The sequence below is a fragment of the Actinomycetospora rhizophila genome, assembly GCF_042657905.1.
Classification (GTDB): domain Bacteria; phylum Actinomycetota; class Actinomycetes; order Mycobacteriales; family Pseudonocardiaceae; genus Actinomycetospora; species Actinomycetospora rhizophila.
The window spans coordinates 565,868-615,748 of the sequence record NZ_JBHSKG010000001.1; the positions used below are offsets into that span (position 1 = coordinate 565,868).

The 49,881-nt window shown below is 76.4% G+C and carries 42 protein-coding genes and 1 pseudogene (1 of these 43 running past the window's edge); 26 read left to right on the forward strand and 17 right to left on the reverse strand.

Annotated elements, in window-relative coordinates:
• The 6 genes from ACFPK1_RS02720 to ACFPK1_RS02745 form a co-directional block, all read left to right on the forward strand.
• Positions 1–694: the 3' portion of a C40 family peptidase gene (locus ACFPK1_RS02720; RefSeq protein WP_417281741.1), read on the forward strand. Its footprint begins 290 nt before the window's first position; 694 of the gene's 984 nt are visible here — the last part of the coding sequence; its start codon lies beyond the left edge, outside the window; the stop codon is at positions 692–694.
• A gap of 31 nt (positions 695–725) precedes the next feature.
• On the forward strand, positions 726–1,631 hold the full coding sequence (locus ACFPK1_RS02725; protein WP_378019342.1) for a TIGR01777 family oxidoreductase: 906 nt from the start codon (positions 726–728) through the stop codon (positions 1,629–1,631).
• 169 nt (positions 1,632–1,800) lie between these two features.
• The gene (gene dnaK / locus ACFPK1_RS02730; RefSeq protein WP_378019343.1) at positions 1,801–3,654 is read left to right on the forward strand and encodes a molecular chaperone DnaK; all 1,854 of its coding nucleotides are present in this window, start codon (positions 1,801–1,803) and stop codon (positions 3,652–3,654) included.
• A 123-nt stretch (positions 3,655–3,777) separates the two neighbouring features.
• Positions 3,778–4,524 carry a nucleotide exchange factor GrpE gene (gene grpE / locus ACFPK1_RS02735; RefSeq protein ID WP_378019344.1) on the forward strand — a complete coding sequence of 249 codons (747 nt, stop codon included), beginning with the start codon at positions 3,778–3,780 and terminating at the stop codon, positions 4,522–4,524.
• Between the two features lie 51 nt (positions 4,525–4,575).
• A complete protein-coding gene (locus tag ACFPK1_RS02740) occupies positions 4,576–5,832 on the forward strand; it encodes a DnaJ C-terminal domain-containing protein (RefSeq protein WP_378019345.1) in 1,257 nt (418 codons plus the stop codon).
• Positions 5,833–5,882: 50 nt separating this feature from the next.
• Positions 5,883–6,314, forward strand: a complete 432-nt coding sequence (locus ACFPK1_RS02745) for a heat shock protein transcriptional repressor HspR (protein WP_378019554.1) — start codon at positions 5,883–5,885, stop codon at positions 6,312–6,314.
• 10 nt (positions 6,315–6,324) lie between these two features.
• Here the strand turns inward: ACFPK1_RS02745 and ACFPK1_RS02750 are convergent, their stop codons facing one another.
• Complete coding sequence (locus tag ACFPK1_RS02750; RefSeq protein WP_378019346.1) at positions 6,325–7,692, reverse strand: FAD-binding oxidoreductase; 1,368 nt, start codon at positions 7,690–7,692, stop codon at positions 6,325–6,327.
• Between the two features lie 337 nt (positions 7,693–8,029).
• Here ACFPK1_RS02750 and clpB point away from each other — a divergent pair, with 337 nt between their 5' ends.
• A complete protein-coding gene (gene clpB / locus ACFPK1_RS02755; protein ID WP_378019347.1) occupies positions 8,030–10,621 on the forward strand; it encodes an ATP-dependent chaperone ClpB in 2,592 nt (863 codons plus the stop codon).
• Positions 10,622–10,798: 177 nt separating this feature from the next.
• Here clpB and ACFPK1_RS02760 read toward each other — a convergent pair whose 3' ends face one another.
• Entirely contained in the window at positions 10,799–12,190 is a 1,392-nt protein-coding gene (locus ACFPK1_RS02760) for an FAD-binding oxidoreductase (protein WP_378019348.1), read from the reverse strand.
• Between the two features lie 27 nt (positions 12,191–12,217).
• The gene (locus ACFPK1_RS02765) at positions 12,218–12,508 is read right to left on the reverse strand and encodes a YdhR family protein (protein ID WP_378019349.1); all 291 of its coding nucleotides are present in this window, start codon (positions 12,506–12,508) and stop codon (positions 12,218–12,220) included.
• Between the two features lie 113 nt (positions 12,509–12,621).
• Here ACFPK1_RS02765 and ACFPK1_RS02770 point away from each other — a divergent pair, with 113 nt between their 5' ends.
• From ACFPK1_RS02770 to ACFPK1_RS02780, 3 genes are read left to right on the forward strand one after another with little or no spacing between them, the layout of a single operon-like run.
• Positions 12,622–15,468, forward strand: a complete 2,847-nt coding sequence (locus ACFPK1_RS02770; protein ID WP_378019350.1) for an AfsR/SARP family transcriptional regulator — start codon at positions 12,622–12,624, stop codon at positions 15,466–15,468.
• Positions 15,469–15,522: 54 nt separating this feature from the next.
• On the forward strand, positions 15,523–16,302 hold the full coding sequence (locus tag ACFPK1_RS02775; protein ID WP_378019351.1) for a PIG-L deacetylase family protein: 780 nt from the start codon (positions 15,523–15,525) through the stop codon (positions 16,300–16,302).
• Entirely contained in the window at positions 16,299–17,480 is a 1,182-nt protein-coding gene (locus tag ACFPK1_RS02780; RefSeq protein WP_378019352.1) for an MFS transporter, read from the forward strand. The genes ACFPK1_RS02775 and ACFPK1_RS02780 overlap by 4 nt, the downstream gene beginning before the upstream one ends.
• Here the strand turns inward: ACFPK1_RS02780 and ACFPK1_RS02785 are convergent.
• The gene (locus ACFPK1_RS02785; protein ID WP_378019353.1) at positions 17,446–18,117 is read right to left on the reverse strand and encodes a hypothetical protein; all 672 of its coding nucleotides are present in this window, start codon (positions 18,115–18,117) and stop codon (positions 17,446–17,448) included. The two genes, ACFPK1_RS02780 and ACFPK1_RS02785, sit on opposite strands and share 35 nt — an antisense overlap.
• On the reverse strand, positions 18,114–20,297 hold the full coding sequence (locus ACFPK1_RS02790) for an AfsR/SARP family transcriptional regulator (RefSeq protein WP_378019354.1): 2,184 nt from the start codon (positions 20,295–20,297) through the stop codon (positions 18,114–18,116). The genes ACFPK1_RS02785 and ACFPK1_RS02790 overlap by 4 nt, the downstream gene beginning before the upstream one ends.
• 124 nt (positions 20,298–20,421) lie before the next feature.
• Between ACFPK1_RS02790 and ACFPK1_RS02795 the strand changes: the two genes are divergently transcribed.
• Complete coding sequence (locus tag ACFPK1_RS02795; protein WP_378019355.1) at positions 20,422–21,468, forward strand: class I SAM-dependent methyltransferase; 1,047 nt, start codon at positions 20,422–20,424, stop codon at positions 21,466–21,468.
• A gap of 51 nt (positions 21,469–21,519) precedes the next feature.
• The gene (locus ACFPK1_RS02800) at positions 21,520–22,602 is read left to right on the forward strand and encodes a class I SAM-dependent methyltransferase (protein WP_378019356.1); all 1,083 of its coding nucleotides are present in this window, start codon (positions 21,520–21,522) and stop codon (positions 22,600–22,602) included.
• On the opposite strand, the gene ACFPK1_RS02805 is transcribed toward ACFPK1_RS02800, so the two are convergent.
• Together ACFPK1_RS02805 and ACFPK1_RS02810 are read right to left on the reverse strand one after the other, a co-directional pair.
• Positions 22,587–25,151, reverse strand: a complete 2,565-nt coding sequence (locus ACFPK1_RS02805; RefSeq protein WP_378019357.1) for a PEP/pyruvate-binding domain-containing protein — start codon at positions 25,149–25,151, stop codon at positions 22,587–22,589. The two genes, ACFPK1_RS02800 and ACFPK1_RS02805, sit on opposite strands and share 16 nt — an antisense overlap.
• A complete protein-coding gene (locus tag ACFPK1_RS02810; RefSeq protein ID WP_378019358.1) occupies positions 25,148–25,600 on the reverse strand; it encodes a MarR family winged helix-turn-helix transcriptional regulator in 453 nt (150 codons plus the stop codon). The genes ACFPK1_RS02805 and ACFPK1_RS02810 overlap by 4 nt, the downstream gene beginning before the upstream one ends.
• Before the next feature lie 101 nt (positions 25,601–25,701).
• Here ACFPK1_RS02810 and ACFPK1_RS02815 point away from each other — a divergent pair, with 101 nt between their 5' ends.
• Together ACFPK1_RS02815 and ACFPK1_RS02820 are read left to right on the forward strand one after the other, a co-directional pair.
• Positions 25,702–28,569: a BTAD domain-containing putative transcriptional regulator gene (locus ACFPK1_RS02815; protein WP_378019359.1), complete on the forward strand. Its 2,868-nt coding sequence runs from the start codon at positions 25,702–25,704 to the stop codon at positions 28,567–28,569.
• 97 nt (positions 28,570–28,666) lie between these two features.
• Positions 28,667–28,996, forward strand: a complete 330-nt coding sequence (locus tag ACFPK1_RS02820) for a hypothetical protein (protein WP_378019360.1) — start codon at positions 28,667–28,669, stop codon at positions 28,994–28,996.
• A gap of 109 nt (positions 28,997–29,105) precedes the next feature.
• Here the strand turns inward: ACFPK1_RS02820 and ACFPK1_RS02825 are convergent, their stop codons facing one another.
• Genes ACFPK1_RS02825 through ACFPK1_RS02840 form a run of 4 tightly spaced genes read right to left on the reverse strand, consistent with a single transcriptional unit; the run spans position 29,106 to position 33,220 of the window.
• Positions 29,106–29,762, reverse strand: coding sequence for a response regulator transcription factor (locus ACFPK1_RS02825; protein ID WP_378019361.1), 657 nt, complete (start codon positions 29,760–29,762; stop codon positions 29,106–29,108).
• The gene (locus tag ACFPK1_RS02830) at positions 29,759–31,270 is read right to left on the reverse strand and encodes a sensor histidine kinase (RefSeq protein ID WP_378019362.1); all 1,512 of its coding nucleotides are present in this window, start codon (positions 31,268–31,270) and stop codon (positions 29,759–29,761) included. Before ACFPK1_RS02830 ends, ACFPK1_RS02825 begins: the two co-directional genes overlap by 4 nt.
• Positions 31,233–31,472, reverse strand: a complete 240-nt coding sequence (locus ACFPK1_RS02835) for a hypothetical protein (RefSeq protein WP_378019363.1) — start codon at positions 31,470–31,472, stop codon at positions 31,233–31,235. The genes ACFPK1_RS02830 and ACFPK1_RS02835 overlap by 38 nt, the downstream gene beginning before the upstream one ends.
• A gap of 59 nt (positions 31,473–31,531) precedes the next feature.
• Positions 31,532–33,220 carry an ABC-F family ATP-binding cassette domain-containing protein gene (locus ACFPK1_RS02840; RefSeq protein ID WP_378019364.1) on the reverse strand — a complete coding sequence of 563 codons (1,689 nt, stop codon included), beginning with the start codon at positions 33,218–33,220 and terminating at the stop codon, positions 31,532–31,534.
• 151 nt (positions 33,221–33,371) lie between these two features.
• Here ACFPK1_RS02840 and ACFPK1_RS02845 point away from each other — a divergent pair, with 151 nt between their 5' ends.
• Genes ACFPK1_RS02845 through ACFPK1_RS02860 form a run of 4 tightly spaced genes read left to right on the forward strand, consistent with a single transcriptional unit; the run spans position 33,372 to position 37,010 of the window.
• Positions 33,372–34,196, forward strand: a complete 825-nt coding sequence (locus ACFPK1_RS02845) for a type III secretion system chaperone family protein (protein WP_378019365.1) — start codon at positions 33,372–33,374, stop codon at positions 34,194–34,196.
• A complete protein-coding gene (locus ACFPK1_RS02850; protein ID WP_378019366.1) occupies positions 34,193–35,800 on the forward strand; it encodes an SDR family NAD(P)-dependent oxidoreductase in 1,608 nt (535 codons plus the stop codon). The genes ACFPK1_RS02845 and ACFPK1_RS02850 overlap by 4 nt, the downstream gene beginning before the upstream one ends.
• Positions 35,797–36,348, forward strand: coding sequence for an orotate phosphoribosyltransferase (pyrE, locus tag ACFPK1_RS02855; RefSeq protein ID WP_378019367.1), 552 nt, complete (start codon positions 35,797–35,799; stop codon positions 36,346–36,348). Before ACFPK1_RS02850 ends, pyrE begins: the two co-directional genes overlap by 4 nt.
• Positions 36,345–37,010 (forward strand): TrmH family RNA methyltransferase, encoded by a 666-nt coding sequence (locus ACFPK1_RS02860; RefSeq protein ID WP_378019368.1) that lies wholly within the window; start codon positions 36,345–36,347, stop codon positions 37,008–37,010. Before pyrE ends, ACFPK1_RS02860 begins: the two co-directional genes overlap by 4 nt.
• Here ACFPK1_RS02860 and ACFPK1_RS02865 read toward each other — a convergent pair.
• The 3 genes from ACFPK1_RS02865 to ACFPK1_RS02875 form a co-directional block, all read right to left on the reverse strand.
• Positions 37,007–37,756 (reverse strand): DedA family protein, encoded by a 750-nt coding sequence (locus tag ACFPK1_RS02865; protein ID WP_378019369.1) that lies wholly within the window; start codon positions 37,754–37,756, stop codon positions 37,007–37,009. The two genes, ACFPK1_RS02860 and ACFPK1_RS02865, sit on opposite strands and share 4 nt — an antisense overlap.
• A gap of 118 nt (positions 37,757–37,874) precedes the next feature.
• Positions 37,875–38,579, reverse strand: coding sequence for a hypothetical protein (locus ACFPK1_RS02870; protein ID WP_378019370.1), 705 nt, complete (start codon positions 38,577–38,579; stop codon positions 37,875–37,877).
• A 51-nt stretch (positions 38,580–38,630) separates the two neighbouring features.
• Positions 38,631–39,296, reverse strand: a complete 666-nt coding sequence (locus ACFPK1_RS02875; RefSeq protein WP_378019371.1) for a SigE family RNA polymerase sigma factor — start codon at positions 39,294–39,296, stop codon at positions 38,631–38,633.
• 245 nt (positions 39,297–39,541) lie between these two features.
• Here ACFPK1_RS02875 and fbaA point away from each other — a divergent pair, with 245 nt between their 5' ends.
• The 3 genes from fbaA to ACFPK1_RS02890 are packed head-to-tail and all read left to right on the forward strand — an operon-like array spanning position 39,542 to position 42,144.
• Positions 39,542–40,576: a class II fructose-bisphosphate aldolase gene (gene fbaA / locus ACFPK1_RS02880; RefSeq protein ID WP_378019372.1), complete on the forward strand. Its 1,035-nt coding sequence runs from the start codon at positions 39,542–39,544 to the stop codon at positions 40,574–40,576.
• 31 nt (positions 40,577–40,607) lie between these two features.
• Entirely contained in the window at positions 40,608–41,048 is a 441-nt protein-coding gene (locus tag ACFPK1_RS02885; protein WP_378019373.1) for a DUF3151 domain-containing protein, read from the forward strand.
• Positions 41,049–41,058: 10 nt separating this feature from the next.
• A complete protein-coding gene (locus ACFPK1_RS02890; protein WP_378019374.1) occupies positions 41,059–42,144 on the forward strand; it encodes an FUSC family protein in 1,086 nt (361 codons plus the stop codon).
• A 56-nt stretch (positions 42,145–42,200) separates the two neighbouring features.
• Here ACFPK1_RS02890 and ACFPK1_RS02895 read toward each other — a convergent pair whose 3' ends face one another.
• Positions 42,201–42,425 carry a hypothetical protein gene (locus ACFPK1_RS02895; RefSeq protein WP_378019375.1) on the reverse strand — a complete coding sequence of 75 codons (225 nt, stop codon included), beginning with the start codon at positions 42,423–42,425 and terminating at the stop codon, positions 42,201–42,203.
• A 152-nt stretch (positions 42,426–42,577) separates the two neighbouring features.
• Positions 42,578–43,252: a hypothetical protein gene (locus ACFPK1_RS02900; RefSeq protein ID WP_378019376.1), complete on the reverse strand. Its 675-nt coding sequence runs from the start codon at positions 43,250–43,252 to the stop codon at positions 42,578–42,580.
• 88 nt (positions 43,253–43,340) lie between these two features.
• Between ACFPK1_RS02900 and ACFPK1_RS02905 the strand changes: the two genes are divergently transcribed.
• The gene (locus tag ACFPK1_RS02905; RefSeq protein WP_378019377.1) at positions 43,341–44,630 is read left to right on the forward strand and encodes an adenylosuccinate synthase; all 1,290 of its coding nucleotides are present in this window, start codon (positions 43,341–43,343) and stop codon (positions 44,628–44,630) included.
• 1 nt (position 44,631) lies between these two features.
• On the forward strand, positions 44,632–44,940 hold the full coding sequence (locus ACFPK1_RS02910; RefSeq protein WP_378019378.1) for a UBP-type zinc finger domain-containing protein: 309 nt from the start codon (positions 44,632–44,634) through the stop codon (positions 44,938–44,940).
• Here ACFPK1_RS02910 and ACFPK1_RS02915 read toward each other — a convergent pair whose 3' ends face one another.
• Positions 44,941–46,131, reverse strand: coding sequence for a glycerophosphodiester phosphodiesterase (locus ACFPK1_RS02915; protein WP_378019555.1), 1,191 nt, complete (start codon positions 46,129–46,131; stop codon positions 44,941–44,943).
• 205 nt (positions 46,132–46,336) lie between these two features.
• Between ACFPK1_RS02915 and purD the strand changes: the two genes are divergently transcribed.
• From purD to ACFPK1_RS02930, 3 genes and pseudogenes are all read left to right on the forward strand, one after another.
• Entirely contained in the window at positions 46,337–47,605 is a 1,269-nt protein-coding gene (gene purD / locus ACFPK1_RS02920) for a phosphoribosylamine--glycine ligase (RefSeq protein WP_378019379.1), read from the forward strand.
• A gap of 50 nt (positions 47,606–47,655) precedes the next feature.
• A complete protein-coding gene (locus ACFPK1_RS02925) occupies positions 47,656–47,952 on the forward strand; it encodes a hypothetical protein (RefSeq protein ID WP_378019380.1) in 297 nt (98 codons plus the stop codon).
• 1,863 nt (positions 47,953–49,815) lie between these two features.
• A pseudogene (locus tag ACFPK1_RS02930) lies at positions 49,816–49,881 on the forward strand (hypothetical protein); the annotation flags it as partial.

Here is a 49,881-nt window from a genome sequence, read left to right on the forward strand (position 1 = left end):
CTCGCTGGGCGTGTTCCAGCAGCGCCCGAGCCAGGGCTGGGGCTCGCCGGCGCAGGTGCGCGACCCGGTGTACGCGACGCGGACCTTCCTCGAGCGCCTGCTCCTCGTCCCCGGCTGGGACACCATGCCGGTCACCCAGGCCGCCCAGATCGTGCAGCGCTCGGCGTTCCCCAACGCCTACGCGAAGTGGGAGTCGCTGGCCAACAGCCTCGTCACCGACCTCGCGGGGGTCGCCGGCGCGATCCAGGAGTGCGTCCCCGCCACCGAGGCCGGCCCCGGGCCCGCCGCCGCCCTCCCGCCGGGCGTCGCCCGCACCGCCATCGAGTTCGCGACCGCCGAGACCGGCAAGCCCTACGTCTGGGGCGCCACCGGACCGAGCAGCTACGACTGCTCCGGGCTCATGCTGCGCGCCTACCAGCGGGCGGGGATCGTGCTGCCGCGCGTCTCCCGCGACCAGTACCACGCGGGCGCGCACGTCCCGGTGGAGCAGGCGCAGCCCGGTGATCTGCTGTTCTGGGCGTACGACGAGTCGGACCCGGACACCATCCACCACGTCGCCATGTATCTCGGCAACGGGCAGATGATGGAGGCCCAGCAGACCGGCGTGCCGCTGGGCACCCGCGCGGTGAAGTGGGACGAGGGCGAGCTGCTGCCGCTGGCGACACGCCCGGGGACCGGCTCCGACCGCGCCTGACCCGGTCCCGTCCGGCCTAGGCTGTGGTGGCATGACCGCAGGGGGCCCGGTCGTCGTCACCGGGGCGAACGGGTGGATCGGCGCGCGGGTGGCCGTCGCCCTCCACGCGCGCGGGCACGTGGTCGTCGGCGTGTCCCGCGACCCCTCGGCGGCGGCCGCCGCGCACCCGGCGTGGGAGTGGGTGGGCGCCGACGGCGAGCTCGACGACGCCGTCGCCGCGGCGGGCGCGGTCGTCAACCTCGCCGGCCGCAACGTGTTCGAGCAGCGCTGGACCCCGGAGTACGTCGAGGTCATGCGGCGCAGCCGGGTCGACGTCACGCGCCGCGTCGTGCGGGCGCTGGCCCGCCGCGACTCACCGGGCGTGCTCGTCAGCGCCAGCGGCTTCGCCGTCGGCGGTGACGCCGGGGACACCGAGCTGGCCGACGACGCCCCGGCGTCACGGGAGCTCGTCCTGGGCGACGTGTACGCCGACTGGGAGGACGCCGCCCGGGAGGCGCCGGCGTCGGTGCGGGTCGTCGTGGCCCGGATCGGGGTGGTGCTGGGGCCCGGCCACGGCGCCTTCGACTTCTTCCGGCGCCCGTTCCTCGAGGGCCGCGGGGCCGTCCTCGGGTCCGGCGAGCAGTGGGTGCCGTGGGTCCACGTCGACGACGTGGTGGGGCTGCTCGTCGCCGCCCTCGAGGACGACCGGTACCGGGGCGTGGTCAACGTGGTCGCGCCGGGACCGGTCCGCCACCGCGAGCTCGCCACCGCGCTCGCGGCGTCGGCCGGCACGTCGTGCACGGGGACGGAGCCCCCCGACGCCGTCCACGCGCGGCTCGGTCCCGCCGCCGAGATGATCGTCACGAGCCAGCGCATGGTTCCGCGCCGTGCGCTCGACCTGGGGTTCCGGTTCCGGCACGCGCAGCTGACCAGCGCGGTCGACGACCTCGCGCGCTGATTTCGGCGAAGTTGAGCCCGCCGGGAACAAGTCGGTGAGAGGCTCCGTTGGTCGGGGTGACACACTTGAGCGCAGCAGACTCAGGTCGCGTTTGCGAGGATGGCCTCGCAGGGCAAATACTTGAGCGCAGAGCACTCAACGACACACGGTCTCGAGAGGAGACACGAGCATGGCGCGAGCGGTCGGCATCGACCTCGGCACGACCAACTCCGTGGTCGCCGTCCTGGAGGGCGGCGAGCCGACGGTCATCGCGAACTCGGAGGGCAGCCGCACCACGCCGTCGGTGGTCGCGTTCGCCCGCAACGGCGACGTCCTGGTCGGCCAGTCGGCCAAGAACCAGGCGGTGACCAACGTCGACCGCACCATCCGGTCGGTCAAGCGGCACATGGGCACCGACTGGTCGGTCGAGATCGACGACAAGAAGTACACCGCGCAGGAGATCAGCGCCCGCACGCTGCAGAAGCTCAAGCGCGACGCCGAGGCCTACCTGGGCGAGGAGGTCACCGACGCGGTGATCACCGTCCCGGCCTACTTCGAGGACGCGCAGCGGCAGGCCACCAAGGAGGCCGGCCAGATCGCGGGGCTCAACGTCCTGCGCATCGTCAACGAGCCCACGGCCGCGGCCCTCGCCTACGGCCTCGAGAAGGGCGACGACGACCAGACGATCCTCGTCTTCGACCTCGGTGGCGGCACGTTCGACGTGTCCCTGCTGGAGATCGGCGACGGCGTCGTCGAGGTGAAGGCCACCAACGGCGACAACAACCTCGGTGGCGACGACTGGGACGAGCGGATCATCAACTGGCTCGTCGAGAAGTTCAAGGGCTCGCAGGGCATCGACCTGTCCAAGGACAAGATGGCCATGCAGCGCCTGCGCGAGGCGGCGGAGAAGGCGAAGATCGAGCTGTCCAGCTCGTCCAGCGCCGGCATCAACCTGCCCTACATCACCGTCGACGCCGAGAAGAACCCGCTGTTCCTCGACGAGACGCTCTCGCGCGCCGAGTTCCAGCGCATCACCTCCGACCTGCTCGACCGGTGCCGCAAGCCGTTCAACCAGGTCATCAAGGACGCCGGCATCTCGGTCGGCCAGATCAACCACGTCGTGCTCGTCGGTGGTTCCACCCGCATGCCCGCCGTGCACGACCTGGTCAAGGAGCTGACCGGCGGCAAGGAGCCCAACAAGGGCGTCAACCCCGACGAGGTCGTCGCCGTCGGTGCCACGCTGCAGGCCGGCGTCCTGCGCGGTGACGTCAAGGACGTCCTGCTGCTCGACGTCACCCCGCTGTCGCTGGGCATCGAGACCAAGGGCGGCGTCATGACGCGGCTCATCGAGAAGAACACGACGATCCCGACCAAGAAGTCCGAGGTCTTCACGACGGCCGAGAACAACCAGCCGTCGGTGCAGATCCAGGTCTTCCAGGGTGAGCGCGAGATCGCGGCCTACAACAAGAAGCTCGGCATGTTCGAGCTCACCGACCTGCCGCCCGCCCCGCAGGGCGTGCCGCAGATCGAGGTCAGCTTCGACATCGACGCCAACGGGATCGTCAACGTCTCGGCGGTCGACAAGGGCACCGGCAAGTCCCAGCAGATGACCATCACCGGCGGCTCGGCCCTCTCGAAGGACGAGATCGACCGCATGGTCCAGGACGCCGAGGCCCACGCCGACGAGGACCGTCAGCGTCGCGAGGCGGCGGAGACCCGCAACCAGGCCGAGACGCTGGTCTTCCAGACCGAGAAGTTCATCTCCGACAACGACGAGAAGCTCCCGTCGGACGTCAAGGAGAAGGTCCAGTCGGCCATCGCCGAGCTGAAGACCGCGCTCGAGGGCGACGACACCGAGGCGATCAAGGCCGCCTCGGAGAAGGTCGCCACCGAGTCGCAGCAGCTCGGCCAGGCCCTCTACGCCCAGCAGCAGTCCGAGGGCGGCGCCGCCGCCGGTGCGGCCGGCGCGGACGAGGCGCCCGGGCAGGCCGACGACGTGGTCGACGCCGAGATCGTCGACGACGAGAAGGACAAGAAGGACTGACCCCGTCGGCGGGGCCGCGGCGACGCTGCGGCCCCGTCGGTGCGGGCTCGTCCGAGCCCCCGCTCCCGACCACACGTCCCCGGTCCCGGCAGCGCCGGACCGAAGCCTCTCGAGGAGGTCACAGTGCAGGATCCGGTCGTCGGCCACGAGGGCGACGCGACCGATGTCCCCGGGGCCACCGACTCCAGTGTCGGCGGCGTGCCCACCTCCGGCCAGGACGCCCCCCGCGGCACCGCGCAGCCGGACGGGGCCACCGACGGCGGCGACACCGCCGCGCCCGACGGTGCGCAGACCATCGCCGGCGAGGCCCGCGCGGCCGAGTCCGCGGCCGCGGCGTCCGCCGCGAACGGCGCCGCCACCGACGGTGCCGCCGAGGGTGGTGCCGACCCCGAGCTCGAGCGCGTCCGCGCCGAGCTCGCCGAGCGCACCGCCGACCTGCAGCGGGTGTCCGCCGAGTTCACCAACTACCGGCGCCGCACCGAGCGGGAGCGCGAGTCGACCGTCGCGGGCGCCAAGGCCGCCGTCGCCGGCGAGCTGCTCACCGTGCTCGACGACGTCGAGCGCGCCCAGAGCCACGGCGACCTCACCGGCCCGTTCAAGGTCGTCGCCGACCGGCTCAACGAGACGTTGCACCGCGCCGGGCTCGAGCCCTTCGGGGCGGAGGGCGACGCGTTCGACCCGTCCGTGCACGAGGCCGTCGCCCACGAGACGTCGTCCGAGGTCTCCGGCCCGACCGTCACCACGGTGATGCGTCGCGGCTACCGCTTCGGCGACCGCGTGCTGCGGGCGGCGATGGTCGGGGTCACCGACTCCGACGGGTCCGCCCCGGCGGCACCCTCCGAGCCGGCCGACGCCGGCTCCACGTCCTGAGAGCGATCCTGACCACCACACCCCCCACACCGCGGAAGGAGCAGTCCCGACATGAGCGCCCGTGACTGGGTCGAGAAGGACTACTACCGCGAGCTGGGCGTGGCCAAGGACGCCTCCGCGGACGACATCAAGAAGGCGTATCGCAAGATCGCCCGCGAGAACCACCCCGACGCCAAGCCCGGTGACGCCAAGGCCGAGGCCCGGTTCAAGGCCGCCGGTGAGGCGTACGGGGTGCTCTCCGACACCGAGAAGCGCCAACAGTACGACGAGGCCCGCACGCTGTTCTCCGGCGGCCGCTTCGGTGGCTTCGGCGGCGGCCGGGGGGCCGGCGCGGGCGCCGGGGCCGGCGGCACGGGCTTCTCCGGCGGCTTCGACGTCGGCGACCTGTTCGGCGGGCGCGGTGGCGCCCAGCCCGGGGCCGGGGGGCTCGGCGACCTGCTCGGCGGCCTGTTCGGCGGCGGGGCGGGCGCCCCGACCGGCGGCCCCACCCCGGGCATGGGCTCCACCCGCCCCCGGGAGCAGCGCGGCGCGGACGTCGAGACCGACGTGCGCATCGACTTCTCCGAGGCCGTCGGCGGCACGACCCTGCCGCTGCGCCTGGCGTCGCCGACGCGCTGCAACACCTGCGGCGGCAACGGCGCCAAGCCCGGCACCAGCCCCCGCACCTGTCTGACCTGCGGCGGTGCCGGTGTCGTCTCGCGCAGCCAGGGCGCGTTCGCGTTCAGCGAGCCGTGCCGCGACTGCTCGGGCACCGGCTCGATCGTCGACGACCCGTGCCCCGAGTGCGGCGGCGACGGCGTCAGCACCCGCTCGCGCACCCTCACGGTGCGCATCCCGGCGGGCGTCGACGACGGTCAGCGGATCCGCCTCGCCGGCCAGGGCCAGCCCGGCAGCCGCGGCGGGCCCGCGGGCGACCTGTTCGTCGTCGTGCACGTCAACGCCGACGACCTGTTCGGGCGCTCGGAGCGCAACGCCGACGACCTGACGCTCACCGTGCCGGTGACGTTCCCCGAGCTCGTCGACGGCACCACGATCACCGTGCCGACGATGGACGGGAAGGTCTCGCTCAAGGTGCCGGCGGGCAGCCAGAGCGGGCGCACGCTGCGCGTGCGCGGACGCGGCGTGCACCGCAAGGACGGGCGCACCGGCGACCTGCTCGTCACCGTCGAGCTCTCGGTCCCGCAGCGCCTGGGCGCCGAGGCCCGCGAGGCGCTCGACGCCTACGCCAGGGCCACCGCCGACCACGACCCCCGTGCCGAGCTCACCCGGCGCGCCGAGGCCGCCGCACGGAGGGAGACGGCGTCATGAGCGGGCGCGACGGGCGGGGACCCTGGCCGTCCCCGCTCGGCGCCTCCTCGATGCCGCCCCTGCCGGCCTGGGCCGACGAGGACACCCCGGTGTTCGTCATCTCGGTGGCCGCCCAGATCGCGGGCATGCACGCCCAGACCCTGCGGTCCTACGACCGCATCGGACTGGTCTCCCCGGGTCGCGCCAGCGGCGGCGGGCGGCGCTACTCGGTGCGCGACATCGCCGTGCTCCGCGAGGTCCAGCGGCTCTCGCAGGAGGACGGTGTCAACCTCGCCGGCATCAAGCGGATCATCGAGCTCGAGCGCGAGGTCGGCGCGCTGACCGACCGGCTCGCCGAGGTCACCGAGGAGCTCGCGGGCTGGCGCGCCGCCGCCGAGCAGGCCGCGCGCAACGCCTCCGACGGCGGCTCGTCCGACCGCCTGCCCGCCCGCCGGACCCAGTCGGTGGTCGTCTGGCAGCCCGGCCCGCGCCGGCGCGACTGACGGCGACCGGCTACTCCGTGAACGGGTCGTAGGTGATGCGGTCGAGCGCGACCCCGTCGACGAGCAGCGCCGACGCCGTCGCGCGGATCATGGCGGGCGAGCCCGAGAGCAGCACGTCGTGCCGCGACCAGTCGCCCCCGCGCACCACGGCGTCGGGCAGCGTCCCGGGCTGGGTGCGCTCGTCGAGCGGGTCGTCCTCGCACACGGCGGCGACGGCCAGCCAGGGGTGCGCCTCGGCGAGCTCGTGCAGGCGGTCGAGCACCGTGAGGTCCTCGGGCACGCGCCCGCCCACGAACACCGTGCACGGGCGCGGCCGGGCCCAGCGGGCCATGTCCTCGCAGAGCGCGAGCACGGGCGCGCCGCCGGTGCCGCCGGCGACCATCAGCACCTCGCGGGCGCTGCGCAGGTCGAGCCCGAGGCGCCCGGCCGGCGGGCCGAGCCGCCACCGGTCGCCCGGCGCCGCGTGCGCGACCATCGCGCGGCTCACCCAGCCGCCCTCGACCGCGCGGACGTGGAACTCTAGCAGCCCGTCGGGCCGCGGCGCCCGCGCGGGGCTCAGCGGGCGCCACATCCGGGGGCGCTGCGGGATCTCGACGGTGAGGTACTGCCCCGCGCGGTGCGGCACCGGCGCGTCGGGCGCGACGTGCAGGACGGCGAGGTCCCAGCTCAGGCGCCGGTGGCTCACCACCGTGCCCTCGGCGACCGCCGGCACGGCCGCGGCGCGGACCGCCTGCTCCATCGGGCCCGCGGCCAGCGAGAACGCGCGCACCCAGGCGTGCTCGGTCGGCTCGTCCCAGGAGCGCCCGAAGCGGCGCATCGCCCCGATGAGCGCGACGCCCAGCACCTCGTACTGCTCGGCCCGCAGGCCCAGCGCGCGGTGCTCGCGCACGAGCGGCTCGAGCATCGGGCGCAGCTCGCCGGGGCGGTCGACGGTGCTCATCGGCAGCACGAGCGAGCGCAGCAGCCGGCGCGCCGGCTCGGTGACGCGCGCGGGGAACAGCGCGCGCACGTCCGGGGCGAGGCTGAACAGCAGCGCCGCGAACCAGTCGGCGAGCTCGTCGGCGTGCGGCTCGACCTCGGTCCACGTCTGCCGGACCCGGCGGGCGGCGTGCTGCTCGGCGGTCTCGTCGGCGCGCGCGGGCTCGGGCCGGGGCTGGGGTGACGGGGGCTGGGGTGTGGGGACGCTCGGCGTCGGCCGGTCCGGAGTGTCGGCCGCGTCCTCCGGCGCCGCGTGGCGTCCGGGGCGCACGATCGGCGTCGTGGGCGGCGGGGGGACGGCGCGGACCGGGGCGAGGCGACGCGGGCGGGCGCCCGCCGGACCCGCCGAGGCCGGGCCCGGGGCGGCCAGACCGTCCTGCGACAGCGGCTCCGCGGACATGGACGACGTTCCTCCTCGGCCCCCCGGCGCGCGGACCCCGTACCCGCGCGACCGGACCACTATGACAGCACGTCATGGATCGTCACGCAGGGTCCCCATCCGGGGCTCGTCGTCCGGCTCGTCACGTGCGCCGGACGGTGGGTGTACGCACGCTGAGCAGCGACGACGGTCCGATTCGGCACGCTTCACCGTCGTTGCAGTGGGTGACCGGTCACCGTGACGAGGCAAAGGGAAGAAACCGTGTCCCCACAGAGTTGAGCCAGGTAGACTCAAGTCAGGACCGCGGCGGCTGGTGGGCCGCCGGTCCGATCCGTTGCCAGCGCAGGAGGAACACCCGATGGACTTCACCCCCACCACCCGCACCCAGCAGGCGGTGTCGAACGCCGTGCGTGCGGCCACCGTCGACGGTCACCCGCAGGTCTCGCCGGCCCATCTCGCGTCGGCGCTGCTGGACCAGACCGACGGGCTCACCGAGCCGCTGCTGCGCGCGGTCGGGGCGGACCCGTCGGCCGTGCGCTCCGACGTCGGCAAGGTCCTCGCGGGCCTGCCCAGCGCGAGCGGCTCCAGCGTCGCCGCGCCGCAGTTCGACCGCGAGATGGCCCGCGTGCTCCAGCACGCCCAGCAGCTCGCCGCGGACATGGGCGACGAGTACGTCTCCACCGAGCACCTGCTCGTCGGGCTCGCCGCGGCCGGTGGGCGCACCGGCGACGTGCTGACCCGCCACGGCGCGACGCCCGAGGCCCTCAAGGAGGCGTTCACCAAGGTGCGCGGCTCCGGGCGCGTCACCTCCGCCGACCCCGAGGGCACCTTCCAGGCCCTCGAGAAGTACGGCCAGGACCTCACCGAGCGCGCCCGCTCCGGCGCGCTGGACCCGGTGGTCGGGCGCGACGCCGAGATCCGTCGGGTCGTGCAGGTCCTGTCCCGGCGCACCAAGAACAACCCCGTGCTCATCGGCGAGCCCGGCGTCGGCAAGACCGCGATCGTCGAGGGCCTCGCGCAGCGCATCGTCGCCGGCGACGTCCCCGAGTCGCTGCGCAACAAGCGCGTCGTCGCGCTGGACCTCGGCTCGATGGTCGCGGGCGCCAAGTACCGCGGTGAGTTCGAGGAGCGGCTCAAGGCCGTCCTGCAGGAGATCACCGACTCCGCGGGCCAGGTCATCACGTTCATCGACGAGCTGCACACCATCGTCGGCGCCGGCGCGACCGGCGAGTCGGCGATGGACGCCGGCAACATGATCAAGCCGATGCTCGCCCGCGGCGAGCTGCGCATGGTCGGCGCGACCACGCTCGACGAGTACCGCCAGCACATCGAGCACGACCCCGCGCTCGAGCGCCGGTTCCAGCAGGTGCTGGTCGGCGAGCCGACGGTGGAGGACACCATCGGCATCCTGCGCGGGCTCAAGGAGCGCTACGAGGTGCACCACGGCGTGCGGATCACCGACGCCGCGCTCGTCGCCGCCGCCACGCTGTCGGACCGCTACATCACCGCGCGCTTCCTGCCCGACAAGGCCATCGACCTCGTCGACGAGGCCAGCTCGCGGCTGCGCATGGAGATCGACTCGCGGCCGGTGGAGATCGACGAGGTGGAGCGCATCGTGCGCCGCCTCGAGATCGAGGAGATGGCGCTGGACAAGGAGTCCGACGACGCCTCGCGCGAGCGCCTCACCGCCCTGCGCGCCGAGCTCGCCGAGCGCCGCGAGGAGCTCGACGCGCTGACCGCGCGCTGGCAGGCGGAGAAGGACGCCATCGACGGGTCCCGGGTGCTCAAGGAGCGGCTCGAGGGCCTGCGCGGCGAGTCCGAGCGCGCCGAGCGCGACGGCGACTACGAGCGCGTCGCCAAGCTGCGCTACGTCGAGATCCCGGCCCTGGAGAAGGAGCTGGAGGCCGCGGACGCCACGTCGGCGGCGCCGGTGATGCTCAAGGAGGAGGTCGGGCCCGACGACGTCGCCGACGTCGTGTCGGCGTGGACCGGCATCCCCGCCGGGCGCCTGCTCGAGGGCGAGACCGCGAAGCTGCTGCGCATGGAGGACGAGCTCGGCCGCCGTGTCGTCGGCCAGGCCGAGGCCGTGCGGGCGGTGTCGGACGCCGTCCGCCGCGCCCGCGCGGGCATCAGCGAGGAGGACCGGCCCACCGGGTCGTTCCTGTTCCTCGGCCCCACCGGCGTCGGCAAGACCGAGCTGGCCAAGGCGCTCGCCGCGTTCCTGTTCGACGACGAGCGGGCGATGATCCGCATCGACATGAGCGAGTACGGCGAGAAGCACTCCGTCGCCCGCCTCGTCGGCGCCCCGCCCGGGTACGTCGGCTACGACCAGGGCGGCCAGCTCACCGAGGCCGTCCGGCGCCGCCCCTACGCGGTGGTGCTGCTCGACGAGGTCGAGAAGGCGCACCCCGACGTGTTCGACGTGCTCCTGCAGGTCCTCGACGACGGGCGCCTCACCGACGGCCAGGGCCGCACGGTCGACTTCCGCAACACGATCCTCGTGCTGACCTCCAACCTCGGCTCCGCCGCGCTCACCGACACCTCGCTCGACGACGACGGCCGCCGGGAGAAGGTCATGGAGGTCGTGCGGCGCTCGTTCAAGCCGGAGTTCCTCAACCGGCTCGACGACGTCGTGGTCTTCCACGCCCTGTCGACCGAGGAGCTGACGTCGATCGTCGACATCCAGCTCGAGCGCCTCGGCGCCCGGCTGGCGGCGCGGCGCCTGACGCTCGCGGTCAGCGACGCCGCCCGCGAGTGGCTCGCGCTGCAGGGCTTCGACCCGGTGTTCGGGGCGCGCCCGCTGCGCCGGCTCGTGCAGTCGGCCATCGGCGACCAGCTCGCCCGGGCCCTGCTCGCCGGCGACGTGCGCGAGGGCGACACGGTGCAGGTCGACCTCGACGACACCGCCGACCACGGCGCCGGCGGGCTCGTGGTGTCGCGCGCGGCCTGAGGTCCCCGAGCCGTTCCGAGCGAAGGGCCCCTTCGATCGATCTAGGCGATCGACGGGGCCCTTCGCTCGTTCGCGGGACGGGTGCCGGTGGCCCGCGCGTTCCGGCGAAGGGCGCCCCTCGCCCGTCTGTGCGAGCGAAGGGGCCCTTCGCTCGGAAACAGGACGGCGCACCGGGGCTCAGGGCCGGGCCGTCGCCGCCGTGAGGATCCCGTCCGGGTCGTACGCGCGGGCGATCGCGTCGAGCCGGGCGGCGTGGGCGCCGAACGACGTCGACCGGTCGGCGTCCTCGTCGAGGCCGGCGAAGTTGACGTACACGCCGCCGGTCGCGAACGGGCGCAGCGCCTCCCAGCCCCGGCGCGACCAGGCGATCGCCTGCTCGTCCTGCGCCGGGTCGGTCCACCCCGCGTCGATGCTGACGTTGAACCGCGCGCGCCGGTGGACGAACGCGCTCTCGTCCTCGCCGACCCGGTCGATCGCGCCGCCCATCGTGCGCACGATGACCAGCGACTGCGGGGTCGGCCGGCCCGCGTCGGCGGCGAGCACGGCGGCGGCCGCGTCGTCGTCGAAGCGCTCCAGGAAGTGCGACTTGAAGAAGTACCGCGCGCCGTCCGGGAAGAGCGGGTCGGTGCCGGACTGGCTCGACGCGTAGTCGGTCACCGTGGTGGCGTCGACGAGCGGCGTGCCCAGCCGCGCCAGCGGGGCGAGGACCTCCAGGCCCTCGTCGGCGGGGCCCGCGTACAGCCCCGCGACGACCACCACGGGGGCGCCGTGCATCTCGGCGGGCAGGGCGGGGTCCGGCGGGACGCTCCACAGCGCGAACTCCGGGGACACGGTGTCGGGCATCCGCGGCACGAGGTCGCGCCAGGCGGCGAGCAAGGCGCCGGCCTGCTCGTACGGGTAGAGCACGAGCGCCTGGGCGACCTGCGGGCCCAGCGGGACCAGGTCGAACTCGAACGCCGTGACCACGCCGAGGCCCCGGCCGCCGCCGCGCAGCGCCCAGAACAGGTCGGGGTGCTCGTCGCGGCGCGCGGTGCGCACCACGCCGTCGGCGGTGACCACCTCCACCGCGCGCAGGGCGTCGCAGCTCAGCCCGTGCGCGCGCTGGAGCTGGCCCATCCCGCCGCCCAGGGTCAGGCCGGCGACGCCGGTCGCCGACACCTCGCCTCCCGGGGTGGCGAGCCCGTGCGGGGTGGTGGCGGCGTTGACGTCCGCCCAGCGGGCGCCGGCGCCGACCCGCGCGGTGCGGGCGACCGGGTCGACCGTCACCCCGTTCATCGCGGACACGTCGATGACGAGCCCGTCGTCGCAGATCGCGCTGCCCGCGACCTGGTGGCCGCCGCCGCGGATGCTCACCGGTGGGCGGTACCGCCGCGCCGCCGCGACCGCGGCGACGACGTCGTCCGTGCCGCGGCACCGGACGATCACGGCGGGACGGCGGTCGACGAGCCCGTTCCAGACCCGGCGGGCGTCGTCGTAGCGGGGGTCGTCGGGGTCGATGACGTCGGCGGTGGTCGTCGTGCGCAGGTCGGCCGCGAGCCGGCCGTCGGTGACGGTGCTGGTGGTCGTCATGGGGTGCTCCTCAGCAGAGATCGGGTGTCAGGCGTGGGTCAGGGCGCCGAGGGACTCGTTCACGTCCCAGCCGCGGACCTCGAAGTCGGCGAACGCCGGGTGCTCGCGCAGCCCGGCGACGAGGGGGCCGTCGCGGTAGGCCTCGGCGGCGGCGCGGTCGGTGAAGAGGTAGAAGCCGCCGTGGTGCGAGCCGTCGACCAGCCAGGTCTTGGCCACGAATCCCGGGACCGCGCGCAGCGCCTCGGCGAAGGCGACGCCGCCGTCGTGCATGGCCTCGGCCGGGACGCTGGACGTGAACGTGATGTGCAGGGCGTGCATGGGGTCCTCCCCGTCGCTGGTGGTGCCGGTGTGGCGACCACGCTGCGCCGACCGGCTGACAAGGGCCTGGCACGGCGCTGACAGCCCCGGCATGCTCGTCACGAGGAGTGGCGATGGGTGCTGGCGAGGAGGTCCGCGTCGACGTGCTCGGGCCGTTGCGCCTGAGCGTCGACGGGCGGCCGGTGGTGGTGCGCGGGCCGAAGCGGCGGGTGGCGCTCGCGCTGCTCGCCCTGGCCGGGGGCCGGACGGTGACCGTCGACCGGCTCGTCGACACCCTCTGGCCCGACGACCCGCCGGACACCGCGCGCGCCACGGTGCACAGCCACGTCTCGCGGCTGCGCGCCGACCTCGGGGCCGCCGCCGCGCGCCTGTGCACCGAGGAGGGCGGCTACCGGCTCGCCCTCGCCGACGACGAGCTCGACCTCGCCGCGGCGCGCGGCCTGCGCGACCGGGCCCGCCCGCAGGACCCCCACGCGGCAGCCGCGACCCTGCGCGCGGCCCGGGCGCTGTGGCGGGGACCCGCGCTCGCCGACCTCGCCGCCGTCCCCGGGCTGCGCGCCGACGCCGACGGGGCCCGCGCGCTGTGGCACGACGTCACCGACCGCCTCGTCGACGCCCTCCTGGCCGCCGGGGACGCGGACGAGGCGCTGGGTCCCGCGGCCGACGCGGTGGCCGAGGACCCCTGGCGCGAGCCGGCGGTGCTGCGGCTCGTCCGCGCGCAGGCCGCCACCGGGCAGGCGCCGCGGGCGCTGGCCACCGCGCGCGACTTCCGCCGCCGGCTCGCCGACGAGGCGGGCCTCGACCCGTCACCGGCGCTCGCCGAGCTGGAGCGCGCGGTGGCCGACGGGTCGGTGGGCCCGGTCCCTCCCCGCGCACCGGAGCCCGCACCGGAGCCCGCACCGGAGCCCGCACCGGAGCCCACACCGGACCCCGCACCGCCCCCGGAGCCCGGGCTGCACGGCCGTACCGAGGAGCTCGCCGCCACCGACCGGCTGCTGCGCGCCGGGCGCCTGGTCACCGTCGTCGGGCCCGGAGGGGTCGGCAAGACCCGCCTCGCCCGCGAGCTCGCGCGGCGCCACCAGCCGGCGACGACCGTGTTCCTCGCCCCGCTCACCGACGCGGGCGCCCTGCCGCACGCGCTCGCCGACGCCCTGGGCCTGCGCACGATCACCGGTGACGTGCTCGCCGCCTGCCTCGACGTGCTCGCGGGCGCGCCGGGCCTGCTGGTCCTCGACAACGGCGAGCACCTGCTCGACGCCGTCCGGGAGCTCGTCGCCGTCGTGCTGGCGCGGGCCCCGGAGGTCACGGTGCTGCTCACCAGCCGCGAGCCGCTGGGCCTGCCCGAGGAGTCGGTGGTGCGCCTGCCGCCGCTGCGCGTGCCCGCGCCGGGCGGGCCGGCGGGCGCCGACGTGCCCGCGGTCGCGGTGTTCGTCGACCGCGCGGCGCGCGTCTGCCCCGACCGCACCCTCGACGGTGACGACCTCGCGCACGTCGGCGACATCGTCCGGCGCCTCGACGGGCTGCCGCTGGCCATCGAGCTGGCCGCCGGGCGCCTGCCGACGTTCGCGCCCGCCGCGCTGGCGGCCCGCCTCGACCGCTCGCTGGACCTGCTCGGCAGCCGCGGGCTCCACGTCCGCCACCGCACGCTGCGCGCGACCGTCGCCTGGTCCTACGACCTGCTCACCGACGACGAGCAGCGCCTGTTCCGGCACCTCGCGGTGTTCGCCGACGGCGTCGACCTCACCGCGGTCGAGACGGTGGCCGACGACCTCGGGGTGGACGGCGACCCCGGCGACCTGCTCGCCCGCCTCGTCGACGCCTCGATGCTGTCGGCGGAGCCGCACGACGGCCGCACCCGCTACCGGATGCTCGAGACGCTGCGCGCGTTCGGCCACGACCGGCTGCTCGCCGCGCACGAGCGCGACGCCGCGGAGGCCCGGCTGGTCGCGTGGGCGGGCGGGCTCGCGGCGTGGGTCGCGCGCACCGCCTACAGCCCCGACGAGGCGACCGCCGACGCCGTGCTGCGCCGCGAGCAGGGCAACCTGCGCGCCGCGTGGCACCTGGCCCGCCGCCGCGGCGACCTCGACGCCGCCGTCACCGTGGCGACCACGCTCGCCGAGCACGCCTTCTGGCGCGACCTCGACGAGATCCGGGGCTGGGCCACCGAGCTGCTCGACGACCCGGCGCTCCTCGGCCACCCGGGGTGGGCGGCGGTGCACGGCGCCGCGTCGCTCGACGTCTACGTCCGCGGCGACGCGCCGCGCGCCGAGCGGCTGGCCCGCGCCGGGCTCGAGCACGCCCCGTCCGACGGCGTGCACCGCGGCCGGCAGCTCTGCCTGTCGGGGCTCGCGCAGGCCGAGCTCACCCGCGGCGCCTGGGCCGACGCCGCCGCCCACGACCGCGCCGCCCTCGACGCCGTCGACGGGCGAGCCTCCGAGCCCACGGTCGCCGCGCTCGCGACGCTCTACGGCGGCGATCCGGCGGGTGCCCGCGCGCTGGCCGCGCTCATCCCCGCCGACGGGGTGCCGACCCTGCGCGGGCTCGTCGCCTACGTGCACGGGGAGATCGAGAACGTCGCGGGCGACACCGACGTCGCCGAGGCCCACTACGCGGCCGCGATCGCCGACGCCCGCACCGTCGGGTCGAGCTTCCTCGAGGCCATCGCGGGCGTGGGGCTGGCCTCGCTGCTGTCGCGGGCCGGGCGCGGCGACGACGCGCTCGCGGTGTACCGCGACGTCATCGACCACTGGGCGGCGGGCGGCAACTGGGGGCACCTGTGGGTGACCCTGCAGAACCTCGCCGAGCTGCTGCGCGACCTCGGCGACACGGCGACCGCCGACCTCCTCGACGCGGCGCCCGACCGCCACCACGCGCTCGCGCTGGGTCGCGACGCCGTGGCGCGCCACCTCGCAGCAAGAGCGGCCGTGCGAGCGCCTGACAGCGGCGTGCCCGCGATCTGACAGGCGCGCGGTCGACCCTCGAGGGGCACCGACCACCGGCACGAGGAGATCGCCGTGACCATCACGACCAGCACGCACACCGCCCCCGTGGTCCGCACCGTCGACGCGGTGCACCGCCTCGGCACGATCGTCGGCGTCTGGGCCCACCCCGACGACGAGGTCTACCTGTCGGGCGGGCTCATGGCGGCCGCCGCGGCCCGCGGTCAGCGGGTCGTGGTCGTCACCGCCACCCGCGGCGAGCACGGGACCGACGACCCGGGCCGCTGGCCGCCCGCACGGCTCGCGGCCCGGCGCGGCGAGGAGATCGCCGAGAGCCTCGGTGCCCTGCACGGCACCATCGAGCACCGCTTCCTCGGCGACGCCCGCGGGCGCTGTCACCTCGACGGCGCCCTGCGCGCCGACCCGGGCGAGGACACCGTCGACGAGCTCGCGGCCGTCCTCGCCGACGTCGCGCCCGACACGGTCCTGACCTTCGGCCCCGACGGCATCACCGGCCACGGCGACCACCGCGCGGTGTCGGCCTGGACCGACCGGGCGGTCGGGCAGCTCGCCGGGACGACGCCCCGCCTGCTGCACGCCTGCGTCACCGCGCGCTGGGTCGAGCGGTTCGGCGAGTTCGTCGAGCCCATGGACGACGGCGACGACGCGTTCGCCCCGTTCCCGGCCGAGCGACTGGCGGTCGAGCTCGAGCTCGACGGCGGGGTGCTCGCGCGCAAGGTCGCGGCGCTGCGCGCGCAGGCGACCCAGACCGCCGCGCTCGAGGCGGCGTTCGGGAGCGCGCGCTACGTGGACTCCGTCGCCGGGGAGTACTTCCGTCCGGCGGGGACGTCGTGACGACCCGTGCGCAGGGGGGCCGGCTGCTGGCCGCGACCGTGGTCGCCACCAGCGTGGGTCTCGGGCTCGCCACCGGCACCGGCCCGCTGGTCGGTCCGGTCGCCGCCGAGTTCGGGGTCACGCGCGGGGCGGTCGCCGTGATGCTGGCGGCCTCCCTGGCGATCACGCTCGGCCTGGGCGTCGTCACCGGTCCGTGGAGCCAGCGCCACGGCGCGCGCCCGCTCGTCGTGCTCGGCGCCGTCGCGATCCCCGCTGGCCTGCTCGCGCTCGCCGGCGCCGGGTGGTTCCCGGTGGCGGCCGCGGGGGTCGCCCTCGGGGTCGGCGGCGGGGCGGGGTGCCTGTTCGTGCCGCTGCAGACCGCGGTCGCGGCGGCTGTCGAGCGGCACCGCGCCGCGGCCCTGGTCGTCGCCTCGGCCGGCGCGGGGCTCGCGACCGTGATCACCCCGCCGGCGACGGTCGCCCTGGTCGGCGCGCTCGGGGTGCGCGGCGCGGCGGTGGTGCTCGCGGTGGTGGCCGCCGCCGTCGTGGGGGCGTGTGCGCCGGCCGTGCCCGCCGGGCGCGGGGACGCGACGGCGAGCGCGGCCGGGCTGCGCACGGTCCTCGCCGACCCGGCCTTCCGGCGCTTCGTGCTCGGCGCCGTCGGGCTCTGCGCCGCGATGTTCGTGCCCTTCGTGCACCTGGCCTCCTTCGCGACGATGCGCGGCGCGGGTCTCGCGGCCGGCGCGCTCCTGGTCGCCGTGGCGGGGTCGGCGAGCCTGCTCGCCCGCCTCGTCGCGGTGCCGGCGGTCGCCCGGTGGGGCGCGTGGCCGGTGTGCCGGGTCGGCGCGGTCGCGCTGCCCGTCAGCGTCGCGGGGTGGCTGGTCGCGGAGGGCCGGCTCGCCGGGCTCGTCGCGTTCGCCGTCGTGTTCGGGGCCGCCCACGGCGCCTTCGTCGGGGTCAGCGGCGCGGCCGCCGCGCAGCTCTACGGCGTGACCGGCTTCGGGCTGCGGCTCGGGGTCATGCACCTCGCGGCCGCGGCCGGGGGACTGCTCGGCCCGGCGGTGGCGGGCCTCGCGGCCGACGCGGCGGGGAGCCCGACGGCGGGCATCGCGGTGGCGGTGGCCTGCGGCGTGGCGGGGTGCGCGGTGTTCCTGCGCGCCGGGGTCACAGCGAGCGCGCCAGCACCAGTGCCTCGGTGAGCGGGGGCGGCGGGCCCGCGCGACGGTCCAGCGCCGCGGGCCGCAGGACATCCTCGACCACGTCGCCGCGGGCGCCGCCGCCGGCGCGCAGGAGGACGTCCACGGCGTCCGGGCGGCCGGACGCCTGGGCCAGGCGGGCGAGCCAGCGCAGGCTCAGGGCCACCTCGGCGGCGTACCCGAGGCCCGAGTACGCGTCGAGGGCGCGGCGCAGGTGGTCGCGGGCCGCGTCCAGCTCGCCGTCGCGCAGCGCCAGCGCGCCCAGCGTCCGGCGCCCGACGCCGGAGCCGATGGGGTAGTCGAGGTCCTCGCACGCCCGCACCGCGACGTCGGACGCCGCCCGCCCGGCCCGTGGGTCCTCGGCCGCGAGCAGGCACCCGCGCACCGCGCCCGCCCAGGCCACCAGCGCCGGGCTGCCGATCGCCGGTGCCGCGTGGTGGGCCGCCTCGACCTGCTCGAGGGCCTCGTCGAGACGGCCCGTCGCGGCCAGGGCGATCGCGCGGAACGTCTGCAGCTCGTTGTGCCAGGGCACCATGTCGTGCGCGGCGGCGACCTCGAGCGCCTCCTCGGTCCAGCGCAGCGCGTCGTCGTCGCGGCCGGTCATCCGGGCCCGGAAGAACAGCGCGCGTCGGGCGTTCACCGCGGCGAGCTCGGACGGCCGGCGAGCGCCTCGCGCGCCAGCGTCGCGCCGCGCTCCGCCGAGCCGCGCAGCACGTGCGCGATCGCCGCCGCGGCCGCCGCCTCGCAGCGGGCGCGCCCACCGGTGTCCGGCCAGCGCCGGAGCACGGCGTCGCCGAGGTCGGCCACGGGCATCGCGCTGCGGTTCTTGAGCACGCTGCACATGGGGACGAACAGGGGCAGCGCACGGTCGGGCCCGTCGTCGTGGGCGACGCACCAGCGCAGCGCGTCCGCGACGTCGGTGTGCAGGTTCTGCAGGGTGACCAGCAGGTCCGCGGGCCAGGCGTGGACCATGCGCTCGCGGGCGTCGACGGCGGCGGCGAGCACCGAGTCGACCCAGCGGTCGCGGACGGCCTGCTGCTCGCCGCGCTCCTCGAGGCGGTCGCGGGCGTAGCGGCGCATCGTGGCCAGGAGCGCGTACCAGGTGCGGCCCGCCCGCTGCTGCACCGTGATCATCGAGGCCGCGACCAGCCGGTCGAGGTGGTCGACGGTGCCCAGCAGATCGTCGTCGCCGGCGACGGCGTGCGCGTGGTCGGCGGTGAACCGGCCCGCGAACACCCCGAGCCGGGCGAAGAAGCGGCGCGTCGGTTCGGGCAGGCGGTCGTGGGACCAGGCCACGGCGGCGTCGAGGCTGCGGTGCCGCGCGGGGCCGGCGGTGCCCGTGCGCCGCAGCAGGCGCAGCCGCCGGTCGAGGTGCTCGAGCACCTCCTCGGGCGTCAGGCTGCGCAGGCGGACCGCGGCCAGCTCGAGGGCCAGCGGGAGCCCGTCGAGGCGCCGGCACAGGACGGCGACCGCGGCGGCGTCGGCGTCCGTGTCGAGGCGCGCGCCGCACGCCGCGGCGCGCTCGGCCAGGAGCCGGGCGGCCGGGCTGCGGCCCACCGAGGCGGCGTCGTCGCGCTCGGGGAGCGCCAGGGTGCCGAGCGCGAGGACGTGCTCCTCGGGCAGGCCCAGCGGCTCGCGGCTGGTGGCGAGCACGGTGACGCCGGGGCAGCGCGCCAGGAGCACGGCGACCACCCGCGCGACGGCGTCGAGGAGGTGCTCGCAGTCGTCGAGCACGAGCAGCCGCTCCGCGCTCCCGAGCGCCTGGCCGGCCGCCTCCGGCGACGGGAAGCCCAGGGCGTCGGCGATCGCGCACCCCACGGCGGCGGCCTCGGTGACGCCGTCGAGCTCGCACAGGGCGACGACCCGCCCGGTCTCGGCGGCCGCCGCGGCCCGGGCCACGCGCGTCTTGCCGACCCCGCCGACGCCGACCACCGTCACCACCCGGGCGAGGGCGAGCAGGCGCCGGACCTCGGTGAGCTCGGCGTCGCGGCCGTGCAGGGTCGTCGTGGCGCACGGCACCGGGCCGGGGACGGCGAGCTCCGGGACGGCGGGCTCCGGGACGACGGTCTCCTGCTGCGCGAGGACCGCCGCCTCGAGGGCGTCCAGCTCGCCGCTCGGGTCGAGTCCGGCCTCGTCGACCAGCCGGGCGCGGTAGCCGCGCAGCACGGCGAGGGCGTCGACGCTGCGACCCGCGCGGGCCAGGGCGGTGGCCAGCTGGCGGTGCGGGCGCTCACGCAGGGGCTCGGCCGCGGCGGCGCGCTCGGCGTCGGGGAGCACCTCGTGGTGGTGGCCGGCGGCGAGCTCGGCGTCGAGGAGCTCGGCGCGCACCGTGTGCTGCAGGGCGTCGAAGCGGACGCGGTCGGCGGCCAGCCCGCTCGCCTCGGTGCCGGGGAGGTCGGCGAGGTCGGCCAGCGCGGGACCGCGCCAGCACGCGAGCGCGTCGCGCAGCAGCGCCGTGGCCCCGGGCGTGCCCCGCGCGGCCCGGGCGCGGTGCAGCAGCAGCTCCGCGCGGTGCAGGTCGAGCTCGCCGGGCTCGACCACCATCCGGTAGCCGTTCGGCTCGCGGCGCAGCCGGGCGCCGACCTCGCCCAGCGACGCCCGCAGGCGGGAGACCGTGGTGTGCAGCCGCGCGCGGGCCCGGTCGGGCGGGTCGTCGCCCCACAGCGCGTCGATCAGGCGCTCGTCGCCGACCGGGTGGCCGTCGGCGCAGAGCAACAGGGCGAGCACCGTGCGTGGCCGCGTGCCGCCGAGCGGGAGGCCGTCTCCTCGGTGCCGGACCTCGACGGGCCCGAGCACGCCGAACTCGACGTCCACGCTCATCCCTCACAACCCGGGCATCCCGAGCATAGGACCGGTGCCAGGGCACGGACAGCGACTTGTGAGCGCCCCCGTCGACCGTCGTGGGTGCCGGCGAGGGAGCCGGCACGACGGTCAGGAGGCCGGCATGGACCAGGACAAGGTGATGGAGTTCCTCGGGCAGGTCGTCACCGACATGGGGGCGACCGGGGCCGCGGGACAGGTGGTGCTCGGCGGGCGGCTGGGGCTGTACCGCGCGCTGGCCCGCGGCCCGGCGACCCCGGAGGTGCTCGCCGAGCGGACGGGCTGCGCCCGGCGCTACCTCGCCGAGTGGCTGCGCGGGCAGGCCGCCGGCGGCTACGTCACGTACGACGCGACCACCGGCGCGTTCTCGCTGACCGAGGAGCAGGCGTTCTGCCTCGCCGACCCGGAGGGGCCGAACGTGTCGGCGATCTTCCGGATCGGGCTGGGCTACCTGCGCGCCGAGCCGCGGATCGCGGAGGCGTTCCGGACCGGTGAGGGGATGCCGTGGAGCGACCACGACGAGGACGTGTTCGTCGGGTGCGACGCGTTCTTCCGGCCGGGCTACGTCGCCGAGCTCGTGCCGCACTGGATCCCGGCGACGGACGGGGTCGAGGACAAGCTGCGCGCGGGCGCCCGGATCGCCGACGTGGGCTGCGGGCTGGGCACGACCTCGGTGCTGATGGCCGAGGCCTACCCGCGCAGCACCGTCACCGGCTCCGACTACCACGACGAGTCGATCGCGCTGGCCCGCAAGAAGGCCGCGGACGCCGGGGTCGGGGACCGGGTGACGTTCGAGGTGGCGTCCGCGCAGGGCTTCACCGGCACCGGCTACGACCTCGTGACGATGTTCGACTGCCTGCACGACATGGGCGACCCCGTCGGCGCGGCCCGCCGGGTGCGCGACGCGCTCGCGCCCGACGGCACCTGGCTGCTGGTCGAGCCCTACGCCGGCGACACCGTCGAGGAGACCCTGAACCCGGTCGGGCGGCTGTACTACGCGGCGTCGACGTTCCTGTGCGTGCCGAACGGGCTCTCGCAGCCCGGCGGCTACGCGCTCGGCGCCCAGGCCGGGGAGGCGGCGATCCGCGACGTCGTCACCACCGCGGGCTTCACACGGTTCCGCCGCGCCGCGGAGACCGCGTTCAACCTCGTCTACGAGGTCCGGCCGTGACCGACAGCCCGACGGCAGCGGACCGACAGGGACCGCGGTCAGGGTGACCCCATGACGACGCTGGAGAACCCCCACACCACCGAGAGCTGCGCCGAGACCGTCTTCGGCTGGATCCTCGGCATGGAACACACCACCGCGCTCTACCTCGGCGAGAAGCTCGGCTGGTGGCGCTCGCTCGCCGAGGACGGCCCGGCGACGGCGCCGGAGCTCGCCGCGCGGACCGGGACCGCGGCCCGGTACGCGCGGGAGTGGCTGGAGTACCAGGCGGTGAGCGGCATGCTCACCGTCGACGACCCCGCCGCCGCGCCCGACGCCCGGCGCTTCACGATGCCCGCCGAGCACGTCCCGGTGCTCGCCGACCTCGACAGCGAGGCCATCCTGACGCCGTTCGCGCGCATCCTCGTCGCGTCCCTGCGCCGGATCGACGACCTGCTCGAGGCCTACCGCACCGGCGGCGGGGTCGGCTGGGAGACGTTCGGTGACGACGCCCGCGAGGGCCAGGCGGCCCAGAACCGCCCGCTCCTGCGCGACGCCCTGTGCCGCGACCACCTGCCGCTGCTCGGCGACGTCGACCGGGCCCTGCGCGCCGGCGGCCGGGTGGCCGACGTCGGCCTCGGGGAGGGCTGGTCGGCGGTCGGGATCGCGCGGGCGTACCCGTCCGCGACGGTCGACGGGTTCGACGTCGACGCCGCCTCGGTGGACGCCGCGCGCCGGAACGCCGCGGCCGAGGGTGTGGGGGACCGGGTGACCGTCCACCACGCCGGGATCGAGACGGCGCAGGCCGGCGCCTACGACCTCGTCTGCGCCTTCGAGTGCCTGCACGACATGCCCGACCCGGTCGGGGTGCTCGCCGCGATGCGCCGGACCGTGGCGCCGGGCGGCACCGTCCTGATCATGGACGAGAAGGTCGCCGACGCCTTCGCGCCCGACGGCGACGAGGTCGAGCGGCTGTTCTACGGCTTCTCGCTGATGTGCTGCCTGCCCGACGGGATGTCGACGCCGGGCTCGGTCGGCACCGGCACGGTGATGCGCCGCGACACGCTGGAGTCCTACGCGCGGGCGGCGGGCTTTGCGACGGTCGAGGTCCTCGACGAGCTCGACGCCGAGATCTTCCGGTTCTACCGGTTGTCCTGAACCGGTGTGACGCGACCGCTCGTCCCGTCCACCTGCACCCGGGCCACGTCGGCGAGGCGGGCGACGGCGTCGCGGACGCCGACGACGGCGGGCAGCCCGTACTCGCGGGCGACCACGGCGCCGTGGGAGTTGGACCCGCCCATCTCCATCACCAGCCCGCCCGCGGTGAGGAACAGCGGCGTCCACCCGGGGTCGGTCGACGGGCACACCAGCACGTCGCCGGGCTCGAGGCGGGCGCCCTGCGGGTCGGTGATCACGCGCACCGGGCCGGTCACCGTGCCCGCGGAGGCCGGGACGCCGGTCAGCGCGCCGTCCGGGGCCTCGCCCGCGTCCCCGAGGGCCTCGGGCTCGGTGCCGTCGGAGAGCACGATCCGCGGGACGTGGCGGCGGCGCAGCTCCCGCTCGTAGGTGGCTCTCCTCTGCTGCACCAGGTCGCGTCGATCGACGTCCTCCCGCGCCTCGGAGAGGCTCAGGAAGAAGACGTCGTCGGCGCGCTCCAGACGGCCGGCGGCGGCCAGCTCGGCGCCCACCACGGCGAGCTCCGCCCGCGCGGCCGCCAGCACCGTGACCAGCCAGTACTTCGGCAGCTCGCGCAGGCCGACGAGCGCGCGGGCGCGGTGCAGCGCGAACGCCACGACCCGCCCGCGCAGCCCGCCGGCCCGCCGGGCGAGGGCGTCGACCGTCACCTCGGCCTCGGCGGCGCTGCGCGCGAACACGACGTCCGGGGCGCGCGCGGGGTCGTCGAGGCGGACGTAGTTGGCGAGCACCCCGAGCAGGTGCGCCGGGTCGTCGGACCAGCGCGGCAGGCCCAGGTCGATCTCGGCGACCGCGCGCCGTCCGTGCGCGGCGAGGAAGGCGTCGAGGCCCGGCGGTGGTGCGTCGCCGGTGAGCGGCGTGCCGTCGGCCCGCAGGCGGGCGGCGAGGTCCCACAGCGCGAGGTCCATCTCGGTGGTGACGTTGTGCGGCAGCCCGCGCAGCACGGTGCCGAGCTCGCCCGGCCGCGCGCGCTCGCCGAGGAGCTTCGCGGCGAGACCGAGCGCGAGGAACCCGGCGGCCGGGGCCGGCGCGATCCGCGGCGCCATCGGGGCGAAGCCGTCGGTGAGCATCCGGCGCGTGTGGTCGACGCGTTCCTCGCGCGTCGCGCCCGCGGGCGCCGGCAGCGTCCGTTCCGCCTCCCGGATCAGCGTCTCCGCGCGCTCCCGGGCCCGGGCCGGACGCACCCACGCGCCCACGACGTGCAGCGGGATGCGGTAGCGGGCGGCGACCCGCCCGACCCGGCGCAGCGCCGGCAGCGGGGAGCGGCGGGTCACCGACAGCTCGGGGCGGTCGAGCTGGGTGGCGATGACCTCGGCCGAGCGCCGCTCCATCACCCCCAGCACGCCGCGGGCACCGGCGCGACCGACCCGGCTGCGCAGCACGTCGGTGATGTCGACGAACACGCGCTCGCCGGCCTCGGACAGCATCGGCGGCCCCTGCTCGGGGTCGTCGACGGGCGTGCCGAGCAGCCGCGCGACGCCGGTCGCGAGGTGGCGGGCGGCCGAGAGCCCGGCCGGGGTGAACGGGCGGAACACGCCCTGCGCGACGTTCGCCGAGAGGAAGAGGCGGAAGCCCGGGCGCCCGGGGACGAGCGGGTAGAGCGTGGTGATGGGCCGTGACTGGGTCAGCCAGGCCGTGCCGTCGTCATCGATCGCCCACTCCGTGTCCTGCGGCGCGCCGAACAGCGCCTCGGCGCGCCGGCCGAGGGCGGTGAGGGCGCGGACGTGCTCGCCGTCCAGCGCGGCGGTGTCGGTGCGGGCGACGGTCTCGGTGCCGCCGCCGGGCCGGGCGAGGACGAGCGAGCCGCCGGTGCCGGCGCGCCGCTCGGCGATCGTGCCGTCGGGGTCGACGACGAGGTGCTCGGGATCGACCGCCCCGGACACCACCGCCTCGCCCAGGCCCGGTGCCGCGTCGATCACCGACTGCCCGCGCCGACCGGTCACCGGGTTGGCGGTGAACAGCACGCCGGCCCACCGCGCGTCGACCATCCGCTGGATCACGACGGCGAGCGCGACGGCGGCGTGGTCGATGCCCTGGGCGCCGCGGTAGGCGACCGCCCGGTCGGTCCAGAGCGACGCCCAGCAGCGGCGCACGGCGTCGAGCACCGCATCGGGGCCGACGACATTGAGCTCGGTGTCCTGCTGGCCGGCGAAGCTGGCGTCGGGGAGGTCCTCGGCGGTGGCCGACGAGCGCACGGCGACCGGCCCGTCGGGGCACGCGGCGCGCACGGCGTCGGCGACGTCCTCGGGCACCGGGACGGCCAGCACCGCGGCGCGGGCCTTCTCGCCGAGGACCTCAGTCTCCGTGTCCCCGGCGTGCGAGTCGAGCAGCCCGTCGAGCGCCGCGCCGACCGCGCGGCGGTAGGCGGCCGTGGTGACGCAGACGCCGCCGGGCGCCGGGAGACCGGCGCGCACGAGGGCGGCGAGGTTGGCCGCCTTGCCGCCGACGCGCCCGAGCGTCGCCGGGTCGGCGGGGTCGATCGTGTCGAGAGGCAGGACCAGGTCGGCGGTCATGAGGGCTCCCTCCCCTGCTGGGCGGCGTCGCCGAGCAGGGTCATCGCGCGTCCCACCAGCGCCCGGTCCGCGGGAGCGAGCCGGTTCATGATCTCGAGCTGGGCGTCGGCCCGGGTGCGTTCGAGGCGGCGGAGCAGGCCCTCGCCGTCCTTGCTGATCGCCACCCGGCGGACCCGCCGGTCGGTGGGGTGCTCCTGGCGCTCGACGAGCCCGCGGCGCACGAGGGCGTCGACGAGCCGGCTGGTCGCCGAGTGCGACCGCCCGACCCGCTCCGCGAGGCCGCCCAGGGACACCGGCTCGCCGACGTCGAGGACGTAGAGCGTCGCGAGCTGGGTCAGCGACAGCTCGTCACCGCCGTCGACGGCGCCGAGCAGGTCGAGCAGGAACGCCGGGATCATCGCGCGCCGCATGTCGCCGAAGCTCGCCGCCAGGCGTTCGCGCTCGTCCATCGCTGATCCTTGCGACGTTGCAATGTGTGCAGTCATGCAAGCATCGGGTCGGCGGGGTGTCAACCGGCGCTACGCTCCCGCCGCGGGCGAGGGGAGCCGTGATGGGCATGGTGCGGGTCCTGGGGGCGATCGCGGTCGGCGACGCCCCGGTCCGCTCGGCGCGCGTGCGCCGCCTGCTCGCCGTCCTGGCGCTCGAGCCCGGCCGGGTGGTCACGGTCGACCGGCTGGTCGCGCACGTGTGGCCCGACGACCCGCCCGCGCACGGCGAGGCGGCCCTGCACAGCGCGGTGGCGCGTGCCCGCCGCGTGCTCGGCGACGGGGTGCTGCGCACCGAGCCGCCCGGCTACGTGCTCGACCTGCCGGCCGAGGCGCTCGACGCGACGCTCGCGGTGGCCCTGCGGGACCGTGCCCGTGCCGGGGGTGGCGCCGACCTGCTCGACGAGGCCCTGGCGCTGTGGCGCGGCCCGGCGTTCGCGGAGTTCGCCGACGAGGAGCCGTTCCGGCCGGTCGCGGCCCGCCTCGGCGAGCTGCGCGCCGACCTCGAGGACGCCCGCGCCCAGGCCGACCTCGACCTCGGGCGCCCCGCCGACGCCGTCGCCCGCCTCGAGGAGCTGGTGGCCGCGGCGCCGTTCCGCGAGCGGCGCCGCGAGCTGCTGGTCGAGGCGCTGCACCGCGCCGGACGCGCGGGCGACGCCCTCGCGGCGGTCGCGGCCCACCGCCGCCTGCTCGCCGACGAGCTGGGCCTCGATCCCGGCGAGGGGATGCGCCGCCTCGAGGCACTGGTGCTCGCGGGCTCGCCGGCCCCCGAGGTGGTCGCAGCGAACGCGCCGTTCGCTGCTTCTAGCGCAACGAACGGCGCGTTCGCTGCGTCCCCGGGGCCGGCACTGCTCGGCCGCGAGACCGCGATCGCCGGGGTCACGGCGGCGATCGGGGACGGGCCGGTGACCCTCGTGGGGCCCGGCGGGGTGGGCAAGACGACGCTCGCCCGGCACGTCGCGGCGGCGCTCGCCGGGACGTTCGCGGACGGGGTCGTCGTCGCCGAGCTCGCCACCGTCACCACGGGCGCCGAGGTCGCCCCGGCGGTCGTGGCGGCGGTCGACGCCCCGGGCGCGTCCGGCACCGATCCCCGCGACCGGGTCCACGCCGTCCTGCGCGGACGGCGGCTGCTGCTGGTGCTCGACAACGCCGAGCACGTCGTCGACGCGGTCGCCGCGCTGGTCACGGGCCTGGGCGCCGCGTGCCCGACGGTCGCCGTGCTCGCCACGAGCCGTGAGCCGCTCGGGGTGCCCGGCGAGCGCGTCCGCCCGGTCCCGCCGCTGGCGCAGGACGCCGCGGTCGCGCTGTTCGCCGAGCGCGCGGCTGCCGCCGACCCCGCCTTCGCGCTCTCCGAGCTCAACCGGGAGGCGGTCACCGAGGTGTGCCGGCGCCTCGACCGGCTCCCGCTCGCCCTCGAGCTCGCCGCCGCCCGGATGCGCGTGCTCTCGCCCGCCGAGCTCGCCGCCGACCTGCCCCTGCACCGGCGCTTCCTGCGCAGCCCCCACCGCGGCGCCGACCAGCGGCATCGCACCCTGCACGCCGTCGTCGACTGGTCCTACCGGCTGCTCGACCCCCGCGAGCAGGCCGTCCTCGCCCGGCTCGGCGTGTTCGCGGGCAGCTTCACCCTCGCCGCCGCCCGGGCCGTCGCCGACGATCCCGATCTCGACGGGGTGCTCGCCGACCTCGTGGACAAGTCGCTGGTCACCGCGTCCGTCGACCACGCCCGCGACGGGCCGTCGCGCTACGCCCTGCTCGAGACCGTCCGCGCCTACGTCCGCGAGCGTCTCGACGAGGCCGGCGGGACGGCCGCGGTCCGGCGGCGCCACGCCGACCACGTGCTGGCGCTCCTCGCGCGCGACGGCGCGCTGCTCGGGCCGGACGCGGCGCGCCGGCTCGCGGCCGTGGCGGCGGAGTGGGACGAGGTCCGGGCCGCCGTCGCGTGGACCACCGACCACGACCCGGCGCACGCGGCCGCGATCGTGGCCCGCCTGATCGACGTCGCCGAGGTCCGCATGACCCCGGAGATCTTCGCCTGGGCGGACGCCCTGCTCGCGAGGGGCGCCGACCTCGGGACCGCCGCGGCCGGGGTGCACGCCGTCGCCGCGAGCGGGGCCCGGTTCGCGGGCGACCTCGACCGCGCCGAGCAGCAGGTCGCGGCCGGGACGGGCGTCGCCGGGCCCGACGACCCGGCGACGCCCGCCCTGACGTTCCTCCGGGCCGAGCTCGACCTCTTCGCCGGGCGCGCCGCGGCGTCGGCGCGGGCCGCGGCCGAGGCGGAGCGGAGCCCGACGCTGCGGGTCGGGGCGATGGCGGTGTTCACGCGCCTGCTGGCCGTCGCCTACGGCGGGGACACCGCGGCGGCCGTGGCGGAGGCGGACGCGCTGGACGTCGCCGTGCGCGAGGCCGGTGACCCGCTGCTCGTGCCGTGGAGCGCCTACGTCGCCGGCGAGGTCCGCGCGGACACCGACCCGGCGACCGCCCTCGACCTGCTCGAGGACGCCGTGCGCCTCGCCCGCGAGGCGGGCGAGCAGTACGCGCTGGGGGTCGCGCTGGTCACCGTCACCTCCCTGCGCGCCCGCGCCGGGGACACCGCGGCCGCCGCCCGCTCCGCCCTGGCGTCGCTGGAGCACTGGCGCGGCACCGGCAACCGCACCCACCAGTGGGTCGGCCTGCGCGGGGTCGCCGAGCTCCTCGCCGACGACGGGCGCGACGCGCTCGCCGCGGAGCTGCTCGGCGGGCTCGTGGCGCGCCGGTCGGGCGGGCCGCTGTTCGGGGCCGACGCGGCGCGCCTGGCGACCCTGCGCGACGCGCTGGCCGCGCGCCTCGGCGACGACGCCCTCGCCCGCGCCGAACGCCGCGGGGCCGCCCGCGACGACGACGGGCTCGTCGACCTCGCCCGGGAGGCCCTCGCCGCGACGCGCGCCGGCGGATGAGAAGGCCCTCACGAGCGTCTCCCGGGGGCCTCACGGCCGCCGCCGACGCTGGTCCGTGCCGGGCGAGGGACGCCCGCGCGAGACCCGGAGGCCCGCCATGACCCGCACCCGCTCCCTGCTCGTCCTCGCCACCCTCGGCGGGGCCCTGGCCCTCACCGGCTGCGCCGCCACCGACAGCGCCCCGGTGCCCGTCGCCGTCTCGGTGCCCGCCGTCCCGGCACCGGCGTCCGGGCCCGCCCTGCCCATCCCCGCGCCCGTCGGGTCGGTGGACGACGACGACGATGACGACGGCGTGCTCGACCGGGACGACGCCGATGACGACGGCGACGGCGTGCTCGACCGGGACGACGCCGACGACCGGGGCGGCGACGACCTCGACGACGACGTGGACGACGACCTGGACGACGACGGCCCCGGGGACGACTGAGTCCGCGGTTACTGGCTGGTATCCCTCGCCCAGCGAGAGATACCAGCCAGTAACCCCCCACGCGACCCACCGGCCACCCGACCCACGCGGCCCACTGGCCCGCTGGACCTCAGCTCAGCCGGTACCCCATGCCCCGCACCGTCGTGATCCGCTCCGCGCCGAGCTTGCGGCGCAGGTAGCGGACGTAGACGTCGACGACGTTGGAGCCGGGGTCGAAGTCGTAGCCCCAGACGCGGGAGAGCAGCTGCTCCCGGGAGAGGACCTGGCCCGGGTGGCGCAGGAACGTCTCGGCGAGCACGAACTCGCGCGCCGACAGGTCCACCGTCACCCCGTCGACCGTCGCCTGCCGGGACCGCAGGTCCAGCGACAGCGTCCCGTGGCGCAGCACCGTCACCTCGCCCGGCCCGGCGTCGGCCAGCCGCCGGCGCACGCGGGCCAGCAGCTCCTCGAACCGGAAGGGCTTGGCCATGTAGTCGTCGGCGCCGCCCTCGAGCCCGGCGACGGTGTCGGCGACGCTGTCCCGCGCGGTGAGCACGACGACCGGCAGCCGCGAGCCCGACGCCCGCAGCTCGGCGAGCACCGCGAAACCGTCGAGCCCGGGCAGCCCGATGTCGAGGACCAGCAGGTCGTGGTGGCCGCCGAGGGCCTGGTCGCGGGCGGCGAGGCCGTCGTCGACGACGGTCGTCGCGAACCCCGCCGAGCGCAGGCCCTTCTCCACGAACGACGCGATCCGCGGTTCGTCCTCGGCGATCAGGATGCTGCTCACGGGACCTCATGATCGGCGCGCAGGGGCAGGACGAGCGTGAACGTGGCGCCGGGGCCGCTCTGGCCGGGCAGGCCGGTGCCCACGCCGTCGGAGACCTCGACGTGGCCGCCGTGCGCGCCGGCGATGGCGCTCGCGATGGCGAGCCCCAGCCCGGCGCCGTCGGAGCGCCGCGTCGAGCCGTTGCCGCGGGCGAAGCGGGCGAAGATGCGCTCGCGGTCGGCGGCGGCGACGCCGGTCCCGGTGTCCGCGACGCGCAGCCGCACACGGGCGCCGTCCGCCCCGGCGCCGAGGACGATGCGGTCGCCGGGCGCGGTGTGGTGGGCGGCGTTGTCGGCGAGCACGAGCAGCGCCTGGGTCACCCGCTGGGCGTCGAGGTCGGCGAGCAGCGCCGGGGGTGCCCCCACCAGCGCCCACTCCCGGTCGGCGAGCCCCGAGGCCTTGCGCAGGGTCTCCTCGAGCAGCGCGGGGACGTCGGTCGGCGCCGGGCGCACGAACTCGGGCTGCTCGGCCTTCGCGAGCACGAGCAGGTCGGAGACGATGCGGTTCATCCGTTCGAGCTCGTCGTCGACCAGACCGACGGTGGCGCGCACGTCGGCGGGGTCCTCGACGTCGACGACCTCGAGGTGGCCGCGCACGATCGTGATCGGGGTCCGCAGCTCGTGGCCGGCGTCGTCGACGAAGCGCCGCTGGGCCCGCGCGCCGTCCTCGACGCGGTCGAGCATCGCGTTGACCGCGCGGACCAGGGCGCCGAGCTCGTCGCGGGTGTCGGCGCGGTCGTCGATGCGCGCGGAGAGGTCGGTCTCGGTGATGGCGCGCGCGGTGTCGGCGACGTCGCGCACCGGGCGCAGGATGCGGCCCGCGACCAGCCACGCGGCGACGGCGGCGAGCACCGCGGTCACCGCGCCGGCGGCGACCATGAGCAGCGCGGCGTCGTCGGCGGCCGAGCGTTCCTGGTCGGCGAAGTACGCGACGACGATGACCCCCCGCGCCGGGTCGCCGGCCAGCGTGACGGGCACGGCGATGTAGCGGACCTCGCCCGCCGCGCTCTCGTAGCGGGCCTCCACCGGCGCCGGCACCGACCCCGCGAGGCGGGCGAACTCCGGGTCGCCGGCGAGCAGCACCGGGCTCTGCTGGCGGCTCTGGTAGCGGAAGACCCCGTCGAGGTAGCCGAGGAACTTCTCGTTGGGCCGCGCGAGGTTGTAGGTGATCGCGGTCTGGAGCACCTGGTCGACCGACGCGAACGGCGCGCCGTCGGTGGGGCTGCGGCCCGACGCGGTGAGCGCGGCGAACTCCTCGATCTCGGTGCGCAGGGCGGTGTCCATGCGGGCGTCGGTGGCACGGATCAGCAGCTGCCAGGTGACGACGGTGACCACCGCCAGGCTGCCGAGCACGAGCAGCAGCACCCAGGCGACGATCCGGACGCGGGCGCCGCGGGCGCGCAGGAAGCCGACGGGGTGGGTGACGGGGTGATCAGCCGTCGTCACCGTCGTCGTCGCCGGCGCCGTCATCCCCGTCCTCCTGGTCCCCGGCGGGCGGCGGCGCCACGGTCCCGTCGTCGTCCTGCTCCGGGGCCGGGGCGGGCGCCCCACCCGGCACCGACGGCACCGACACCGGCGCCGGCAGCGGGGACTCCGTGGACGTGTCGCACGCGGTCGCGCCGACCGCGAGCCCGGCGAGCAGCAGCGCGGCGGCGAACGTCGAACGAGCCATGCGGCCATCCTCGCCGTCGCGGGTGAGCCGTCGGTGACGCCGGGATGAGAACGCTCTCATCAGACGGGCAGTTCCCGGACCTTCCCCGCGTCGACGTACCACGCCCGGGTGGTCGACACGCCCGCGAGCAGGCGCCGGTCGTGCGAGACGAGCAGCAGGGTGCCCTCGAACGCGGCGAGCGCCGACTCGAGCTGCTCGATGGCGGCCAGGTCGAGGTGGTTGGTGGGCTCGTCGAGCACGAGCAGGTTGACCCCGCGGGCCTGCAGCAGGGCCAGCGCGGCGCGGGTCCGTTCGCCGGGCGAGAGCGTGTCGGCGCCGCGGTGGACGTGCTCGGCGCCGAGCCCGAACTTCGCCAGCAGCGTCCGGAGCTCCGCGGTGGGCCAGCGGTCCAGCTCGGGCAGGCGGGAGAAGACGTCGAGCAGGGCCGCCGAGCCGGTCAGCAGCCCCCGGGCCTGGTCGACCTCGCCGACGACGACGCCCGAGCCCAGCGCGGCCCGGCCCTCGTCGGGGGCGAGCCGGGAGAGCAGCAGGGCGAGCAGCGTCGTCTTGCCGGCGCCGTTCGCGCCGGTGATCGCGACGCGGTCGGCCCAGTCGAGCTGCAGGGTGACCGGGCCGAGGGTGAACGGGCCCCGCCGCACGACCGCGCCGTCGAGCGTCGCGACGACCGTGCCCGAGCGCGGGGCCGCCGCGATCGTCATCCGCAGCTCCCACTCCTTGCGCGGCTCCTCGACGACCTCCATGCGCTCGAGCCGCCGCTCGGTCTGCGCGATCTTCGACGCCTGCTTCTCCGAGGTCTGCCCGCGGAAGTGCTTGACGTGCTTGTCGGGGTCGGTGGCCTTCTTGCGGGCGTTGCGCACGCCCTTGTCCACCCACTGCTTCTGCGTCTGCATCCGCGAGGTCAGCTCGGAGCGCTTCTCGGCGTACTCCTCGTAGGCCTCGCGGGCGTGCCGGCGGGCCGTCGCGCGCTCGGCGAGGTAGGCCTCGTAACCGCCGCCGTACTGGGTGACCTGCTGCTGGGCGAGGTCGAGCTCGAGCACCGACGTCACCGTGCGGGCCAGGAACTCGCGGTCGTGGCTGACGAGCACGGTGCCGGCACGCAGGCTCGTTCGATGGGTCGAGCTCCGCTCCGCTGCGTCTCCCGCGACCCAGCGCTCCAGGCGCTCGAGGCCCGCGAGGTCGAGGTCGTTGGTGGGCTCGTCGAGCAGGAACACGTCGAAACGGGCCAGCAGCAGCGAGGCGAGGTTGGCGCGGGCGGCCTGGCCCCCGGAGAGCGCGGTCATCGGGGCGTCGAGCAGGGCCGCGTCCAGCCCGAGGTCGTCGGCGACCTCGGCGGTGCGCTCCTCGAGGTCGGCGCCGCCGAGGTCGAGCCAGCGCTCCAGCGCCGCGGCGTAGGCCTCGTCGCCGCCGGGGGCACCCTCCGAGAGCGCGGTGGTCGCCGCCTCCAGGGTGGCGGCGGCCGCGGTGACGCCGGTGCGCCGGCCGACGAAGCCGCGCACGGTCTCGCCCGGCACGCGCGCGGTCTCCTGCGGCAGGTGCCCGATGGTCGCCGTGGCGGGCGAGAGCGCGATCGAGCCCTGGTCGGGGGCGGCGAGGCCGGCGAGCAGACGCAGCAGGGTGGACTTCCCGGCGCCGTTGACCCCGACGAGCCCGATGACGTCGCCCGGAGCGACGACGAGATCGAGTCCGGAGAACAGCACCCGGGCGCCGTGCGCGGCGGCGAGGTCCCGCGCGACCAGCGTGGCGCTCACGATCACCGAGCCTAACCGCGCCCCACAACCGGGTTCCCGAGCTCCCACGTGAGCGGACTTCGGGCCCATAGCCCCGAATTTCGCTCACATGACCCGGCGCGCCGAGGACGCCCTGCACGATGGGGGGACGTCGGCGTCGTACCCTGCGTGCGTGCCTGCCTGGGTCTGGTTCGTCATCGCGGCGCTGGCCGCGGGCGGCGGGGCGCTGCTGCTGCTCTCCGACCGCGCCCGCACCGGCGGGCACCGCCGCGACCGGCGCCGGTGGGCCGAGCAGAAGAGCTGGGAGTTCGTCGACGTCGACCCCGTCCTGCCCAGCCGCTGGCGCTACGGCGCCGTGCACCAGGGCGGCCACGGCCGCGCGCTCGACCTCGCCACCGGCGCGGTCCCCGGCCCCGGCGGCCGCCGCCTCGCCCACGTCTTCGACCACGAGCAGGCCGGCCAGATCACCGGCATCGTCGCCGCCGTGCGCGGCGTCGCGACGCTGCCCGTGGCCATCGAGCTGCGCCTGCCCTCGGCCCCGCTGCCCGACGACGCCGGCCTCGACTCGCTCGGCCAGGTCGGCGAGCGCTACGCCTTCGTCACCTCGGTGGCCCAGGCCCGCCCGCTGATCACCGCCGACGTCGCGCGCGCCGCCGACCTGGTCGGCGACGACGTGCCGCTGGTCTGGGCCGAGGACACCTGGGTGCTCGCCACCACCGACCCGGGCGCCGACCCGGACCGCGTGCAGGGCCTGCTGCAGGCGCTCGTCGAGCTGTCCGTCGCGCTCGAGGACGCCGCGGGCGGTGGCGACGGGGACGGCCACGGCCCCGCACCCACCCCGGAGGCCGCGCCCGACGCCGACGAGCCCCACGCCGACGACTCCCAGGACGACGAGCCCCGCCCCACCCACCGCGACCGCCCCGCCGACATCCCCTACGACGTCGAGGACGACGAGTTCGGGCCGGGCGCCCGCAGCAGCTCGTCCTCCGGGCGGTGAGCGGACCCGTACCGCGCCGGACCCTGGTCACGTCGGCGGACACCGACCTCGGCCGCGCGTTCGTCCGGCGCCTGCACGCGGCCGGCGACGAGCTCGTCCTCGCCGGCGGGGAGCGCGCCGCCCTCGAGGCGCTCGCCGACCAGCTGGCCGACGGGCCGCGCGGCACCCGGCCGGAGGTCCTGCCCGGCGACCTCGCGGACGCCGACGACGTCGACCTCGTCGCCCGCCGCCTCGAGGCCCCGACCCGCCCCATCGACCTGCTCGTCGTCGGGCCCACGCCCGCGAGCCCCGAGGGTCTGCCCGAGGCCGACCCGGTGGCGGTCCGGGCCGCGCTCGACCGCACCGCCGCCGCCCCGCTGATCCTGATCCGGGCCGCGCTGCCCGCGATGGTCGCCCGCGGGCACCCCGGCCCGGGCGGCGTCATCACCACCGCGGGCCCCGGCGCCTACCTGCCGCTGGCCGGTGCGGCCGGGCTCGACGGGGCCGCCCAGGCCTACGTCGCGATGCTCACCGAGTCGCTGGCGCAGCGGCACAACGGGGACGGGCCGACGCTCACGGTCGTCTGCCCGACCCCGCCGGGCGTCGGCTCCGGACCCCGGACGAAGCAGGCCGTCCCCCTGCGCGTCGCCCCGCCCGACGCCGACACCGTGGCGGGCGCCGCGCTCGCCGACCACGCCGCCGGGCGCGCCGTCTCGACCCCCGGCGTGGGGATGAAGGCCCTGGTCGGGACCTCGCGGCTCGTGCCCTTCGCGGCGCTGCGCGTGTCGTCGGGGATGCGCCGCACGACCTTCGCCGGCGCGCTGGCCGCCCGGCGCGGACCCCGCGGCGCCCGGGAGGGCACCGCGCTCGTCACCGGCGCCAGCTCGGGCATCGGGGCCGCGTTCGCCGAGCACCTCGCCGTCGCCGGCCACGACCTCGTCCTCGTCGCCCGCGACGCCGGGCGCCTCGAGAGCCTCGCCGAGCGCCTGCGCGCCCGGCACGGTGTCGGCGTCGAGGTGCTGGTGGCCGACCTCGCCGCCGCGTCCGGGCGCAGCCGGGTGGTCGAGCGCCTGAGCCTCGGCGAGACACCGATCGCCCTGCTGGTCAACAACGCGGGCTACGCGACGGCCGGCGAGTTCGTCGACACCGATCCCGGCGCGCTGCGCGCGAACTACGAGGTCAACATGGCCGCCGTGCTCGAGCTGACCGCCGCGGTCCTGCCCGGCATGGTGGTGCGCGGGCGGGGCGACGTGGTCAACGTGTCGAGCGTGGCCGGCTTCCTGCCCGGCCGCGGCTCGGTCTACAGCGCGGGCAAGACCTACGTCACGGCGCTCTCGCAGAACCTCGCGCTCTCCCTGGGCGGCACCGGCGTGCGGGTCATGGCACTCTGCCCGGGATTCACGCGCACCGAGTTCCACGCGCGCCTCGGGCAGGACCGTCAGGGCCCCGACTGGCTGTGGCTGGACGCGGGCACGGTGGTCACGGAGGGCCTGGACGACCTCGAGGCCGGGAAGGCGGTGTCCGTGCCGGGAGCGGTGTACAAGGCGATCGTGGGCGTCACCCGGGTGGTGCCGCGCGCCCTGCTGCGCGCCCTCGCGGCGCGGACGGCGACGGGGCGCGGATGACGCCGCCCGCGATCGACGCCGAGGCCCGCGCCCGGCTCGCCGAGCTCGTCACCGCGCTGGCCGTCGTGCGCGGCAGGGTGACGCTGTCGTCGGGGCAGGAGGCCGACTACTACGTCGACCTGCGCCGCGCGACCCTGCACCACGAGGCCGGCCCGCTCATCGGGCGCCTGGTGCGCGAGGCCACCGCCGACTGGACCTACGACGCCGCCGGCGGCCTGACCATGGGTGCCGACCCGGTCGCGCTCGCCGTCATGCACGCGCCCGGCCGCCCCGTCGACGCGTTCGTGGTGCGGGCGGCGGCCAAGACCCACGGCATGCAGCGGCGCATCGAGGGCCCGGACGTCGCCGGGCGCCGCGTGCTCGCCGTCGAGGACACCTCGACCACCGGGGGCAGCGTGCTCACCGCCGTGGACGCGCTGGTCGAGGCGGGCGCGGAGGTGGTCGGCGTCGTGACCGTGGTCGACCGCGCGACCGGCGCGACCGAGGCCGTCGAGGCCCGCGGGCTGCCCTGCCGCTCGCTGCTCGGGCTGGCCGACCTGGGGCTGTGACCACCCCGGAGGACGAGGACGGGCCCGGTCCCACCGAGTGGCGCACGGGGCCGGACCCCGTCGGCGTCGGCCCCTGGCCCGGCGGCCCCGGGGCCTGGCCCGACGACCCGCGCTACGACCCCGAGCTGCTCGCGGCGGGCGACCGGCGCAACGTCGTCGACCGCTACCGGTACTGGCGCCGCGAGGCCGTGGTCGCCGACCTCGACGCGCGGCGCCACCCGTTCCACGTCGCGATCGAGAACCTCCACCACGACGCGAACATCGGCACGATCGTGCGGACGGCGAACGCCTTCGCCGCCGCCGCGGTGCACGTCGTGGGCCGGCGGCGCTGGAACCGGCGCGGCGCGATGGTCACCGACCGCTACCAGCACGTGCACCACCACCCCGACGTCGCCGCGCTGCTCGCGTGGGCGCGCACGGAGGAGCTCGCGGTGGTCGCCGTCGACAACGGGCCCGGGGCGGCGCACCTCGAGACGGCCACGCTGCCGCGGCGCTGCGTGCTGCTGTTCGGTCAGGAGGGCGTGGGGCTCACGCCCGAGGCGGTCGCGGGCGCCGACACGGTGCTCGCCATCGCCCAGTTCGGGTCGACCCGCTCGATCAACGCGGGCGTCGCCGCCGGGATCGCCATGCACGCGTGGATCCGCGCGCACGCCGCCGTCTAGCGGCCGTCGCTGTTCCGCGTGTCGATGACCTGCGTGGGCTCCTCGTTCGCGCCGTCGAGGACGTCCTCGGCGAGCCCCTGGCCCCCGAGCTTCCGCTCGCGCCACGCCTTGATCATCTCGATGGCGATCGGCACCAGCGACAGCGCCACGACCAGGATCAGCATCATCTCGATGTTGTTCTTCACGAACTCGAACTGGCCCAGCCCGGCGCCGAGCAGCGTCACCCCGGCCGCCCAGGCGACGCCACCGATCGCCGAGAACGTCAGGAAGCGGCGCGCGTCCATGCGCCCCACGCCGGCCATCACCGTGATGAACGTGCGCACGATCGGCACGAAGCGACCGAGCACGATGGCCCGGTTGCCGTACTTGTCGAAGAACTTCTGCGTCCGCTCGACGTTCTCCTTCTTGAACAGCTTCGAGTCGGGCTTGTCGAAGATCGCGGGCCCGGCCTTGAGCCCGATGTAGTAGCCCAGCGCGTTGCCGAGGAACGCGCACACCACCAGCAGGACGCACACCAGCCACAGGGGCGTGTCGATCAGGCCGGTGACCACCGCGAGCCCGGTGATGAACAGCAGCGAGTCGCCGGGCAGGAAGAACCCGACCAGCAGGCCGCACTCGGCGAAGATGATCAGACACACACCGACGAGCGCCCAGGGGCCGAGCGACTCGATGATGAACTGCGGGTCGAGCCACTCCGGGCCGAGGGCCTGCACCGTGGTCGTGGCGGCGGCGAGTGTGGGCGACACGCCTGTGAACCGTACGCGGCGGAGCTGGGCGCGGACCTCCGGGTCACCCCGGACACGCTCGGGGTGAGCCCTGTGTGGGCCCGCTGTGAGCCCTGCGTGAGCCCTGGGTGAGTTCCGGTCAGCCCGGCAGGCCGAGGGTGCCGACCGCTGCGAGCGCGCCCGCGATCGCGCCGGCGAGCAGCGCGACGCCCGACCACCAGGCGATCCGCGCCGGCGTCCACGCCGACGGCCCGGCCTCGTCGGACGGCGCCGGCGGGGGCGGGGGGGGCGCGGCGGCGCCCGGCGCGGGCCGCGGGTGGGGGACACCGGGCCCGGGCGGGCGGTTGACCGGGCCCGTGGGCAGCGGGGGCGCGGGCCGCCCCGCCGGGGGCGGTGCACCCTGCGGGGCCCCGGGCGGGCCACCCGGGGCGCCGACCGGCCAGGGGCGGTCCACCGTCCCGTGCGGCGGCCGGGGGCCGGGGCGGGTCATCGGCGGCCCGTTGCGGGGCGGCGCGGGGTAGGGGCCGGTGCCCGCCGGTCCGGTGGGTGGCGCCGCGGGGGTGGGGTGCGCGACCGTCTCGGGCGCGGCCTCGGCGGTGTCGCGGCGGCGCCCCAGCGGCCGGAAGCGGTCGCGCAGCCGGGAGCCGCTCGCGGCCGGCGCCGTGGAGGACGGTGCGCTGGAGGACGGCGCGGCGGAGGACGGCGCGGGTGCGGCGTCCGGCGCAGCGTTCGGAACTGCGTTCGTCGCAGCGCTCGGTGCTGCGTCCGGCGTGCCGCCCGGGGTGGACACACCGCCCGCGGCGTGCGCACGCAGGGCCTCGGACAGCAGCCGTTCGTCGTCCATCCCGCGCGATGCTAGCGGCGCGGACCGCCCGGACCCAGGGGTGTGCGGGGGTCAGCCGCCCTCGACGAGCTTGCCGATGGCCTCGAGGCCGCGGCTCGCCGTCGACTTGACCGTGCCCTTGCTGATGCCCGTGGCCTCGGCGATCTCGGCCTCGGACAGGCCGCCGTAGTAGCGCAGCACCAGCACCTCGCGCTGGCGGCGGGGCAGCTTGCCGAGCGCCGACACCACGGCCTGGTGCTCGGCGGAGAGCATCGCCAGCGACTCGGCCGACCGGGCGTCCGCCGTGTGCGGCGGGGTGTACTCGCGAGCGGTGCGGCGGCGCCGCAGCACCGAGCGCGACCCGTTGACCACCGCGGTGCGCAGGTAGCCCAGCGCGGCGTGCTCGTCGCGCAGCCGGCCCCAGTGGCGGTGCAGGCCGGTGAAGGCCTCCTGGACGACGTCCTCGGCGGTCGCGGGGTCGTCGACGAGCAGCACGGCCAGCCGGACGAACCGCATGCGGTGCTCGCGGTAGAGGTCCTCGAGGGTGCGCGGCGCCTGGTCCTGGGTGGCGACGGGACCGCTCGCGGGTACCGGGCCCGGCATCCCCCCTGGTGGGGGCGGTGGGGCCGCGGGCCGGGCCGACGGATGGACCACCGCGGCGTCCGCCGGGGCGACCGCGTCGATGGCCCGCAGGCTGCCGAGCGTGCGCTCGACGGCGCTCTCCCCGGGATGGCCCACGTCACCGACGATAGCCGTTCACGACCCGTGGTCCCGGTGGGGACGAGGGTCCGTCCACGGATCACCCGCGTGGCGCAGGCGATCACGCGACGGGAAAGGGTCACACCGGACGACACAGCCGGCCCACGACACAGCGCCGAGACGGGCGGCTGCGTCATACTGCGCCGACGTCCCGCCGGACCGTGTGCCCGCTCCGGTGATCGGCCCCTGACCGGTACCCGTCCACGCCCCTGGGAGGCACGACGATGCCCATCGCGACCCCCGAGGTCTACAACGAGATGCTCGACCGCGCGAAGGCGAACGCGTTCGCCTTCCCAGCGATCAACTGCACCTCGTCGGAGACCATCAACGCCGCCCTGCGCGGCTTCGCCGAGGCGGAGAGCGACGGGATCATCCAGTTCTCCACCGGCGGCGCCGAGTTCGGCTCCGGCCAGTCGGTGAAGGACATGGTCACCGGCGCGAGCGCGCTGGCCGAGTTCGCGCACGTCGTCGCCGAGAAGTACTCGATCAACGTCGCGCTGCACACCGACCACTGCCCCAAGGACAAGCTCGACGGGTTCGTGCGCCCGCTGATCGCGATCAGCCAGGAGCGCGTCGCGCGCGGCGAGAACCCGCTGTTCCAGTCGCACATGTGGGACGGCTCGGCGGTCGAGCTGCACGAGAACCTGCAGATCGCCCAGGAGCTGCTGGCGGAGGCGGCCAAGGCGAAGATCATCCTCGAGGTGGAGATCGGCGTCGTCGGCGGCGAGGAGGACGGCGTCGCCAACGACATCAACGAGAAGCTCTACACCGCCGCCGGCGACTACGAGCACACCGTCGACGCGCTCGGCGGCGGCGAGAAGGGCCGCTACCTGCTGGCCGCGACGTTCGGCAACGTGCACGGCGTCTACAAGCCCGGCAACGTCAAGCTGCGCCCCTCGGTGCTCAAGGAGGGCCAGGAGGTCGCGGCGCGCAAGCTCGGCCTCGCCGACGGCTCGAAGCCCTTCGACCTGGTGTTCCACGGCGGCTCGGGCTCGCTGCTCGAGGAGATCCACGAGGCCCTCGACTACGGCGTGGTCAAGATGAACGTCGACACCGACACCCAGTACGCCTACACGCGCCCGATCGCCGCGCACATGTTCACGAACTACGACGGCGTGCTGAAGGTCGACGGCGAGGTCGGCGACAAGAAGACCTACGACCCGCGCAGCTACAACAAGAAGGCCGAGGTGGCGATGGCCGAGCGGGTCACCACCGCCTGCGAGAACCTGCGCTCGACGGGGCAGACCCTGGGTCGCTGACCGGTCGCGGCCCGGGCGGACAATCGGGGCCATGACCATCCCGATGGGCCCCGGTGCCGGGCACGGGCACAACCTGCTCGGACCCCAGCCGACCTACCTCCCGGAGACGCCCGAACCGGCCGCGCGGCTGGAGAAGGGCGAGGACCCCGCGGCGGTCGTCGCCGACCACCCGACCTACTCGGCCGGGTGGGCGGAGCTCGCCGAGCGCGCCGAGGCGTCCGGCGAGCACGTCGCCGCGTACGCCTACGCCCGCACGGGCTACCACCGCGGGCTCGACCAGCTGCGCCGCAACGGCTGGAAGGGCTTCGGTCCGGTGCCGTGGAGCCACGAGCCCAACCAGGGCTTCCTGCGCGCGGTGGCCGCGCTGGCGAAGGCGGCGCGGGCGATCGGCGAGACCGACGAGGTCGACCGGTGCGTCCAGCTGCTCGCCGACTCCGACCCGGAGGCCGTGACGGCGCTCGGTCTCGGCTGAGGACACGTCGGTGGATCGCCTGGCACGGCTCGCGCGCAGCCGGGCCCGGCGGCTGCGCGACTCCGGGCTTCCGGTGCTGCAGTGCGCGCTGGCGGCCGGGATCGCGTACCTGGTGGCGCGCGACGTCGTCGGGCACCCGGTGCCGTTCTTCGCGCCGATCGCGTGCGTGCTCGTCCTCGGCGTCTCGCTGACCAACCGGCTGCGCCGGTCGGTGGAGCTCGCCGCCGGGGTCAGCGTGGGCGTCGCCGTCGGCGACCTCATCGTCGTGCTCATCGGCCCCGGCTGGTGGCAGATCAGCGTCGTCGTGGGGCTGGCGCTGCTCGCGGCCCTGCTCTTCGACGTCGGCGCGCTGCTGCTCAACCAGGCCGCGGTGTCCGCGGTGCTGGTGGCGACGCTGCAGCCGCCGGGGACGACCGCGGCGTTCACGCGCTGGATCGACACGCTCATCGGCGCGGCGATCGGCCTGGCGACGGCGGCGACCCTGCCGTCACACCCGCTGACGCGGGCCCGGCGCGGCCTCGCGGCGCTGCTCACCGAGCTCGAGGAGGTCCTCGTCGGCACCGCCGACGCGCTGGACACGGCCGACCTCGAGGCCGCGGAGGCGGTGCTGGAGCGGGCGCGGGCGACGCAGGGCCGGGTGGACGCGCTCGCGGACGCGGTCGAGGCCGGCTTCGAGATCACGACGATCGCGCCGCTGCGCCGCCGCCACCGCGGGGAGCTCGCGCGGCTGCGGACCGTCGTGCGCCCGGTCGACCTGGCGCTGCGGAACGCGCGCGTGCTCGCGCGGCGCGCGCACGCCGCGATCCGCGAGGGCGAGGAGACCGACGCCGCCGTCGTCGCCGTCCTGCGCCGGCTGGCCGCGGACACCGCCGCGCTGCGCCGCGAGCTGACCGCCGGCGAGTCGACCGACGGCGCCCGCGTCGCGCTGCTGGACACCGTGGCGGCGGTGCCGGCGCGCGGCGGCGGCTACTCGGCGGACGTCGTGATCGCCCAGATCCGCTCGATGCTCGTGGATCTCCTGACCGCGGCCGGGATGGACCGCGACGAGGCCGTCACGGCGACGACGAGCACGCGGCTGGGCGGCGACGAGCCGTGATCTCCGCAGCGAACGCGCTGTTCGCTGCCTCTATGCGCCCGAAGTCCCCGTTCGCGTCAGGACGCGACGCGCAGCGGGGTCGAGGCGGCCGGGGTCGGCGCGGGCTCGCCGTCCTCGTCCTCACCCGGCACGAGCGTCAGCGACGGTGCCGGCGGCTCGATCGCGAGCGGGCGGCGGATCCGCGGGGCGGGCTTCTCCGCGACGGCGTGTGCCTCGAACCGCTCGAGCAGGCAGGCGACGACCATGACCACGATCGGGAGGAGCACCACCACCACCAGCATGTGACAGGCATACCCCCACCCCCCGGGGGCACACGTCACCCGCGGCGGGTGGGCACGGATGGTGGCCGAGTGGTCGCCCAGCGCAGTCGGGAGGCCGACCGTCGGACCGGTGGTCCCGCTGATCGTCGGAAGGGGGCCGGTCACCCAGCGCGTCAGGGACGGACCAGCCGCCAGTCCTCGGTGTGCCGGTACCAGCTGCGCCGGGACACCGGGCGGTCCCCGGGCACGCCGTCGCGCACCACCGTCACGGCCGGCCGGCACCCCAGCTGGACCGCGCGCCCCGACCGCGCGCTGACGGCCCCGGCGCGCAGGCCGCCGAGGCGGCGCGGGCCCGTGACGGTGACGGTGACGCCGCCGGCCGGGTCGGGGGCGACGGTGACCTCGGCGGCGTCGCCGCGCAGCACGCGGTGCTCCTCGCAGTACACCTCGCCGTGCACGGGCCCGGTGCGGTGGTGCCCGGCGACGAGCCCGCCGTGGTCGTCGCGCACCAGCGGAGCGGGCCGGGCCGTGCCGCCGCGGGCCAGGGCCAGCGCGGCCGCCGGGTCGGTGGGCAGCCCCCACACCGCGGCCGCCGCGGAGTCGGGGGCGGGCAGCACGGCGACCTCGACGTCGAGGCGCTCGCGGCGCTGGAGGCGGACCAGCACGGCGGCCAGGGCGGCGTCGTCACCGGCCACGACCAGGCGCCCGCCCTCGGGCAGGTCGTCGAGCAGCGGGTCGACGTCGCCGCGTGCCGGGAGCTCCGGGAGGCCGGTCACGGCGGCGTCCAGCCCGGGGACGCCGGGCCCCCAGCGGTCACGCGCCCGGTCGCCGCACGTCACCACGCGCATCGTTGACACCCGAGTGGACTACCCTTCCGTTGCACGGGGCGGCCCGCACTCCCGTGCGCGTACCGGAGTCGAGGTCAGGGAGTGTCACATGCCGGCCATCGTGCTCATCGGCGCCCAGTGGGGCGACGAGGGCAAGGGCAAGGCCACCGACATCCTCGGTGAGCAGGTCCAGTGGGTCGTGCGCTACCAGGGCGGCAACAACGCCGGCCACACGGTGGTGCTGCCCGACGGCAAGAACTTCGCCCTGCACCTCATCCCGTCGGGGATCCTGACGCCGGGCGTCACCAACGTGATCGGCAACGGCGTGGTCGTCGACCCGGGGGTGCTGCTCGAGGAGCTCGCCGGCCTGGAGGCCAAGGGCGTCGACACGGGCAAGCTGTTGATCTCCGCGGACGCGCACGTGATCATGCCGTACCACGTGGCCATCGACAAGGTGACCGAGCGCTTCCTGGGCAAGTCCCGGATCGGCACCACCGGCCGCGGCATCGGGCCCGCCTACCAGGACAAGATCGCCCGCGTCGGCGTGCGGATGCAGGACCTGCTCGACGAGAAGCTGCTCCGCGAGAAGGTCGAGGCGTCCCTCGAGCTCAAGAACCAGATCCTCGTCAAGATCTACAACCGGCGGGCGCTGGACGTCGACGAGGTCGCCGACACCGTGCTCGGCCACGCCGAGGGCTTCGCGCACCGGATCGCCGACACGCGCCTCGCGCTGAACCTCGCCCTCGAGCGCGGCGAGACCGTGCTGCTCGAGGGCTCGCAGGGCACCCTGCTCGACGTCGACCACGGCACCTACCCGTACGTCACGTCGTCGAGCCCCACCGCGGGCGGCGCCGCCGCCGGCTCGGGCATCGGGCCCACGCGCATCGGCCGCGTGATCGGCATCCTCAAGGCCTACACCACGCGCGTCGGCTCCGGGCCGTTCCCGACCGAGCTGTTCGACGCCGACGGCGAGTACCTGCGCAAGACCGGCGGCGAGTTCGGCGTCACCACCGGGCGCAGCCGCCGCTGCGGGTGGTTCGACGCCGTCATCGCCCGGTACGCGGTGCGCGTCAACGGGCTCACCGACCTCTTCCTCACCAAGCTCGACGTGCTCTCCGGGCTGGAGAGCGTGCCGATCTGCGTGGGCTACGAGGTCGACGGCCGGCGCGTCGACGAGATGCCGATGACCCAGTCGGACGTGGTGGCCGCGCGCCCGGTCTACGAGACGATGCCCGGCTGGTTCGAGGACATCTCCGCGGCGCGACGCTTCGAGGACCTGCCGGCGAAGGCCCGCGACTACGTCGCGCGGATCGAGGAGCTCTCGGGCGCGCCGGTGTCGGCGATCGGTGTCGGGCCGGGGCGCGAGGAGACGGTCCTGCGGGACGTGCCCACCGCCTAGGATGGAGCGGGTGGGCGCCTGCGAACACCTCCTGACCATCGGCACCGACGGTCTGGCCGCCGACCCGGCGCCGGACGCGGTCGCCCGCGACGGCGAGACGCTGATCTGCCCGGACTGCCGGGCGGAGGGCTACACGGCGTGGGCGCACCTGCGCAAGTGCGTCGACTGCGGGCACGTCGCGTGCTGCGACTCCAGCCCCTACCGGCACGCGTCCAAGCACCACGAGGACACCGGCCACCCGGTCATGCGCTCCCACGAGCCGGACGAGACGTGGCGCTGGTGCTACGTCGACCGGCGCCTCGCGCCCTAGTCACGGCGCGACGGCGGTCAGGGCGGTGTCGGGGTCGTCGCTGAACACGGCGTCGACGCCGAGGGCGACGAACTGGTCGTACTCACCGAACGCGTCGCCGTAGGTGTCCTTCGGCGCGCCGGGCCCGCCGCGGCGGCGCTGCAGCGGCAGGAACTCGTTCTCGTTGCGGAACGTGTAGGGCATGACGCGCAGGCCCGCCGCGTGCGCGTCCGCCACGAGCCGCGTCGGGGCGCCGGCGGCGTCGTCCGGGCCGAGCGGCACGATCCACTCCTTGCTCGGCCCGAGCCACGCCGCGTAGCCGGCGACCTCGCGCAGCCCCTGCGGGGTCAGCAGCGTGTCGGAGGTCCGCGGGTCGTTCGCCGCGACGAGGTCGGCCGGTCGCGTGCCCGCCGAGTCCACGAGCTGCAGCAGCGGGCACCCGACCTGGCTCCTGAGCGCCTTCAGGTTGTCGGTCTCGAACGACTGGATGATCACCCCGGAGTCGGGGCCGTCCTTGCCGCGACGGCGCAGGGTGTCGACGAGCGGGGGCTCGACGGGCAGGCCGAGGCTCGCGAAGTAGGTCGAGTGCTTCACCTCGGGCAGCACGCCCACGGGGCGGCGCAGCTCGGCGGCCAGGCGGTCGAGCAGGTCGAGGACCTCGTCGAACGTGACGACGGGGAAGCGGCCGTCGTAGAGCGTGTTGTGCGGGCGGGTCCCGGGGATGCGCTCGACCGCGCGCAGCGTGCGGATCTCGGCGAGCGTGAAGTCGGTGGTGAACCAGCCGGTGGCCGTCGTGCCGTCGATCTCCTTGGTGGTGCGCCGCGCGGCGAACTCCGGCGTCCTCGCGACGTCCGTCGTCCCGCCGATCTCGGGCTCGTGGCGCGCGATCAGCGCGCCGTCGCGGGTGGGGACGAGGTCGACGTCGACCGCGTCGGCACCCATCCGGATCGCGAGCTCGTAGGCGGCGAGCGTGTGCTCGGGGCGGTAGCCCGAGGCGCCGCGGTGACCGACGACCGTGATGCGCTCCGGCCCGCCGGGTGCCGTGCCGCCGGGGGCGGGGGCGGGCGACGGGGTCGTGGGTGGCGGTGCGGCCCCGGTGGGTGCCGGCGCCGCGGCCCCGACGGGCGTGTCGGCGCAGCCGGCGGCCAGCGCCCCGGCGGCGGCCAGCCCGCCCCACAGCGCGGAGCGACGGGTGAACGAGGGCCCCGGCATCGTCATCGCGCGCAGTGTTCCGGGGCCCGCGTGACCCCGCCACCCGTCCTCCCCGGCGCCGGGGTGAACAACGCGTCGTGTCAGCGTGGCGGCCACCTGCGGCACGCAGCGAAGCGGAGCTGCCGCGCCGGAGGCGGGGCACTGACACTGGACGTCAGGAAAGCCGCCAGCTCGCGCCGCACGGGGTCCCCGTAGCGTGTCGCCCGTGCGCGTCCTGGTCATCGGTTCCGGAGCCCGCGAGCACGCCCTGCTCCTCGCCCTCGCCGGCGACCCGCAGGTGACCGCGCTCGCCGCCGCCCCCGGCAACGCCGGCACGGCGTCGCTGGCCGAGCACCCGGGCCTCGCCGACCCGACCGACGCCGAGCAGGTGGTCGCGCTCGCGCGGACGTGGCGTGCCGACCTCGTCGTCGTCGGGCCCGAGGCGCCGCTGGTCGCGGGCGTCGGGGACGCGCTGCGCGCCGCCGGCGTGGCGTGCTTCGGGCCGAGCGCCGCCGCCGCGCGCATCGAGGGCTCGAAGGCGTTCGCCAAGGACGTCATGGCCGCGGCCGGCGTGCCGACCGCGCGCAGCGAGTCCGTCGACAACCCGGGCGACCTCGATGCCGCCCTCGCCCGCTTCGACGCGCCCTGGGTCGTCAAGGACGACGGGCTCGCCGCCGGCAAGGGCGTGCTGGTCACCTCCGACCTCGAGGCCGCCCGGCGCCACGCCGCGTCCGTGCTCGAGGGCGGGCACCCCGTGCTGCTCGAGTCGTTCCTCGACGGCCCCGAGGCCTCGCTGTTCTGCGTCGTCGACGGCACGACGGTGGTCCCGCTGCTGCCCGCCCAGGACTTCAAGCGCCTCGGCGACGACGACGCCGGCCCCAACACCGGCGGGATGGGCGCCTACGCGCCGCTGCCGTGGGCGTCGGAGGGGCTCGTGGGCGAGGTGGTCGAGCGGATCGTCGGCCCGGTCGTCGCGGAGCTCGCCGCCCGCGGCGCCCCGTTCTCGGGTCTGCTCTACGCCGGGCTCGCACTGACGTCGTCCGGGCCGCAGGTGATCGAGTTCAACTGCCGCTTCGGCGACCCCGAGACCCAGGTCGTGCTGGCCCTGCTCCGCAGCTCGGCGGCCTCGCTGCTCGCCGCGGCCGCGCACGGGCGTCTCGCCGACGAACCCGCCCCGACCTGGTCGGACGGCGCCGCCGTCACCGTCGTCGTCGCCGCCGAGGGCTATCCCGGCGCGGTGCGGACCGGCGACGTCATCCGCGGCGCCGACGACCCGGGCGTCCTGCACGCCGGCACCCGGCGCCGCGACGACGGCGCCGTGGTCTCGAGCGGCGGGCGGGTGCTGTCGGTCGTCGGGACCGGCGCCGACCTCGACGCCGCGCGCGCCGACGCGTACCGGCGCCTCGACGCCGTGCACCTGCCCGGCGGGCACCACCGCACCGACATCGCCCGCGACGCCGCCGCCGGCCGGGTCGCGATGCCCGTGCGCGCCTGATTCCCCGAAAGCGCACCACCGGCGCGAGGCGCCGACCTACTCTCCCGGGCGTGCCCGACCTCGTCCTCGGCCCCGCCGCCCTCGAGCAGGCGCGCGCCGGCGTCGCCGCGGAGGCCCGGCGCGTGCCGGCGATGATCGACCGGGTCACGGTGCCGCGCACCGGTCTCGGCGACCTGGCCTCGGCCGGCGCGATGATGGGCGCGCTGGAGGAGGTCGTGCGGGCGCTCGACGTCGAGCTCGGGGCGGCGGGGTCGCGGCTCGACGGTGTCGACCGCGCCCTCGACGCCGCGCTCACCGCGGTGCAGGCGGCCGACCGCGACGCCGCCTCGTCGCTGGCCGCGGCCTGAGGGCATGGCGTTCGACGCCGTCGGCGAGCTCGCCGTGCAGCCCGGTGGCCAGGAGCTGAGCGCGCTGGTCGCCCGCGCGCAGCGGGTCGACCCGGAGGCCCTGCTCGGGATGGGACGCGGGCTCGCGGCGATGGCCGAGGGGGTCGACGGGTCGCTGCGCTCGATCGGCCGTCACGGCGCCGACGTCCGCGCCGCGTGGCAGGGGCAGGGGGCCGACGCGCTGGCCGGCTACCTCGACGACGTCGGCGCCGCGGGCGCACGCACCCTCGACACCACCGGCCGCCTCCGCGCGCGCCTCGACGGCGCCGGGCAGGAGCTCGCGGGCATGCGGCGCGAGGTCGACGGCCACGTGTCCCGGGCGCTCGACGCGGCCCGCCGTGCCCGCGCGGAGGCACTCGCCGACCCGGTCCGTGCCCCGTTCGCCGACCAGCTCGCCGCCCGGGCGATGGCCGAGCCGACCGTGGCTGCGCGCGCCACGCTCGCCCGCGCCGAGACGCTGCTCGGCGACGCCGCGACCGCCCTGCGCGAGCTCGCCGGCGAGCTGTCGGCCTTCTCGCGCCTGCCGACGCCGGACACGCGCCCGATCGCGCCGCTCGCCGGGCCCGGGTCGCTGGGGTGGGCCGTCGCCGAGCCGGCGGCCACCGTCCCGGCGTCCAGCGCCGGCGGGAATCAGGGGATCGATCTCGCAGGTGGGAGCGGCGACTTCACCGACACGTCGTCGCTCGACTCGTCCGGTGGGTGCGCGGACTCGTCCGACGCGGGCGACTCGTCCTCCGGCGACGTGGGGGCGACCGGCGCGTCGGCGGACATCGACGGTGGCGAGGGCTCGGCGTCGGACGATGACGGGTTCACCGGCTCGTTGGCCGATCGCGACGACGCCGGCGACCTCTCGATCTCCGATGAGTCCGACACGGAGGCGTCGTCGTCGGGCGATGACGGGTTCACCGGGACGTCGGCCGACCCGGACGACGGCGGTGCCGCCGCGAGCTCGGAGACGCCCGGCTCGGACGACTCCGGCGATGGCGGGTCCACCGGGACTTCGGCCGACCTCGACGACGCCGGCGACGATGCTTCGGCTTCCGAAGCGTCCGGCTCGGAGGACTCGGACGATGACGGGTTCACGGGCACGTCGGCGGATCTCGACGACGCCGGCGAGGCTTCGGAGCCCGAAGCGTCTGACACCGGGGACCCGGGCTCTGACGACGACGGGTTCACCGGCACGTCGGCCGACCTGGACGACGGCGGTGCCGCCGCGAGCTCGGAGACGCCCGGCTCGGACGACTCCGGCGATGACGGGTTCACCGGTACCTCGGCGGACCTCGACGACTCGGGCGACGATGCTTCGGCTTCCGAAGCGTCCGACTCGGAGGACTCGGAGGACTCGGACGATGACGGGTTCACCGGTACGTCGGCAGACCTGGAAGACGGCGGTGCCGCCGCGAGCTCGGAGACGGCCGGCTCGGAGGACTCGGGCTCTGACGACGACGGGTTCACCGGCACGTCGGCCGACCTGGACGAGGCCGGCGAGGCTTCGGAGCCCGAAGCGTCTGACACCGGGAAGCCGGGCTCTGACGACGACGGGTTCACCGGGACGTCGGCGGACCTGGACGATGCCGGCGACTCAGAGCTCGACGGCGGGGATGCTTCGGACTCCGAAGAGTCCGAGACGGAGGACTCGCCCTCGAGTGACGACGAGTCCACCGGGACGTCGGCGGATCTCGATGCCGACGCCGATCCGTCGGTTTCCGACGCGTCCGACGCAGGCGACCCGACCGGCGATGCCGACTCCAGCGATGCCGAGTCCAGCGGTGCCGACTCCAGCGGTGCCGACTCCAGCGGTGCCGACTCCAGCGGTGCCGACTCCAGCGGTGCCGACTCCAGCGGTGCCGACTCCAGCGGTGCCGACTCCAGCGGTGCCGACTCCAGCGG

What these genes read in the sequence shown, in the direction of transcription:
- ACFPK1_RS02725 (WP_378019342.1), top strand. Translation starts at nt 726, where the DNA reads ATGACCGCAGGGGGCCCGGTCGTCGTCACCGGGGCGAACGGGTGGATC.
- dnaK (WP_378019343.1), top strand. Translation starts at nt 1,801, where the DNA reads ATGGCGCGAGCGGTCGGCATCGACCTCGGCACGACCAACTCCGTGGTC.
- ACFPK1_RS02740 (WP_378019345.1), top strand. Translation starts at nt 4,576, where the DNA reads ATGAGCGCCCGTGACTGGGTCGAGAAGGACTACTACCGCGAGCTGGGC.
- ACFPK1_RS02745 (WP_378019554.1), top strand. Translation starts at nt 5,883, where the DNA reads ATGCCGCCCCTGCCGGCCTGGGCCGACGAGGACACCCCGGTGTTCGTC.
- ACFPK1_RS02750 (WP_378019346.1), bottom strand. Translation starts at nt 7,692, where the DNA reads ATGTCCGCGGAGCCGCTGTCGCAGGACGGTCTGGCCGCCCCGGGCCCG.
- clpB (WP_378019347.1), top strand. Translation starts at nt 8,030, where the DNA reads ATGGACTTCACCCCCACCACCCGCACCCAGCAGGCGGTGTCGAACGCC.
- ACFPK1_RS02760 (WP_378019348.1), bottom strand. Translation starts at nt 12,190, where the DNA reads ATGACGACCACCAGCACCGTCACCGACGGCCGGCTCGCGGCCGACCTG.
- ACFPK1_RS02765 (WP_378019349.1), bottom strand. Translation starts at nt 12,508, where the DNA reads ATGCACGCCCTGCACATCACGTTCACGTCCAGCGTCCCGGCCGAGGCC.
- ACFPK1_RS02770 (WP_378019350.1), top strand. Translation starts at nt 12,622, where the DNA reads ATGGGTGCTGGCGAGGAGGTCCGCGTCGACGTGCTCGGGCCGTTGCGC.
- ACFPK1_RS02790 (WP_378019354.1), bottom strand. Translation starts at nt 20,297, where the DNA reads ATGAGCGTGGACGTCGAGTTCGGCGTGCTCGGGCCCGTCGAGGTCCGG.
- ACFPK1_RS02795 (WP_378019355.1), top strand. Translation starts at nt 20,422, where the DNA reads ATGGACCAGGACAAGGTGATGGAGTTCCTCGGGCAGGTCGTCACCGAC.
- ACFPK1_RS02800 (WP_378019356.1), top strand. Translation starts at nt 21,520, where the DNA reads ATGACGACGCTGGAGAACCCCCACACCACCGAGAGCTGCGCCGAGACC.
- ACFPK1_RS02805 (WP_378019357.1), bottom strand. Translation starts at nt 25,151, where the DNA reads ATGACCGCCGACCTGGTCCTGCCTCTCGACACGATCGACCCCGCCGAC.
- ACFPK1_RS02810 (WP_378019358.1), bottom strand. Translation starts at nt 25,600, where the DNA reads ATGGACGAGCGCGAACGCCTGGCGGCGAGCTTCGGCGACATGCGGCGC.
- ACFPK1_RS02815 (WP_378019359.1), top strand. Translation starts at nt 25,702, where the DNA reads ATGGGCATGGTGCGGGTCCTGGGGGCGATCGCGGTCGGCGACGCCCCG.
- ACFPK1_RS02820 (WP_378019360.1), top strand. Translation starts at nt 28,667, where the DNA reads ATGACCCGCACCCGCTCCCTGCTCGTCCTCGCCACCCTCGGCGGGGCC.
- ACFPK1_RS02830 (WP_378019362.1), bottom strand. Translation starts at nt 31,270, where the DNA reads ATGACGGCGCCGGCGACGACGACGGTGACGACGGCTGATCACCCCGTC.
- ACFPK1_RS02835 (WP_378019363.1), bottom strand. Translation starts at nt 31,472, where the DNA reads ATGGCTCGTTCGACGTTCGCCGCCGCGCTGCTGCTCGCCGGGCTCGCG.
- pyrE (WP_378019367.1), top strand. Translation starts at nt 35,797, where the DNA reads ATGACGCCGCCCGCGATCGACGCCGAGGCCCGCGCCCGGCTCGCCGAG.
- ACFPK1_RS02870 (WP_378019370.1), bottom strand. Translation starts at nt 38,579, where the DNA reads ATGGACGACGAACGGCTGCTGTCCGAGGCCCTGCGTGCGCACGCCGCG.
- fbaA (WP_378019372.1), top strand. Translation starts at nt 39,542, where the DNA reads ATGCCCATCGCGACCCCCGAGGTCTACAACGAGATGCTCGACCGCGCG.
- ACFPK1_RS02885 (WP_378019373.1), top strand. Translation starts at nt 40,608, where the DNA reads ATGACCATCCCGATGGGCCCCGGTGCCGGGCACGGGCACAACCTGCTC.
- ACFPK1_RS02895 (WP_378019375.1), bottom strand. Translation starts at nt 42,425, where the DNA reads ATGCTGGTGGTGGTGGTGCTCCTCCCGATCGTGGTCATGGTCGTCGCC.
- ACFPK1_RS02900 (WP_378019376.1), bottom strand. Translation starts at nt 43,252, where the DNA reads ATGCGCGTGGTGACGTGCGGCGACCGGGCGCGTGACCGCTGGGGGCCC.
- ACFPK1_RS02905 (WP_378019377.1), top strand. Translation starts at nt 43,341, where the DNA reads ATGCCGGCCATCGTGCTCATCGGCGCCCAGTGGGGCGACGAGGGCAAG.
- ACFPK1_RS02910 (WP_378019378.1), top strand. Translation starts at nt 44,632, where the DNA reads ATGGAGCGGGTGGGCGCCTGCGAACACCTCCTGACCATCGGCACCGAC.
- ACFPK1_RS02915 (WP_378019555.1), bottom strand. Translation starts at nt 46,131, where the DNA reads ATGCCGGGGCCCTCGTTCACCCGTCGCTCCGCGCTGTGGGGCGGGCTG.